This window comes from Aeromonas sp. RU39B, from assembly GCF_900156095.1.
Lineage (GTDB): Bacteria > Pseudomonadota > Gammaproteobacteria > Enterobacterales > Aeromonadaceae > Aeromonas.
In genome coordinates, this window is the sequence record NZ_FTMJ01000009.1 from 111,609 (window position 1) to 167,855 (window position 56,247).

Annotated in this window: 57 protein-coding genes and 1 riboswitch (2 of these 58 running past the window's edge); of the genes, 46 read left to right on the forward strand and 11 right to left on the reverse strand. The window is 58.5% G+C overall.

The annotated features are described in order from the left end of the window. From BW958_RS13365 to ebgR, 4 genes are all read left to right on the forward strand, one after another. Positions 1 to 1,181: the 3' portion of an efflux RND transporter periplasmic adaptor subunit gene (locus BW958_RS13365; protein WP_076576248.1), read on the forward strand. 289 nt of this gene lie to the left of the window's left edge; 1,181 of the gene's 1,470 nt are visible here — the last part of the coding sequence; the start codon falls outside the window, past its left edge; its stop codon occupies positions 1,179 to 1,181. Next, on the forward strand, positions 1,181 to 4,309 hold the full coding sequence (locus tag BW958_RS13370; RefSeq protein WP_076576249.1) for an efflux RND transporter permease subunit: 3,129 nt from the start codon (positions 1,181 to 1,183) through the stop codon (positions 4,307 to 4,309). Before BW958_RS13365 ends, BW958_RS13370 begins: the two co-directional genes overlap by 1 nt. 2 nt (positions 4,310 to 4,311) lie before the next feature. Beyond that, entirely contained in the window at positions 4,312 to 4,650 is a 339-nt protein-coding gene (locus tag BW958_RS13375; protein ID WP_076576250.1) for a copper-binding protein, read from the forward strand. Between the two features lie 246 nt (positions 4,651 to 4,896). Continuing rightward, complete coding sequence (gene ebgR / locus BW958_RS13380; RefSeq protein WP_076576251.1) at positions 4,897 to 5,880, forward strand: transcriptional regulator EbgR; 984 nt, start codon at positions 4,897 to 4,899, stop codon at positions 5,878 to 5,880. A gap of 6 nt (positions 5,881 to 5,886) precedes the next feature. On the opposite strand, the gene BW958_RS13385 is transcribed toward ebgR, so the two are convergent. Beyond that, entirely contained in the window at positions 5,887 to 6,363 is a 477-nt protein-coding gene (locus tag BW958_RS13385; RefSeq protein WP_076576252.1) for a GNAT family N-acetyltransferase, read from the reverse strand. Positions 6,364 to 6,540: 177 nt separating this feature from the next. Between BW958_RS13385 and BW958_RS13390 the strand changes: the two genes are divergently transcribed. Further along, complete coding sequence (locus BW958_RS13390) at positions 6,541 to 7,323, forward strand: TylF/MycF/NovP-related O-methyltransferase (RefSeq protein ID WP_076576253.1); 783 nt, start codon at positions 6,541 to 6,543, stop codon at positions 7,321 to 7,323. Positions 7,324 to 7,376: 53 nt separating this feature from the next. On the opposite strand, the gene BW958_RS13395 is transcribed toward BW958_RS13390, so the two are convergent. From BW958_RS13395 to ovoA, 3 genes are all read right to left on the reverse strand, one after another. Continuing rightward, entirely contained in the window at positions 7,377 to 8,567 is a 1,191-nt protein-coding gene (locus BW958_RS13395; RefSeq protein ID WP_076576254.1) for a CDP-glycerol glycerophosphotransferase family protein, read from the reverse strand. 23 nt (positions 8,568 to 8,590) lie between these two features. Then, on the reverse strand, positions 8,591 to 9,949 hold the full coding sequence (locus BW958_RS13400; RefSeq protein WP_076576255.1) for a bifunctional cytidylyltransferase/SDR family oxidoreductase: 1,359 nt from the start codon (positions 9,947 to 9,949) through the stop codon (positions 8,591 to 8,593). A 242-nt stretch (positions 9,950 to 10,191) separates the two neighbouring features. Next, positions 10,192 to 12,339 (reverse strand): 5-histidylcysteine sulfoxide synthase, encoded by a 2,148-nt coding sequence (gene ovoA, locus BW958_RS13405; protein ID WP_076576256.1) that lies wholly within the window; start codon positions 12,337 to 12,339, stop codon positions 10,192 to 10,194. A 263-nt stretch (positions 12,340 to 12,602) separates the two neighbouring features. On the opposite strand from ovoA, the gene BW958_RS13410 reads away from it, so the two are divergent. The 14 genes from BW958_RS13410 to BW958_RS13475 all read left to right on the forward strand — a co-directional run bounded on the left by BW958_RS13410 (position 12,603) and on the right by BW958_RS13475 (position 26,382). Further along, positions 12,603 to 13,484, forward strand: a complete 882-nt coding sequence (locus BW958_RS13410; RefSeq protein ID WP_179078857.1) for a FliM/FliN family flagellar motor C-terminal domain-containing protein — start codon at positions 12,603 to 12,605, stop codon at positions 13,482 to 13,484. A gap of 19 nt (positions 13,485 to 13,503) precedes the next feature. Next, positions 13,504 to 13,878, forward strand: a complete 375-nt coding sequence (fliN, locus tag BW958_RS13415; protein WP_076576258.1) for a flagellar motor switch protein FliN — start codon at positions 13,504 to 13,506, stop codon at positions 13,876 to 13,878. Beyond that, positions 13,871 to 14,638, forward strand: coding sequence for a flagellar type III secretion system pore protein FliP (gene fliP, locus BW958_RS13420; RefSeq protein WP_076576259.1), 768 nt, complete (start codon positions 13,871 to 13,873; stop codon positions 14,636 to 14,638). Before fliN ends, fliP begins: the two co-directional genes overlap by 8 nt. Continuing rightward, entirely contained in the window at positions 14,635 to 14,904 is a 270-nt protein-coding gene (locus tag BW958_RS13425) for a flagellar biosynthetic protein FliQ (RefSeq protein WP_076576260.1), read from the forward strand. Before fliP ends, BW958_RS13425 begins: the two co-directional genes overlap by 4 nt. Beyond that, complete coding sequence (gene fliR / locus BW958_RS13430; protein ID WP_076576261.1) at positions 14,904 to 15,692, forward strand: flagellar biosynthetic protein FliR; 789 nt, start codon at positions 14,904 to 14,906, stop codon at positions 15,690 to 15,692. The genes BW958_RS13425 and fliR overlap by 1 nt, the downstream gene beginning before the upstream one ends. A 3-nt stretch (positions 15,693 to 15,695) precedes the next feature. Beyond that, positions 15,696 to 16,832, forward strand: a complete 1,137-nt coding sequence (locus BW958_RS13435; protein WP_076576262.1) for an EscU/YscU/HrcU family type III secretion system export apparatus switch protein — start codon at positions 15,696 to 15,698, stop codon at positions 16,830 to 16,832. Further along, positions 16,829 to 18,904 carry a flagellar biosynthesis protein FlhA gene (gene flhA / locus BW958_RS13440; protein WP_076576263.1) on the forward strand — a complete coding sequence of 692 codons (2,076 nt, stop codon included), beginning with the start codon at positions 16,829 to 16,831 and terminating at the stop codon, positions 18,902 to 18,904. The genes BW958_RS13435 and flhA overlap by 4 nt, the downstream gene beginning before the upstream one ends. Before the next feature lie 237 nt (positions 18,905 to 19,141). Then, a riboswitch (cyclic di-GMP riboswitch) is annotated at positions 19,142 to 19,229 on the forward strand. 171 nt (positions 19,230 to 19,400) lie between these two features. Next, complete coding sequence (locus BW958_RS13445; RefSeq protein WP_076576264.1) at positions 19,401 to 20,780, forward strand: sigma-54 dependent transcriptional regulator; 1,380 nt, start codon at positions 19,401 to 19,403, stop codon at positions 20,778 to 20,780. 25 nt (positions 20,781 to 20,805) lie between these two features. Then, on the forward strand, positions 20,806 to 21,150 hold the full coding sequence (locus BW958_RS13450) for a flagellar hook-basal body complex protein FliE (protein WP_076576265.1): 345 nt from the start codon (positions 20,806 to 20,808) through the stop codon (positions 21,148 to 21,150). A 9-nt stretch (positions 21,151 to 21,159) separates the two neighbouring features. Further along, positions 21,160 to 22,947 (forward strand): flagellar basal-body MS-ring/collar protein FliF, encoded by a 1,788-nt coding sequence (fliF, locus tag BW958_RS13455; protein ID WP_083687340.1) that lies wholly within the window; start codon positions 21,160 to 21,162, stop codon positions 22,945 to 22,947. After that, on the forward strand, positions 22,940 to 23,968 hold the full coding sequence (locus BW958_RS13460; protein ID WP_076576266.1) for a FliG C-terminal domain-containing protein: 1,029 nt from the start codon (positions 22,940 to 22,942) through the stop codon (positions 23,966 to 23,968). Before fliF ends, BW958_RS13460 begins: the two co-directional genes overlap by 8 nt. Further along, on the forward strand, positions 23,968 to 24,663 hold the full coding sequence (locus tag BW958_RS13465; protein ID WP_076576267.1) for a FliH/SctL family protein: 696 nt from the start codon (positions 23,968 to 23,970) through the stop codon (positions 24,661 to 24,663). The genes BW958_RS13460 and BW958_RS13465 overlap by 1 nt, the downstream gene beginning before the upstream one ends. Positions 24,664 to 24,694: 31 nt before the next feature. Continuing rightward, complete coding sequence (locus tag BW958_RS13470) at positions 24,695 to 25,978, forward strand: FliI/YscN family ATPase (protein ID WP_076576319.1); 1,284 nt, start codon at positions 24,695 to 24,697, stop codon at positions 25,976 to 25,978. Beyond that, positions 25,975 to 26,382, forward strand: a complete 408-nt coding sequence (locus BW958_RS13475; protein ID WP_076576268.1) for a flagellar export protein FliJ — start codon at positions 25,975 to 25,977, stop codon at positions 26,380 to 26,382. Before BW958_RS13470 ends, BW958_RS13475 begins: the two co-directional genes overlap by 4 nt. Here BW958_RS13475 and BW958_RS13480 read toward each other — a convergent pair. Then, complete coding sequence (locus BW958_RS13480; protein WP_076576269.1) at positions 26,354 to 26,806, reverse strand: flagella synthesis protein FlgN; 453 nt, start codon at positions 26,804 to 26,806, stop codon at positions 26,354 to 26,356. The genes BW958_RS13475 and BW958_RS13480 overlap by 29 nt on opposite strands. Then, positions 26,803 to 27,099 carry a flagellar biosynthesis anti-sigma factor FlgM gene (gene flgM / locus BW958_RS13485; protein WP_076576270.1) on the reverse strand — a complete coding sequence of 99 codons (297 nt, stop codon included), beginning with the start codon at positions 27,097 to 27,099 and terminating at the stop codon, positions 26,803 to 26,805. The genes BW958_RS13480 and flgM overlap by 4 nt, the downstream gene beginning before the upstream one ends. Before the next feature lie 214 nt (positions 27,100 to 27,313). Here flgM and BW958_RS20355 point away from each other — a divergent pair, with 214 nt between their 5' ends. Then, a complete protein-coding gene (locus BW958_RS20355) occupies positions 27,314 to 28,078 on the forward strand; it encodes a glycosyltransferase family A protein (protein ID WP_076576271.1) in 765 nt (254 codons plus the stop codon). Between the two features lies 1 nt (position 28,079). On the opposite strand, the gene flgA is transcribed toward BW958_RS20355, so the two are convergent. Continuing rightward, positions 28,080 to 28,775, reverse strand: a complete 696-nt coding sequence (gene flgA, locus BW958_RS13495) for a flagellar basal body P-ring formation chaperone FlgA (protein ID WP_076576320.1) — start codon at positions 28,773 to 28,775, stop codon at positions 28,080 to 28,082. A 167-nt stretch (positions 28,776 to 28,942) separates the two neighbouring features. On the opposite strand from flgA, the gene flgB reads away from it, so the two are divergent. The 12 genes from flgB to BW958_RS13555 all read left to right on the forward strand — a co-directional run bounded on the left by flgB (position 28,943) and on the right by BW958_RS13555 (position 38,774). Continuing rightward, on the forward strand, positions 28,943 to 29,311 hold the full coding sequence (gene flgB, locus BW958_RS13500; protein ID WP_076576272.1) for a flagellar basal body rod protein FlgB: 369 nt from the start codon (positions 28,943 to 28,945) through the stop codon (positions 29,309 to 29,311). Between the two features lie 2 nt (positions 29,312 to 29,313). Next, positions 29,314 to 29,739 (forward strand): flagellar basal body rod protein FlgC, encoded by a 426-nt coding sequence (gene flgC, locus BW958_RS13505; RefSeq protein ID WP_076576273.1) that lies wholly within the window; start codon positions 29,314 to 29,316, stop codon positions 29,737 to 29,739. Between the two features lie 11 nt (positions 29,740 to 29,750). Then, positions 29,751 to 30,410, forward strand: a complete 660-nt coding sequence (locus BW958_RS13510; RefSeq protein ID WP_083687345.1) for a flagellar hook assembly protein FlgD — start codon at positions 29,751 to 29,753, stop codon at positions 30,408 to 30,410. 17 nt (positions 30,411 to 30,427) lie between these two features. Continuing rightward, positions 30,428 to 31,612, forward strand: a complete 1,185-nt coding sequence (locus BW958_RS13515; protein ID WP_083687346.1) for a flagellar hook protein FlgE — start codon at positions 30,428 to 30,430, stop codon at positions 31,610 to 31,612. A 10-nt stretch (positions 31,613 to 31,622) separates the two neighbouring features. Further along, a complete protein-coding gene (locus BW958_RS13520; RefSeq protein WP_076576275.1) occupies positions 31,623 to 32,354 on the forward strand; it encodes a flagellar basal body rod protein FlgF in 732 nt (243 codons plus the stop codon). 19 nt (positions 32,355 to 32,373) lie between these two features. Further along, positions 32,374 to 33,159 (forward strand): flagellar basal-body rod protein FlgG, encoded by a 786-nt coding sequence (gene flgG, locus BW958_RS13525; protein ID WP_076576276.1) that lies wholly within the window; start codon positions 32,374 to 32,376, stop codon positions 33,157 to 33,159. Positions 33,160 to 33,163: 4 nt separating this feature from the next. Then, positions 33,164 to 33,835 carry a flagellar basal body L-ring protein FlgH gene (gene flgH, locus BW958_RS13530; RefSeq protein ID WP_143233086.1) on the forward strand — a complete coding sequence of 224 codons (672 nt, stop codon included), beginning with the start codon at positions 33,164 to 33,166 and terminating at the stop codon, positions 33,833 to 33,835. 32 nt (positions 33,836 to 33,867) lie between these two features. Further along, complete coding sequence (gene fgIL / locus BW958_RS13535) at positions 33,868 to 34,968, forward strand: lateral flagellar basal body P-ring FlgIL (RefSeq protein ID WP_372629804.1); 1,101 nt, start codon at positions 33,868 to 33,870, stop codon at positions 34,966 to 34,968. A gap of 1 nt (position 34,969) precedes the next feature. After that, positions 34,970 to 35,341 carry a rod-binding protein gene (locus tag BW958_RS13540; protein ID WP_076576278.1) on the forward strand — a complete coding sequence of 124 codons (372 nt, stop codon included), beginning with the start codon at positions 34,970 to 34,972 and terminating at the stop codon, positions 35,339 to 35,341. Positions 35,342 to 35,405: 64 nt separating this feature from the next. After that, positions 35,406 to 36,713 (forward strand): flagellar hook-associated protein FlgK, encoded by a 1,308-nt coding sequence (flgK, locus tag BW958_RS13545; protein ID WP_076576279.1) that lies wholly within the window; start codon positions 35,406 to 35,408, stop codon positions 36,711 to 36,713. Between the two features lie 10 nt (positions 36,714 to 36,723). Further along, complete coding sequence (gene flgL / locus BW958_RS13550) at positions 36,724 to 37,626, forward strand: flagellar hook-associated protein FlgL (RefSeq protein ID WP_076576280.1); 903 nt, start codon at positions 36,724 to 36,726, stop codon at positions 37,624 to 37,626. A gap of 11 nt (positions 37,627 to 37,637) precedes the next feature. After that, a complete protein-coding gene (locus BW958_RS13555; protein ID WP_076576281.1) occupies positions 37,638 to 38,774 on the forward strand; it encodes a flagellin hook IN motif-containing protein in 1,137 nt (378 codons plus the stop codon). A gap of 7 nt (positions 38,775 to 38,781) precedes the next feature. Here BW958_RS13555 and BW958_RS13560 read toward each other — a convergent pair whose 3' ends face one another. Then, a complete protein-coding gene (locus tag BW958_RS13560; protein WP_076576282.1) occupies positions 38,782 to 40,284 on the reverse strand; it encodes a tetratricopeptide repeat protein in 1,503 nt (500 codons plus the stop codon). Continuing rightward, positions 40,281 to 41,900: a tetratricopeptide repeat protein gene (locus tag BW958_RS13565; RefSeq protein WP_076576283.1), complete on the reverse strand. Its 1,620-nt coding sequence runs from the start codon at positions 41,898 to 41,900 to the stop codon at positions 40,281 to 40,283. Before BW958_RS13565 ends, BW958_RS13560 begins: the two co-directional genes overlap by 4 nt. 222 nt (positions 41,901 to 42,122) lie before the next feature. Here BW958_RS13565 and BW958_RS13570 point away from each other — a divergent pair, with 222 nt between their 5' ends. The 10 genes from BW958_RS13570 (at position 42,123) to BW958_RS13615 (ending at position 50,364) form a co-directional block, all read left to right on the forward strand. Beyond that, entirely contained in the window at positions 42,123 to 42,965 is an 843-nt protein-coding gene (locus BW958_RS13570) for a flagellin N-terminal helical domain-containing protein (protein WP_076576284.1), read from the forward strand. A 74-nt stretch (positions 42,966 to 43,039) separates the two neighbouring features. Next, complete coding sequence (gene fliD, locus BW958_RS13575; RefSeq protein ID WP_076576285.1) at positions 43,040 to 44,404, forward strand: flagellar filament capping protein FliD; 1,365 nt, start codon at positions 43,040 to 43,042, stop codon at positions 44,402 to 44,404. Between the two features lie 25 nt (positions 44,405 to 44,429). Further along, the gene (gene fliS, locus BW958_RS13580) at positions 44,430 to 44,816 is read left to right on the forward strand and encodes a flagellar export chaperone FliS (protein ID WP_076576286.1); all 387 of its coding nucleotides are present in this window, start codon (positions 44,430 to 44,432) and stop codon (positions 44,814 to 44,816) included. Between the two features lie 98 nt (positions 44,817 to 44,914). Next, positions 44,915 to 45,334, forward strand: coding sequence for a hypothetical protein (locus tag BW958_RS13585; protein ID WP_143233087.1), 420 nt, complete (start codon positions 44,915 to 44,917; stop codon positions 45,332 to 45,334). Continuing rightward, positions 45,325 to 46,779: a flagellar hook-length control protein FliK gene (locus BW958_RS13590; protein ID WP_076576288.1), complete on the forward strand. Its 1,455-nt coding sequence runs from the start codon at positions 45,325 to 45,327 to the stop codon at positions 46,777 to 46,779. The genes BW958_RS13585 and BW958_RS13590 overlap by 10 nt, the downstream gene beginning before the upstream one ends. A 16-nt stretch (positions 46,780 to 46,795) precedes the next feature. Next, entirely contained in the window at positions 46,796 to 47,266 is a 471-nt protein-coding gene (gene fliL, locus BW958_RS13595) for a flagellar basal body-associated FliL family protein (protein WP_076576289.1), read from the forward strand. A 22-nt stretch (positions 47,267 to 47,288) separates the two neighbouring features. Then, positions 47,289 to 47,999: a FliA/WhiG family RNA polymerase sigma factor gene (locus BW958_RS13600; protein WP_076576323.1), complete on the forward strand. Its 711-nt coding sequence runs from the start codon at positions 47,289 to 47,291 to the stop codon at positions 47,997 to 47,999. 9 nt (positions 48,000 to 48,008) lie between these two features. After that, positions 48,009 to 48,866 (forward strand): lateral flagellar motor stator protein LafT, encoded by an 858-nt coding sequence (gene lafT / locus BW958_RS13605; RefSeq protein ID WP_076576290.1) that lies wholly within the window; start codon positions 48,009 to 48,011, stop codon positions 48,864 to 48,866. 2 nt (positions 48,867 to 48,868) lie between these two features. Continuing rightward, complete coding sequence (locus BW958_RS13610) at positions 48,869 to 49,906, forward strand: OmpA family protein (protein ID WP_076576291.1); 1,038 nt, start codon at positions 48,869 to 48,871, stop codon at positions 49,904 to 49,906. An 11-nt stretch (positions 49,907 to 49,917) separates the two neighbouring features. Then, a complete protein-coding gene (locus BW958_RS13615; protein WP_083687348.1) occupies positions 49,918 to 50,364 on the forward strand; it encodes a hypothetical protein in 447 nt (148 codons plus the stop codon). Here the strand turns inward: BW958_RS13615 and BW958_RS13620 are convergent. Next, positions 50,327 to 51,433, reverse strand: coding sequence for a lytic transglycosylase domain-containing protein (locus BW958_RS13620; protein WP_179078858.1), 1,107 nt, complete (start codon positions 51,431 to 51,433; stop codon positions 50,327 to 50,329). The genes BW958_RS13615 and BW958_RS13620 overlap by 38 nt on opposite strands. 157 nt (positions 51,434 to 51,590) lie before the next feature. On the opposite strand from BW958_RS13620, the gene BW958_RS13625 reads away from it, so the two are divergent. Together BW958_RS13625 and BW958_RS20520 are read left to right on the forward strand one after the other, a co-directional pair. Next, entirely contained in the window at positions 51,591 to 51,860 is a 270-nt protein-coding gene (locus BW958_RS13625; protein WP_076576293.1) for a hypothetical protein, read from the forward strand. 177 nt (positions 51,861 to 52,037) lie between these two features. Continuing rightward, on the forward strand, positions 52,038 to 52,193 hold the full coding sequence (locus tag BW958_RS20520; RefSeq protein WP_179078859.1) for a hypothetical protein: 156 nt from the start codon (positions 52,038 to 52,040) through the stop codon (positions 52,191 to 52,193). Positions 52,194 to 52,250: 57 nt separating this feature from the next. Here the strand turns inward: BW958_RS20520 and priA are convergent, their stop codons facing one another. Continuing rightward, complete coding sequence (priA, locus tag BW958_RS13630) at positions 52,251 to 54,458, reverse strand: primosomal protein N' (RefSeq protein ID WP_076576294.1); 2,208 nt, start codon at positions 54,456 to 54,458, stop codon at positions 52,251 to 52,253. Between the two features lie 149 nt (positions 54,459 to 54,607). Here priA and rpmE point away from each other — a divergent pair, with 149 nt between their 5' ends. Both rpmE and BW958_RS13640 read left to right on the forward strand, forming a co-directional pair. Continuing rightward, a complete protein-coding gene (gene rpmE, locus BW958_RS13635; RefSeq protein WP_076576295.1) occupies positions 54,608 to 54,823 on the forward strand; it encodes a 50S ribosomal protein L31 in 216 nt (71 codons plus the stop codon). Positions 54,824 to 54,914: 91 nt separating this feature from the next. After that, positions 54,915 to 56,247, forward strand: the 5' portion of a protein-coding gene (locus BW958_RS13640; protein WP_076576296.1) for a DUF2867 domain-containing protein. It continues 101 nt past the right edge of the window; 1,333 of the gene's 1,434 nt are visible here — the first part of the coding sequence; its start codon is at positions 54,915 to 54,917; its stop codon lies off the right edge, out of view.

Here is a 56,247-nt window from a genome sequence, read left to right on the forward strand (position 1 = left end):
TGGGCGTGCGGCTGGCCGAAGTGACCCGGGCTCCCTGGCAGCAGCAGATCGAGACGGTCGGTTATGTGGGATATGACGAAGAGCGTATCGAAACCCTGACCGCCCGCATGAATGGCTGGATTCGCCGCCTGCATGTGAAAAGCGAAGGGCAGCCGGTCGCGGCCGGCCAGCCGCTCTACGATATCTATTCACCCGACTTGGTAAACGCCCAGAAGGAGTTTCTGATTGCCCGCGCCAGCGGCAATCCGCTGCTGCTCAAGGCCGCTGAAGGCAAGCTGCGGGCGCTCGATATTCCACAAGGGCAGATCGCCAGGCTACAGGCGGGTGGCCAGGTGGAGCAGACCATCCGCATCAGCGCACCACGTAGCGGCTACCTGAGCGATCTGAAGATTCGTGAAGGGCAGTATGTGGAGCCGGCCGATCCGCTGTTTTCATTGGTGTCGCTCGGTGAGGTGTGGGTCAGCGCCGAGTTGTTCGAGCGGCAAGCTGGCATGGTCACGGTGGGCATGCCGGTCAGTATGACCCTCGATTATGTGCCGGGGCGAGTGTGGCAGGGGCGAGTCGATTACGTCTATCCGACCCTGGATGCCGCCACTCGCACGCTCAAGGTGCGGCTGCGCTTTAGTAATCCGGACGGTTTTCTCAAGCCCAACATGTTTGCCTCCCTGCATCTGACCCGGGCGTTTGCTCCCGTGCTGCAAGTACCGGCCGAGGCGGTGATCCGCAGCGGCAGTCAGGACCGGGTGGTGCTGGCGCTTGGCGATGGCCGCTTCAAGTCGGTGGCGGTGCGCTTGGGGGCACGCGAAGGCGAGCTACAGGCCATTGTCGAGGGGGTCGAGGAGGGTGACAAGGTAGTCAGCTCGGCCCAATTTTTGATTGACTCGGAGTCGAGCCAGCGCTCTGACTTCCTGCGCATGAGCGCACTGCGGCCCGATTCGGTCTGGGCCGAAGGCACCATCACGGCCATCGATGGCCGCCATGTCACACTCTCCCATCAGGCTATCCCGCAGTGGCAGTGGCCGGCGATGGAGATGGAGTTTCTGCTGGCGGAGGGGGTCGAGCTGGGCGCACTCAAGGTTGGCAGCCCGCTGCGTTTCGAAATGCACCAGCAGGGAGATGACTATGTTATCAGCGCCATCAAACCGGTTGCTGAGCAGCCCGCCACCGGAGGGCCGTCATAATGATCGCTGCCATTATCCGCTGGTCACTCGGCAACCGCTTTTTGGTGCTGCTGGTGACGGTGTTGTTGACGGCCTGGGGGCTCTGGTCGGTGCGCCAGACACCCGTTGATGCCCTGCCCGATCTCTCTGATGTGCAGGTGATCATCAAGACCAGTTACCCCGGTCAGGCGCCGCAGGTGGTGGAGGATCAGGTCACCTATCCGCTCACCACCGCGCTGCTGTCGGTACCTGGGGCCACGACGGTGCGCGGTTACTCCTTCTTTGGCGACTCGTTTGTGTATGTGCTGTTTGATGACAAGACCGATCTTTACTGGGCGCGGGCACGGGTGCTGGAGTATCTGAGCCAGGTCGCTCCCAATCTGCCGAGCGATGCCAAACCGCAGCTTGGGCCCGATGCGACCGGAGTGGGGTGGGTGTATCAGTATGCGCTGGTCGATCGCAGTGGCCGTCACGATCTGGCTCAGCTCACCTCGCTGCAAAACTGGTTTCTGAAATATGAGCTGCAGACCGTACCGGGGGTGGCGGAAGTGGCTACCGTCGGCGGCATGGTCAAGCAGTATCAGGTGCGGGTCGATCCCGACAAGTTGCGTGCTTACGGCATTCCGCTGTCACTGATCAAAAGTGCCATTGAGGAGGGCAATCAGGAGACTGGCGCCTCGGTCATTGAAATGGCCGAGGCCGAGTACATGGTGCGTGCCAGTGGTTATCTGAACGGGGTTGCGGATCTGCGCAAGATTCCCCTCGGAACCCGAGTGCGCGGTGCGCCGCTCACCTTGGGCGATGTGGCCGAGATCGGTACCGGTCCGCAGATGCGGCGCGGGGTCGCCGAGCTCAATGGCGAAGGGGAGGTGGTCGGCGGCATCATCGTCATGCGTTATGGCGAAAATGCCCAACGCACCATAGACGGCGTCAAAGCACGGCTGGCACAGCTTACATCCAGCCTGCCTGACGGGGTGGAGCTGGTGACCGTCTACGACCGCTCCAGTCTGATCGAGCGTGCCATCGACAACCTGTCGGGCAAGCTGCTGGAAGAGTTTGTGGTGGTCGTGCTGGTGTGTCTGGCGTTCCTGTTTCACCTGCGCTCATCGCTGGTGGTGGTGATCAGCCTGCCGATCGCCATTCTGGTGGCCTTTATTATCATGCACTTGCAGGGTATCAACGCCAACATCATGTCGCTGGGTGGTATTGCTATCGCCATCGGCGCCATGGTGGACGGCGCCATCGTGATGATCGAGAACGTGCACAAACATATGGAGCGCACCGCCCTCACCCGTGAGAACCGCTGGCAGGTGATCTTCGAAGCCAGTGCCGAGGTGGGGCCGGCTATCTTCTTCTCGCTGCTGATCATCACCATGAGTTTCGTGCCGGTGTTTACCCTCGAGGCGCAAGAGGGGCGCATGTTTGCACCGCTGGCTTACACCAAGACTTATGCCATGGCAGCAGCAGCGGCGCTGGCCATCACGCTGGTGCCGGTGCTGATGGGCTACTTCATCCGTGGCCGGGTGCTGGCCGAGCAGGCCAACCCCCTCAACCGCTGGCTGACCCGAGGTTATATCCCCTTGCTCAAGGGCGTGCTGGCCTGGCCCAAAACCACCTTGTTGTTGGCGGGCGTAATCACGGTGGCGGGTCTTTATCCCCTGCAACACCTGGGATCGGAGTTTGTACCGACCCTCGACGAGGGGGATCTCATGTATATGCCGACCACCTACGCCAACCTGTCGGTCGGCAAGGCGCGCGAGCTGTTGCAGCAGACTGACCGTCTGATCCGTACCGTCCCCGAGGTCGAGAGCGTGTTTGGCAAGGCCGGACGCGCCGATACTGCCACCGATCCGGCCGATCTGGTGATGTTTGAAACGGTGCTACAGCTCAAGCCGCGCGATCAGTGGCGCCCCGGCATGACACCGGAGACGCTGCATGCAGAGCTTGACGGCCTGATCCGCTTTCCCGGCCTCACCAACGCCTGGGTTCCCCCCATCAAGACCCGCATCGATATGTTGGCCACGGGCATCAAAACCCCGGTCGGTATCAAGATTGCCGGCCCCGACATCCGCGTGATTGAGCAGATTGGCCGCCAGCTGGAGCAGATCTTACGGCAGGTGCCGGGGCTGGGCTCAGTCTATGCCGAGCGGGTGGCCGGTGGCCGCTACGTCAAGGTCGATATCGACCGACTGCGCGCTGCCCGCTACGGGCTCAATATCGCCGACGTGCAGGCGGTGCTGGCCACCGCCGTGGGTGGGATGGACATAGGGCAAACCATCGAGGGGCGCGAGCGTTACCCCATCAACCTGCGCTACCCACAAACTTACCGCGACTCGCCGGAAGCCCTCGCCAACTTGCCGCTGGTGACGCCGGATGGCGCCCGTATTGCGCTGGCCGATGTGGCGACCATCCGCTTGGCCATCGACGCACCCATGCTGCGCAGTGAAGATGCCCGCCTCAACGGCTGGGTTTATGTGGATGTCAGTGACCGCGACATCGGCTCCTTTGTGGGCGAAGCGCGCAGCCGGGTGGAGCAGTCGCTGGCACTGCCGGCCGGTTATTCTCTTAGCTGGTCCGGTCAGTACGAATATATGGAGCGCGCCAAGGCGCGGCTGGCCTATGTGGTGCCCTTGACCCTCGGCATCATAGTGCTGCTGCTTTATCTGGCGTTTAAGCGCATCAGTGAGGTGCTGATCATTCTCGGCTCGCTGCCGCTGGCTGTAGTGGGTGGCATCTGGACGGTCTGGCTGCTCGGTTTCAACCTCTCGGTTGCCGTGGGGGTGGGCTTTATCGCCTTGGCCGGTGTGGCGGTGGAGACCGGTGTCCTGATGCTGGTCTACCTCAACCATGCTTGGGAAGAGACGTGTATCCGCCATAGCCCCGACCGCCAACGCCTGCACACGGCCGTGATCGAAGGGGCGGCTCTGCGTCTGCGTCCCAAGATGATGACGGTGGTGACTATTATCGTCGGGCTGCTACCCATTATGTGGAGTCAGGGGACCGGCTCTGAAGTGATGCAGCGCGTCGCCGCGCCGATGATTGGCGGCATGGTGAGCGCGCTGGTACTGACGCTGCTGGTGTTGCCAGCCATCTATTTTCTGTGGCGCGGCCGCCGGCTGCGCGCATCTATTGATCTTGAGGAGAAGTAATCATGAAGAGCCTTACCTGGCCGCTGCTGGCGGCCCTGTTGACACTGCCCGCCCTGGCCGACGAGATGAGCATGTCCCATAGCGGGATGGATCACTCTGCAATGCAGGGGAGCATGCAGCCAACCGATGCCGCCAGTCATGGCGTGATCCGCAAGATTGACGGCAACAAACTGACCCTCAAGCACGGACCGCTGACCAATCTGGGCATGCCGGCCATGACCATGACCTTTGAAGCCGTCACCCCGTCCGAGTTAAACGGCTTGCAGGTGGGGGATAAGGTGCGATTTACCGCGCGAACAGAGAACAGCAAGTTGTTGGCAGAAGGGATCGCCAAGGAGTGAATAGAGTGAAAGGGGCTCTCGTCTAAGTGGGCGCACCGGTCATCAACGGCGAAGTAGGTGACCGGTTCGAGGCGGGAGTGTTATCTGACCGGTTATCATCCACCAACGGTAGCCGAATGGGCTCTGATCACCTTTCTTCGTGAGAAGCAGGGCGACTTTTAACAATTCTGGGCTGGGCAGGCCGATGGCGCGTGAGTAATCTGTCATCCTCTGCCCGGGATGGGCTGGTTGGCGACAGGAGCTGGCATGGCCACCTTGAAAGCGATTGCACAGGAAGCCGGCGTGTCGCTTGCGACCGTTTCACGGGTGTTGAACGAAGATCCCACCCTGAGCGTCAAGGAAGAGACTCGCCAGCGCATCGTCGAGATCGCCGAGCGCCTGCAATATCGCACCCAGCTGGCTCGCAAAGGGGTCAGCAAGGGCCGGCTGCACCTGCTGGCCATTTACACCTATCCGCCCGAACGCGAAGTCAACGACCCCTACTATCTGGCCATCCGCTATGGCATCGAGATGCAGGCCCAGCGCCTTGGCATCGGCTTGACCCATCACTATGGTGCGCCGCCCGAGGCCCTGCTCAGCCAGGTGGATGGTGCCCTGGTTGTCGGTGGTCTGGAGCCCGAGCTGCAGCGCTGGCTGGCACAACGACTCTCTCATCTGGTGCTGGTGGACCGCAGCCATTCGGTGCTAAGACCGGCCGCGGATGGCCACGATTCGGTGGATGTCGATCTGGCCCAGATCAGCCAGTTGGTGCTCGATCACTTTGTGGCCAACGGCCATCGCCGGATTGCCTATATCGGTGGTGAGGAGTGCGGCATTGATCTGCGTGAGCAGAGCTTTGCCGATTACGGCCAACGCCTGGGAGTGGTGAGCCAAGAGGATATCTATCGCGGCGAGTTTTCCAGTCAGGCCGGTTATCGTCTGGCGAGCGAGATGCTGGACCGTGACTGTCCGCCCGCCCTGTTTGTTGCGTCGGACTCGCTGGCCATTGGCGTGCTGCGTGCCCTGCATGAGCGAGGCATTCGTATCCCCGAGCAGGTGGAGTTGATCAGCGTTAACGACATTCCTACCGCCAAGTTTACCGTACCACCGCTCTCGACCGTGCGCATCCCGGCCGAGTTGATGGGGGCCCAAGGCGTTAACCTGCTGCTGGAGCGGCTGCGTGATCTGCGCGAGTTACCGCTGCGGGTGCTGGTGCCAAGCCAGCTGATCGTCCGTGGTACCACGCGCTGAATGGGTTTATAGCGAACGCGTCATGCGCAGCAGGTCCCAACGCTCTCCTGCCACCGTCATGCTGGCCGGCTCACGGCTGGTGATGGTAAATCCCAGTGATTGATAGCAGGCTCTGGCCGCCGCGTTGTGCTCAAATACCGCCAGCGTGAAGCGGGTGCAGGCGAAGGTCTGCTCGGCGTGTCGCATAGCCAACTGCAGCATCGGTTTGGCCAGCCCTTTGCCACGCTGGTCGGGGGCGATAAACACCCGGCACAGGCGACAGTGGTGCGGCTCGACCTCAACCAGCTCAATAAACCCGGCCGCTGCGCCATCAACTTGCAGCACCCATGGATGCACCTGCGGCTGGGCGCAGTGGGCCGCGATCTGCTCTGCCGTCAGCGGGAAACGGTAAGTGGGCCCGCCCCACAACACATTCAGCGCCGGGCTATCAATCCAGCGCAGCAGCAGCAGGTAATCCTCTTTGGTAAATGCGGTCAAAATCATCTGATTATCCTTATCGCCCGTAGTTTTCCATGAGTGATGCCGGCCAAGGCTTTTTAAAGTCGGTGCTCACGACTTTATCTTCACTGCCGGTTGGTCGCTCTTAAACAGAAAGTTTATCCAGCCTTTGGTCACGATAAATCTCACGTTCAAGCAGCATCAGCAGGATTGAAGCGACCCATGAACATCAACGGTAGTGATTACACTCTGGCCAAAGTGGGTAAAGAGCTTACCCAGCAATCGGATTCGGAGATAGAAAAGCAGGAGCGGCTGCTGACTATCGCCCAGTCTCTGCTTGGCGAGTTTGGCCATCAATGGAATGCCCACGCGCTGGTTGCCCAGAAGCGGCAAACCCTCAGTCGGATTCTTTACTACAACCAGCTGTATCAGAAAATCCTGGAAGTCCCGGGCGTAATCTGTGAATTCGGTGTGCAGTGGGGGGCAACGCTGACCCAGATGATCAATCTGCGCGGCATGTATGAACCCTATAACGTCAGTCGCAAGATCATCGGCTTTGACACCTTCTCCGGCTTTCCCAATGTGAACGAGAAGGATGGTGGTTTCTCCCGTATTGGCGACTACTCCACAACCGAGAATTACGAGCAGTTGCTCGACGAGATCCTGACCATTCATGAGTCGCTCTCACCGCTCTCTCATATCCGCAAGTTCGAGTTGGTCAAGGGCGACGCCTCGCTGACCATCGAGGATTGGCTAGTGCGAAACCCGCACGCCATCATCTCTATGGCGATCTTCGATATGGATGTCTACAAGCCGACTAAAACCGTGCTGGAAAAAATTATCCCGCGTCTGGTGAAGGGGTCGGTGCTGGTGTTTGACGAACTCAATTGTCAGCACTTCCCGGGGGAAACCCTGGCCGTGCAGGAGGTGCTGGGCCTTAACAACCTGGCTCTGCGTCGTCATCCACACCAGACTTACTGCTCTTGGGCTGTGTTTGGTGAATGATGAAAATCGCCCCGGCTGGTCCGGGGCGTTTTGTTTTAAGGGGATGCTCAGGTTCAGACTATGGTCAGCCGGTGCCGTTCCAGCTGTTTCTGCTCGTTAAGTACCATGATCTTGGTCGCCAGCAGCTCACAGGCGTTGTGGTTATCGCTGTCGAAGATGAACTTGCAGAGCGCCTTGCGCGCCTCAGATTTACTGTCACGGAACAGGGCTTCGCCAAACATCTCGGCGACGTTGTCATGGGTGACGGAGTAGCGAAAAGCGCCCTGGTCCGGTGAGTTGGCGTAGTTGAACTCAGGGCCGTTATCGGTGTCGACAGTCAGGATGGGGCGATCCAGCAGCAGATAGTCGAACACGATGGACGAGTAGTCAGTGACCATGGCTGCAAACGCCTTCATATGCGGATAGATATCCACCGAAGGATCGATCACAAACAGATTGGGTGCCTTGAGCGTCAGGGGTTTGCCCTTGGCAAAGGGGTGTTTTTTGATAAACACCTGAATGTCATGTTGTTGGCAGAATTGCAATATCGCTGTTTGTACGGCCTGATGGTTCAGACCAATGTTCTCGACCCAGGTGGGTGCCAGCAGGATTTTTCGTTGTGGGCTGCGATAGAGGGCGCGCTGCACCGGCGGCGTCAGCTCAGCACCCAGCAGTTCGCGTGGTTTGCTATCGCGTAGCAGCACCTCGTTGCGCGGATAGCCGGCACGGATCAGCTGGCGGGCACCGAAGAACTCATGCCACTTGTCATCGACAAAGGCCGACGGGCTGAGGTAGTAATCGGCCTGGGTGGCACCAATCAACGTCTTGGTTACCTGCAGGGATTCGAGATCCCGCTGGGCAGTGGTGCCCAGATCGATTTTTTTGACGCCGATGCCGTGCCACAACTGGATGGTGAGCGAACCGGCCAGACAGGCCAGCATCATCATGTTGCCGTTGACGCTCTCCAGCGGATTGACGCAGAACACCGAGAGCGTCGCTTCCAGGAAGATCTGATAGGTGAATTTGGGATCGGCGGCGATGTTGAAGGCGGGAATGCCCTGGCGCTTTAGGCTATCAACCAGCGTTGCGTTACCCGAGCACCAGAAGATTCGGTAATCCGGATAGTGCTCCAGCATGTGCAAGAACAGGTACTTGGTGTTGTCGCAGAAGCTGTCTCGACCAAAGAACAGAATCAGCCGCTCTTTCTTCTTCTTTTTCGACAAGGTTTCCAGATCATCGCAGAGCGCAAGAACCGCCGGATTCATGAGAGATACCACCTGGAGTTGAATTATTTGCGAACCAGTACGACCTGTCCGGTGTAACTGGAGGCCATGACCGACAAGGTGCTGCGTGCCACCTGGGTGGCGCTGAGCAGCGTTTCGCTCGGCTCGATACCAAAGTTGCTGCGCCGCATCGGGGTGTCGGTGCGCTCGGGGTTGATGCAATTGACCCGCACCTGATTGCCGAGCCACTCCTCGGAAAGGGCCTGGGTCAGATTGACAATGGCCGCCTTGCTGGAGGAGTAGAGGCTGTAGCCGGCCCGGCCACGGGTGAAGGAGCTGGAGGTGAAGTTGACCAGCATGCCGCGCGATGCTCTCAAGTGCTCGAAGGCGGCGCGGGCGACGTTGATGGCTCCGGTGTAGTTAACCCCGCAACTGGCCGCCACTTCGTGGTCTGATACAAACGAGAGCGGCTTTTTGATCAGCACACCGGCGGTGTTGATGATGTAGTCGATGCGTTTTTCACTGTGGTTGACCGAGGCCAACGCCTCCTGCACGGCCTGATAGGCGGTGATATCGCAGCCATTGCCACGGCTAAAGGCGTAGACGTTGGCGCCAACCTCGCGGCACTGCGCCACCAGTGCGGCACCGATACCGCTACTGCCTCCGAAGATGACCACCACTTTATCGGCTAACGAGCGCTCCAGATGCTCATGATCGGCACTTTCGTGCTCAATCAACCCATCTTTGATGAAGTTGTCCGCCAGATAGAGATCCTGCTGGTGAGTGATCTTGAAGTTCTGCTCTTCACCTTTGACCACATATACCGGCTCACTGGGCAGGTATTTCAGCACGATACCGCAATCGTCCGACGCTACTTTTTCCGGGTCTTCCATAAAGCGCTGGTAGGCACTGCGGATCACCGATTTGCGAAAGGCCTGGGGCGTTTGGCCGCGGGCCAACATACGACGATCCGGAATCGACATGATCTTGTCGCCACGAATCTTGACGATGGTGTCGGTGGGATCGACCACCACATCCACGGCGCCCCATTGCTCAAGGGCGGTGACACAATCCTGAATAATGCGCTGGGAGACAAACGGGCGAACGGCGTCATGGAAGATCAGGTTGCACTCATCCACCTCGCTGGCCTGAATCGCTGACCAGGAGGAGTCATAGCGCTCGCGGCCGCCGCTGATCACTTTGCTCACCTTGCTAAAGTGATGGTCAGTGACCAGCTCGAACACCATATCGAGGTATTCCTGGTTGGTCACGATGATGATCTCGTCGATGCAGGTGGCTTTCTGGAACGCGTCGAGCGTGTAACAGATGACCGGTTTACCCGCCAGCTTGATGAACTGTTTGGGCATGGCCGCCCCGAAACGGGTGCCGGAACCGGCGGCGAGAATAACGGCAATATTTTTCATCTGGTGTGCCCCATCCACGGGTTCTGCCGGTCGGTGCAAACCTTGGCCGGGAGAGGCGCTTGGTCGATCACTGCAACTGACAAAGGCAATCGGATCTTTGTGATGCACAGCGACCAGTCACGCTGAAAAATTGAAAAGGGCGGGGGCTTTTTCTGAGGATTTCGGACCGGTTGTATTGATCCTGTTGTACATCAATCGGTTAGGCTTGGTTATAAAAACGGGGCCTGGCGGCCCCGCTCTGGTTAATTGCGTTTGCGCCAGACGGTGAGCTGGGCCACGGTATGCTGGTATTTGCGGGCGGTTTCGCGAATCACGAAGGGGATGTCGCGTGGCTGGGCAATCTCTTCAAACTGACTGCCGAGCAGGCGCTGCAACGCCTGATGGGTAGTCAGCGCCTCGCCGTTTTCACGAATGCCGCCGAGCCAGTGCGCCTTGGGGGTAAACTCCTCTAGCCAGGTGTAGGGGCTGGTGAGCAGCAAGATGCCACCCGGTCGCAGCCGGTTACCAATGTCTTGTAGGAAGCGCGCCGGTTCACGCAGACGGTCGAGCAGATTGGCGGCCAGCACCAGGTCATAATCGGCATATTTGGGCTTGAGGTTGCAGGCATCCCCTTGGCTAAAGTGAATGCGGCTGGTTGGTTCCAGATCGTGATCGGCCAGCCGCGCTTCACGATACTCCACCAACTCCCCTTCGGTCGGCACCGCATAGCGGAAGCTCTCCTGCCGGGTCAGGGCCAATGCCACATCGATAAAGCGCGCCGAGTAATCGACCCCATCCACATGGGCGAAGTAGCGCGCCAGCTCGAAGCTGGCCCGGCCGACGGCGCAGCCGATATCAAGCGCCCGGCCATGCTGCGCGGCGCTGTCGGCCGCAATCCGTGCCAGCGTCTGTCCGAAGTTGGCGACGCCAAAGTGGCGCGGTCCGTAGTGGAAATCCAGGTATTGGGCGACCAGGGTGTCGGTTTCATACGGGTTGACGCTCTGCGGCTCCTGATAATCGGAAACCAGATAGCGAAAACCGGCATGCTGGAAGAAGTGGCGACGAAACGCATAGCGTGACGAGCGGATAGCTTCGTTACCGGTACTGATCCAGCTGCCGCCCTTCATCAGATTGTGTTTGCCATCGAAGGTGGGAGTGGAGAAGTCATCGTAGAGCGGATGCACTTTGAACCCCTCGAAGCCATCAATCGGGGTGCTGGTCCACTGCCAAACATTGCCGATCAGATCGTAAAATTCACCGCTGGCAAACAGATCGACCGGGCAAGAGGAGGCCCAATACTCCAGATTGATGTTGCCGGGGGCCTGTGGCCAGTGCGGCTGATCCGCCGCGATGCGGCTGCGCAGATGCTGCCACTGCGCCTCGCTCGGCAACTGAACCGACTCTCCAGTGATCTCGCGTTTCCAGCGGCAGAAAGCGGCGGCCTCCAGTTGGTTGACCTCAACCGGCCAGTCCCACGGCATGGGCACCTCATGGGTCATCAGGCGTAGCTGCAATGAGTCCGGCTGGTCAGCGTGACCCACCCAGAAGGTGGGCATGACCGCCTTGGCAAAGCTGCGCCAGCCCCACCCCTCGTCATCCCAGAAGCGGCGTTGGTGATAACCACCGGCTGCCACAAACTCGAAAAACTCGGCATTACTCACCAGCAGTTGACTGGCCTGAAACGGCGCCAGTTCGACCCGCCGCTGGCCATATTCGTTGTCCCAGCCATAGGTGTCGTCGCACTTGCCAAGTTCCACCCCGCCGCCAGCTACTGGCAGCAGGCGATTGGCCGGAACCGAATGACGGTCTTGGCGCGCCTGCGGACAGATTGGCCAAGCTGGTTGTGGCTGCACCCAATCAAGCGGCAGCTGGCGGATCAAGACGCTGGAGGTCTCGAGGTGAATCCGCTCGTGTTCGATGCCCATCAGAATCGCCCACACCGGGCTCTCCCAGCGGATGGGCAGCTCCATCGGCATGTTGTCGATAAAGGCAATGACCCGTGCCCGCACCTGCTGACGGTAATCGCGCAGTGCTGCCACGCTTGGCCAGTCGTAGTTGCGCTCGTCCAGATCATCCCAGCTCATCTCATCGACCCCGATCGCCACCATGGCCTCAATGCGGGCGTCGATACGTTTATCAATCAGGCGGCCAGCCATCAGTTTGTTGATGAAAAAGGCCGCCGTGTGGCCGTAGTAGAAGATCAGCGGGTGGCGCAGGCGGATCGCCTTGATAAACCAGGCGCGCTGGTCGGCCAGGCAGTCGAACAACTGCTCGTAGAGATCGAAGGTTTGGGTGAAGTAATCGAGCAGCTCGCGGCGTTTTTGTTCGGGGTCGTTACCATGCAGCAGCAAGGTGCGGGTCGGTGCAGACAATCCGGGGGCTCTGCTGCGCAGGGAGTAGGCGGAAGTCACGGGCACGGCTCCTTATGCGTGAAGTGATGAATCCACTCTATACGGCGCGAGTGACGTTATTGGGTCAGTGGTATACAGCCGGAACCTGATTCGTGGGGCAGAAACAGGCGTAATGCAGAGCGGCTGTAAAAATAAAACTCTTTAAAATCAATTTACTGTGAGTTTTTTGAAAATTTTTTGCGAAATCAGTTTCAGTTTATCGCCAAGGTCGTCGCTTTGACCATACGGTTTTCTACTTAATGGATTCGCAAGCGGGAGTGCATATGTTCAAAAAGGGACGTTCGGGCACCCACGAGCCAAGAATGTGGCAAGGTGCCGAAGCCGATCGGTTCCCGGTCATGGATCTCCTGCAGGTGGAAGGATCCGCTCACGAGCAGTTGCGCCACGTTAATGCCCAGCGACGCAGCTTTGCCTCCCTGTGCGGTAACTGCATGGGCGTGCTGTTCAATGGCCACGCTTGCCACCTGTCGCTGGCCCCCTTCGCTGCGTGTGAAGCGCCGGGCATCGAAGAGAGTAGTGCTCAAGACATCTGGTTACTGGCGACCGGGGAACAACCCCATGCTGGCCGCCAGCCACAGGCTCTGCTGCAAATCGAACACCTGGAACTGTTCCGCTTGGCGGTACTGTTCTTTGGTGGCCGTCCGCTCGGTACCGAGCGTGAAAATACCAAGCGCTCTCCCACCGATGCCGAAATTCGTCTGCTGCAGCGTCTGCTGCAGCATCAACTCGACATTCTTTCCTCATTGCTTGGCTGGGACGAGCAAAGCTGGGACGTGGGCACTGGCGCTGCGGATCAGCTGCCGGAAGTGGGACGCTGGTTGTGGACCCGGGTTGAAATGAACCTCGGTGAACACAAGGTCGTCTGGCGCCTCTATTGGCCACTGCTGGCCGACAGCAACGATATCCCGGTCGAGAAACTCGACGCCGATCTGCAACTGGCGGTGCATCAGGTCCCAGTGCGTTTGCAGGTCGTTATGCAGCAGTGGAACATGAATCTGGCTGAGGTGAGCGAACTCACGGTCGGGGACACGCTGAGCCTCGATCTGAGCGAACCGCTGCCGGCTCGTCTCGGCGCGCAAACCTGTCTGCGCGGCAATATCGCCGAACATCAGGGCAATCTGGTGTTTCAGGTCACTGACCTGTGATTGTTAAGGATGAATGTGAATGAAACAGAATGATGAGTCGCTGATGGATCTGGGGTTGGATGGACTGGATGGCCTGTTCGAGAAACAGGACGAGGTCGATCTCTCCAATGCGGCGGCCACTAACGGCAGCCGCAACCGCGATCTGCGCTTTTTCCGTCAGATCCCGGTCAAGGTGACCTTGGAAGTGGCCAGTACCGAACTGCCGCTCGGCGAACTGATGCAGGCTGGTAAAGGGACCGTGCTGGCCCTCGACAAACAGGCAGGCGCTCCGCTGGATGTGCGGGTTAACGGCCATCTGCTGGCACGTGGCGAAGTGGTGCTGGTCAATGGCAAATACGGTCTGCGTCTGACCGAGATTGTGGACGAGCAACTGCTGGATGACCTGGATGCTTAACCGGGTTGCCCACCGGCTTGGCCGGTGGTTGCCGTTACTGGCTCTGTTGCTACTGGCAGTGCCGAGTCAGGCGGCGGATGTGTCGCTGTTCTCGGTATCACCCGGTGCCGATGGTGGGCAGGACTACCACGTCAAACTGCAGATCCTGTTCTTCATGACCTTGCTCGGCTTGCTGCCGAGCTTGTTGCTGATGATGACCAGCTTTACCCGCATCATCATCGTGCTGGCGATTTTGCGTCAGGCGCTGGGTCTGCAGTCGAGCCCGCCGAACCGGGTATTGCTCGGGATTGCACTGGCGTTGACCCTGCTCATCATGCGTCCGGTCTGGCAGCAGGTATACACCGAGGCGTTTGTTCCTTATGACCAAGGGACCATGACGCTGTCGGCCGCCATTGAAAAGGCGGAAGTGCCGCTACGCCGTTTTATGCTGACTCAGACCCGTGAAAACGACCTGGAACAGGTGCTGCGCATCGCTCAGGAGCCGCTGACCCTGAAGCCGGATGAGGTGCCGTTTGGTGTCCTGATGCCGGCTTTTGTGCTGAGTGAACTCAACACCGCCTTCCAGATCGGTTTCATGCTGTTTATCCCGTTTCTGGTTATCGACCTGGTGGTGGCGAGCGTGCTGATGGCGATGGGGATGATGATGCTGTCGCCGCTGGTTATCTCGTTGCCATTCAAGCTGATGGTATTCGTGATGGTGGATGGCTGGGCGCTGACGGTCGGCTCGCTGGCTGCCAGCTTTGGGGATATTGGACGATGACTCCGGAGCAGTGCGCCGAGCTGGTGCGCCAAGGGGTCAGTCTTATCATCGTACTGGTGCTGGTACTGATTGTGCCGAGTCTGCTGGTGGGATTGCTGGTCAGCATTGTGCAAACCGCGACCCAGATTCAGGAGCAGACCTTAAGTTTCCTGCCGCGTCTGACCGTGACCTTGCTGACGCTGCTGTTTACCGGGCCCTGGATATTGCGCCAGTTTGACGCCCTGTTTCACGAGATTTTCGTAAGCATACCGGGAGTTATCAGCTGATGGGGGGCTGGCAGTTGCCTGATGCTGCCACCCTAGCGACCTGGATTGGTCTCTGGTGGTGGCCATTTGTGCGCCTGTCGGCTGCCTTTTGGGCCATGCCTCTGCTGGGCGATTTCACCGTTAACGTGCGGGTGCGCATCATTCTGGCCTTCCTGCTTGCCTTGCTGGTGGCACCGCTGCACCAGGTGCCGCTGCCTGCCGTTGACCCTCTCTCACCCGAGACGGCACTGCTGACGTTGGCCCAGATCCTGTTTGGCGCCCTGTTTGGTTCGGGTGTGCGTTGCTTGTTCTGGCTACTTGGATTGACGGGGCAGGTCATTTCCCAGCAGATGGGGCTGGCTATGGCAGTGATGAACGATCCTGTAAATGGCCAAAGTACCCCTGTTATGGCGAGCTTACTGAATATTTTGTGTGGGCTACTGTTTCTCACCATGAATGGGCATCTTGTCGTTCTGGATCTGTTAGTCAATAGCTTGCGCCTGTGGCCGCCGGGCAGCTCAATTTACTTGCTCGGGCTGGATCAGGTGTGGCGACTGGTGGCCTGGTTCTTTACCGGTGCCATGACGCTGGCACTGCCGGCAGTGATCGCCATGTTGCTGGTCAACCTGGCATTCGGGGTGATGAACCGGACCGCTCCGGCATTCAATATTTTGTCACTGGGCTTTCCGCTGAGCATGATCGTCGGTTTGTTCGCTTTTTTGCTCACCTTTAGCGGTATTCCCGGCGTCTATCTGGAGCTGGTTGAGGGCATGCTCTCCCATCTGGCCCAGTTTACCGGGGGGCGTTAGCCCATGTCCGAATCGCAGAACCGCAGCGAAAAGGCGACCCCCAGACGACTGCGCCAAGCTCGGCGCAAGGGGCAGGTCGCCCGTTCACGGGAACTGGTGAGTGCAGGTCTGATGCTGCTTGGCAGTCTCTGCCTGAATGCCTGGGCCGGCACCTTTGGTAATTTTTTTATCGCCCAGATGCGCAGCCAGTTCACCATTGATGCGGCAGCGGCGCGAACTCCGGGCGTGATGGTCAGTCGCTTTGGCGATGCCCTTCTCGACATGCTGGGACTGCTCATCCCGCCACTGGGCCTGCTCGCCATCGCGGTGGCTTTTCTCGGCATCCTGCCCGGTGGGGCCGTGCTGGTATGGGACAATCTGCTGCCCAAGGGCTCCCGGCTCAATCCGTTGACCGGTCTTGGACGCGTATTCTCAGTGCGCAGCTGGGTCGAAGCGGGAAAAGCACTGCTCAAGGTGCTGCTGGTGGGCAGTGTGCTCTGGATTGTGCTGCATCAAAATAGCGCCACGTTGGTCGGTATGAGCCGGGCATCCTTCCCGGTGGCTATGCACCGCGGGTTGCAGATTCTGGCCGAAGCCTGGTTGTTCATGGCCATCCTGCTGGGGCTGATTGCCGTCATCGACGTGCCATTCCAGCAGTGGCAGCTGCTCAAGGGGCTGCGCATGAGCAAGCAGGATATCAAGGAAGAGCGACAAAGCGTCGAAGGGCGACCGGAAGTGAAGATGCGGATTCGCCGCATGCAGGTGGCGCTCTCCCGCTCGCAGCTGAAGCGACGCCTGCCGAAAGCTGATGTGGTGCTGGTCAACCCGACCCACTACTCGGTCGCGCTGCGTTATGACCCCAAGAAAGCCAAGGCGCCCTATGTGGTGGCCAAGGGGATCGACGAGATGGCGCTGCGCATTCGGGAACTGGCAGCAGAAATGGACAAACCGGTACTGGCTCTGCCCGAGTTGGCGCGGGCTGTGTACTACTCGACGCGGGTCGATCAGGAGATCCCGTCGTCCCTGTATAACGCGGTGGCTCAGGTATTGAGCCACGTCATGCAACTGAAAGCCTATCGGGATGGTCGGGGCAAACAGCCCAGACCGCTGGCTAATCTGCCAGTCCCGGTGCAACTTCTGAAGGAACGAGGTAAGTCGTGAATTGGCGTAGTCTGACCAAATCCTATACCGGTGTGCCGTTGATGATACTGGCCGTCTTGGCAATGGTGATCCTGCCATTGCCGGCCTGGTTGCTCGATGCGCTGTTCACTTTCAACATCGTACTGGCGTTGCTGGTGCTGCTGGTGTCGGTATCGGCCCGCCGGCCACTCGACTTCTCGCTGTTCCCGACGGTGCTCTTGATCGCCACCCTGATGCGCTTGTCACTCAACGTCGCCTCAACCCGGGTGGTGCTGCTGCATGGCCAGAATGGCGCCGATGCTGCCGGTAAGGTCATCCAGTCATTCGGTGAGGTGGTGGTTGGCGGCAACTACGTCGTCGGCTTGGTGGTTTTCGTCATCCTGATGGTGATCAACTTCGTGGTTATCACCAAGGGTGGTGAGCGGATCTCCGAAGTGTCGGCACGTTTTACTCTGGATGCGATGCCCGGTAAGCAGATGGCGATCGACGCCGATCTGAATGCCGGTTTGCTCGACCAGAAGGGCGCCAAGGCCCGCCGGGCCGAGATCGCCCGTGAAGCAGACTTCTACGGGGCGATGGACGGTGCTTCCAAGTTTGTGCGCGGCGATGCCATCGCCGGCATGCTGGTACTGCTCATCAACATGCTCGGCGGTCTCTGTATCGGTATCTTCCAGCACGATATGGCAGCCGCCGACGCCTTCCAGCGCTATGCCCTGCTGACTATCGGTGATGGTCTGGTGGCCCAGATCCCGTCCCTGCTGATGTCGACGGCGGCGGCCATCATCGTGACCCGCGTCAACGATGAAGGTGAGATGAGCGACCTGATGGGTCGTCAGTTGCTGGCATCGCCACGGGTCATGATCACCGCGGCCGGTGTCATGATGGTGCTGGGTCTGGTGCCCGGCATGCCGACACTGGCCTTCCTCTCTTTTGCCGCCGTACTGGCTTACTCCGGCTGGCGTTCCCATCAGGACCAGCTGCGCCGCGAGAGTCTGGAAGAGGCAGAGGCGTTGGTGGAGCGCAAAGCCGAAGCGCCCCGTGAAACCCTGGAGTGGCAGGATCTCCCCTTCCTCGACCCGATTGTTGTGGACCTGGGCTACCGCTTGGTACGACTGGCCGATAAAGAGAAGGGCGCCGAGTTACTGCAACGGGTGCGCGGTATTCGCAAAACCCTCTCCGAGCAATATGGATTCCTGCTGCCGGAAATCCGGGTCAAAGACAACCTGCAGCTCAAGCCGGATCAATATCAGGTGCGGTTGGCCGGTGTCCCGGTGGCGGATGGCCGCATCGAACCGGAGCGCCTGATGGCGATCAACAGCGGTGAGGTGTATGGCAAACTCGATGGCATTTTGGCCCGTGATCCGGCCTATGACATGGATGCCGTCTGGATTGAATCAGCCGATCGCGCCAAAGCACTCAATATGGGATATTCGGTGGTTGAGCCTGCATCGGTTATTGCGACACATGTCAGCAAGGTGATGCGGGAGAATATGGAGGAGTTGTTCGGTCATGAGGAAATTGGCAAATGGCACGAGCGGCTGGCGGCGATTGCACCCAAATTATCGGAGTCACTTAACGCCGCATTAACGCCTATGCAACAGCTCCGTGTGCTGCGTTATTTGTTGCGGGAACAGATTAGTCTGGTAGATATCAAGGCGATTGCTACCAGTATTCTGGATAGTAGCGAAAATACCAAAGATCCTATTGTTTTGGCCTCGGATGTTCGTTGTGTATTACGTCGCTCACTGTTGCGGCAATTAATGCGCGACCGCAGTAAGTTGGCTGGTTTTACCTTGGAAGAGCGCCTCGAACAAACTCTGTTAACAGCCTTGCGTCAAGCGCAGCAACAGGGGAAAGTAGCCCTTGATTCATTCCCGATTGAACCTCAATTACTGGCGCAGTTGCAGCAACGCATGCCAGGTATTAAAGAGCAGATGCAGCGTAAGGGATTACCGCCGGTGCTGGTCGTTATGCCCCAGCTGAGACCCCTTTTGGCGCGCTATTCCCGAACCTTTGCCAAGGGGTTGCATGTGCTCTCCTACAATGAAATTGGTGACTCGGTGCAGTTGGATGTGTTGGGTTCATTGGGCTAATGGATAGCCCCATTATGATGTATTTATTAATAGCCATATTCTGATGAAATATTATCTTTCGGAGATGGCTATTAGCTAATCAAATTGTCAAAAAAACAAATTATTATATATCGGCATAGGTATTATGCACTTGAGTCTTCTTAACGCAAAAATTACACTTGGGGTTGTTTTCTTATCTAATAATAACTCATAACATGCACTTTCTCCGGCAAAGTGCGTTTTTTAAACCATCCCAAAATTCATTTTGGGCAAACTGCATCGAAAGGGCAGGGCGCAAAGCTTCCGGTCTACCGCCTGAAAAGGTCATGACAGCGGGGTTGCCAGATAGCACGGATATCTGTCGATGATTTCCTGATTTAAATCGGGAGATCTCTCTGTGGAATGTGGCTGTCCCTCACACCCTTTCTCTAAATGGATGACGCGCAATCACCCAGCGTACTTCTGCGCTTGGGAATAATGGATCCTGACAGACCATAAGGTGGTAGGGAATTGATTGATGGACAGGGTTAAGCAGGGTTACGCCGACACGGCAGAAAAGAGGCTATTGTGGCTCGATGCCCAGTCGCATCTTGTCGAACAATGGCGAGTGCCTTTGCAGCAGGCTGGGTGGCGTGTGTTGCACCAGAGCCAGATCAGCCCTTCCCTTGGGGAGACTGCCCCCACCGTGATTGTCATCAACAGTGAGGACGATCAGCATCTCTCTTCCCTGGTGACCGACTGTCACCGTCGCTCCCCCCAAAGTCTTATCCTGGTACTGGTCAAGCCCCATCAGAACCAGGCTGCCAGTGAAGCCCTGTGCCACGGTGCTCTCGATTATCTGCACAAGCCTTGCAGCGTCCCGCAATTACTGCACGCGCTCGATGATCTGCTGACGCTACTTTCGCCCCAGCCAGATATGGTGGTGAGTTCCCATGTTGCCCGCCAGGTCATTCAGTTGGCCCGCCGTGCAGCCAATACCGATGCATCGGTGCTGATTACCGGCGAGTCGGGGACCGGCAAGGAGTGTCTGGCCCGCTTTATTCACGCCCATTCAGCCCGCGCAGCTGCCCCTTATGTCGCCATCAACTGCGCTGCGATTCCGGAAAATATGCTGGAAGCCATGCTGTTTGGCGTGGCCAAGGGAGCCTATACCGGCGCGGTACAGAGCCAGCCCGGCAAGTTTGAACTGGCGCAGGGTGGCACCCTGCTGCTCGACGAGATCGGTGAACTTCCCCTGCCGCTACAGGCCAAGTTACTGCGGGTCTTGCAGGAGCGGGAAGTTGAGCGGCTTGGCAGTCACCAGCGCATAGCCCTGAATGTGCGCATTCTGGCGGCGAGTAACCGTGACCTGCGCGCCATGGTGGCGGAAGGCAGCTTTCGCCAAGACCTCTTCTATCGGCTGGATGTCCTGCCTCTGCGTTGGCCAGCACTGCGTGAGCGTCCGGCTGACATTCTGCCGTTGGCCCAACACTTTATCGCTAAATATGCCCCGGATAGCGGCTATCAACTCGGTTCTGCGGCAGTTCGCCAACTGCTGGCCTACCGTTGGCCGGGGAATGTGCGTGAGCTGGAAAACGTGATGCAGCGGGCGCTGATCCTGAGCCGTGGGCTGACTCTGCAGCCAGAAGATCTGCACCTGCCGGTGGAGGGGTTGGCGTTACAGCCGACTCATCAAGCTACGGTGGTGATGGAGTCGCCGGTGACGGCACCGACCCCAAGTCTGCATGCCAGTAAACGGCAGGCAGAGTATCAATGCGTTTTGGATACCTTGCGCCGTTTTGATGGCCATCGTACCCGCACTGCAGAAGCGCTCGGGATGACCACCCGCGCCCTTCGCTACAAATTGGCTGCCATGCGCGAGCAGGGCATCAATATTGACCAATTGGTCTTCCAATAATGATAAGAGCTTGAGGATAAACGAGATGTGGATTGAACCTGTGACCGCAGGTGCCGGTATGTTGCAAGAGATGCAGGCACTCGCAGCCGACGCCGCGGCGATCCAACCCGCTGCGTCGACCGATGAGCCGCAGGTGTCCGGCGCCGCGCCGGCAGACTTTGGCAGCTATCTTTCGACGGCTATCAACAGCGTCAACCAACAGCAGTTGGACGCCAGCAGTAACCAGCGGGCGATTGAAACCGGGGAAAGTACCGACATGGTTGGCACCATGGTCAGCATTCAGAAAGCCAGTCTGAGTTTCTCTGCGCTGGTACAGACGCGCAACAAGGTGATGTCCGGCCTTGACGACGTGATGAACATGGGACTGTAAGGTTGACTCATGAGTGAACGTACCAGGAAGAAAATCCTCAACGAGCGCGCCGATCAGGCCAAGCAAGTCGTCGGTGGGTTGCTGGACCGTTGGCGTCAGCAATCCGGTGACAACCGTTCCGTACTGGTGATTGCCCTGCTGGCGGCCCTGGTGGCTGCCAGCATCGTCGTCATTTTGTGGACGGCCAGCCAGAGCTATGTCCCGCTCTATGGCCGCCAGGAAATGTATGACACCGCCAATATCCTCGAAATGCTCGAAAAGGATCAGGTTCCCTTCAAGCTCGATACTGGGACTGGTCAGGTACTGGTGCCGGAAAATCAGCTCGCTCAGGTACGCATCAAGCTGGCAGCGCACGGTGTGCGTGCCGCCATGCCGGCCGGTATGGAAGGGCTTGATGGCAAGGTGGGCCTTGGCACCAGCGAATTCATGGAGAGCATGCGTTATCGCAACGCGCTCGAAGGGGAGTTGGCACGTACCATCATCGGCCTGGACGGGGTACGCAGTGCCCGGGTGCATCTGGCCATTCCTAAACGAACCCTGTTTATCGGTCGTGAAGAGGAGAAGCCGACGGCTTCTGTGTTGCTGGATCTGGCCGCCGGTACTGAGCTCGAAAGCAGCCAGGTTGAGGCGATTATCAATCTGGTGGCCGGTAGCGTCAGTGGCATGAAACCCGATGCCGTCACCGTGGTGGATCAGGCCGGTCGTCTGCTCAGTGCCCAACTGCGGCAGGGTGATGGCAACGGTCATCTTAGCGTGCAGCAGATCGAGTACGTGCGCCGGATGGAAGACTATATCCGCCAACGTGCCGCCGACATGCTCTATCCGATGCTGGGCAGTGACAACTTCCGTATTCAGGTCGCCGCTGATATCGATTTCAACAAGGTTGAGCAGACCGAAGAGTCACTGCCGGGTCAGCCGATCCTGCGCAGCGAAAGCGGTAAGCAGGATAACAGCCTCGACAAGATCGCCGCCGGGATCCCGGGTTCGCTCTCTAACCGTCCGCCGCAAACGGCCGCCGATGCTCAGCAGCAGAATGGTAATGGCCAGAATGCCGCCCAGACCGCTACCGCTGGCACACCGGCACCCGACACCTCACGCAACGAACGCAGTGAGTTCAAGCGGGACTATGTGACGGGTCGCGCGGTCACTCACACCCAGTACCAGCAGGGACGTCTGCAGCGTCTGAGTGTCTCTGTGCTGCTCAATCAGTCGGTCGCGCCCAAAGGTGGCTGGAGCAAGACCCAGATCGACGAGATCCATCAACTGGTTGAACGGGCCGTCGGTTTTGAGTCTCAGCGTGGTGACCAGATCAGTTTGACCAGCTTCCCCTTTACCGAAGCCGCCGTGGCTCCGGGCAACTTTGGCGAAGCCTGGTGGCAACAGCCGTTGTTCCAGAATGGTGTGCGCTACGGGATTGGTACTCTGCTCTGCCTGTTGCTGGTTCTGCTCGGTATTCGTCCGCTGGTCAAGCATCTGGTGGAACAGCATCGTCAGGATAGCCGTGCGCGCAGTGCGGCCAGCGACAGTGCTGATGACGGCGAACCGACCCTTAATTCGGCGGCACTGGCTGCTGATGGTGTAGGGGCGCTGCCACCCGAAATGGACCCGAATGTCATGGCGCTACTCAATGACGTCTTCCCGGGAGGCTCGGAGCTACCGCCCATCTCACTCGATGAGTTGCCGGAAGTGGGTAGTGACCTGGATGTCCAGCTCAAGCATCTGCATATGCTGGTGGATCAGGAAACAACGCGGGTAACCGAAGTGATCAAGATGTGGGTGAATGGAAACAATGAGTGATATCAGCCTGAACCAAGCCGCCGTTGATCTGCACATCGAAGATTTGGAGAAAGCGGCCATCCTGATGTTGAGCATGGGCGAAGAAGCCGCTGCCAAGATCTTCAAGCGCCTGAACCGTGAAGAGGTTCGCAAGCTCAGCGGTGCCATCGCCAAGCTAAAGAACGTCTCCACGGCGGAGGCAAAGTGGATCCTTCAGCAGTTTTTTGCCCGTTATAAACAACAGAGTGGCATCAGCGGGACCTCGCGTAACTATCTGCAGCGTACGCTGGATTTGGCGCTGGGCCCCCGTTTTGCCCGCGGTATGCTCGATGGACTGTATGGCGATGAAGTGAGCCATGAAGTGCAACTGCTGCAGTGGGTGCCGCCCGAGGTAATCGGTCGTTTCTTTGTCAAAGAGCACCCCCAGCTGCAAGCAGTGTTGCTGGCCTTCCTGCCGGCCGAAACCTCCTCGGCCGTGCTTGATGTATTCCCTGCCGATCAGCACGACGATCTGTTGCTGCGGGTGGCCAACCTGAAAGAGATCAGTGAGGTGGTGCTGCAGGAGCTTCGCCACACCATCAATCTCTGCCTCGACTATGTGGCCGAGCAGGCGGGCACCCAGGTCGATGGGGTGCGTCAGGTAGCTGATATCCTCAACCGCTATCGCGGTGATCGGGTGCGCATGCTGGAGATGTTGCGTCAGTACGACAGCGCTGTGGCGATTGAGGTGGAGAAAAACATGTTCGACTTCAACACCCTCAAGCGGCAAACACCGGAAGTCTTGCAAACCCTGCTGCAGGAGATCCCGAGCGAGCAACTGGCGGTGGCCCTCAAGGGAACCGATGCCGGTTTCCGCAAGGTGGTGCTCGGTGCCATGCCCAAGCGGATGGCACAGGCGCTGGAAACCCAGATCCAGGGACAGGGTTCTGTCTCTATCAGCAAGGTCGAACAGGCTCGCAGCGAAATCATGCAGCTGGTTCGCTCGCTGGTCGAGCAGGGCGAGATCGAATATCAGCTGTTTGAAGAAGCGGTGGTGAGCTGATGGCTCACAACGGGCCGAAAGTTACGGCGCCACCGGCCGATCCGGTGCGCCCCTACCATTTTCCGACACTGGCCAAGGCGAAAGCGACCTCCGGCTCGCCCGACCTGCAACAGGCTTGGCAGCAAGGCTACGATCAGGGCTTTGAGCAGGGTCAGCAAGATGGGCTGCGTGAAGGCCGGGAGGCAGGTTATAGCTCAGGTCATCAGCAAGGGCTGGATGACGGTCTCAAGCAAGGGCTGAAACAGGGCGATCAGAAGGGCCGTGCCCGCTTCGAGCAGGGCATGATCCCGCTGACGGCGATTCTCGAGCGGCTTGGTCAATGGGAGCAGACGCAGCTGCCGATGCAGCGTGCGCTATTGCTGCAGTTGGTCAGCCGGGTGGCGCAGCTGGTCGTTCAGCGTGAGCTGCGGCAACGGCCCGATACGCTGCTTCCCCTGATTGAACAGGTGCTCGAATCGTTGCCGGAGCAGAAGGGGCCGCTCACCATCTGGTTGCATCCCGATGACGTTGCTGCGTTGGCCGAGGTGGGGGTAACCCGCTGCGGCGAGTGGCCGATCCGCGATGATGGCGGCTTGCAGCGTGGCGACTGCCGTATCGATACGCCAGACAGCACCATTGAGTCGCTCTGCGCCGAACGGCTGCAGCAGGCGATGGATCATGTGGCCCTGTTCCTGGCCGAGGTTGCCGATGCTTGATCAGTGGTACGCCCGGCTGTTGGCCAGTCCCATGGAGCTGCCTCCGATCACCCTGGCCCGTCAGTATGGCCGCCTAGTTCGGGTGACCGGCCTGACGCTTGAAGCGGTGGGCTGCAACATGTCACTCGGTCAGCGCTGCCGGATTGAAACCCGCACCAGCGAGATCCCGGCGGAAGTGGTGGGATTTGATCGCGGTATGACTTTTCTGATGCCGCTGGCCGATACCGGAGCCCTGCAATCCGGGGCGCGGGTGCGGCCACTGCCGGGCAGTGAAACCCTGCGGGTGGGTGACCATCTGCTGGGGCGGGTAGTGGACGGTTTGCTCCATCCGCTCGACGGCTTTCCGCTGCCCGATGCTGGTGAGAGCATCAGCTGGCATGGCCGCTCTCCCAATCCATTAACCCGGCACCCCATCAGCGAGCCGCTGGATGTCGGGGTACGCGCCATCAATGCGCTGCTGACGCCGGGCAAGGGGCAACGTCTTGGCTTGTTTGCCGGCTCCGGGGTGGGCAAGAGCATGCTGCTTGGCATGATGACCCGCTTTACCTCCGCTCAGGTGGTGATCGTGGGGCTGATTGGTGAGCGGGGCCGCGAGGTGCGTGAATTTATCGAGCATTCGCTGGGTGAAGAGGGGCGGCGTCGCGCCATTGTGGTGGCTGCACCGGCGGATCAATCACCGCTGCTGCGCCTGCGGGCTGCCCAGCTTTGTCACCGGCTGGCTGAGTATTACCGCGACCGGGGTCAGGATGTGTTGCTGTTGATGGACTCCCTGACTCGCTATGCGCAGGCCCAGCGCGAGATCGGTCTGGCTATCGGTGAGCCGCCAGCAACCCGTGGTTACCCGCCATCGGTCTTCTCAATGCTGACCAAGCTGGTGGAGCGGGCCGGTAACGGTGCTTCTGTCCAAGGTAGCCTGACCGCGTTTTATACCGTGCTGGCCGAAGGAGATGACCAGCAGGATCCGATTGCCGATGCGGCACGCGCTATCCTCGATGGCCATTTGGTGCTCAGTCGGACGCTGGCCGAGCAGGGGCACTATCCGGCTCTCGATGTGAATGCATCGGTCAGCCGGGTGATGCCATTGGTTGTGCCCGCCGAGCATCTGGCGTTGGCGACCCGATTGCGTCAGCTGCTGGGACGCTATCAGCAGGTGCGTGAGCTGTTGCCGCTCGGTGGCTATCAGGCCGGGCACGATGCCGAGCTGGATGAAGCAGTTCGTCGCTACCCGCAACTGGCTACCTTCCTGCGCCAGGGGCTCAATGAGCGCAGCCTCTTCGCTGATAGCGTGCAGGCGCTGGGGAGCGTGCTGGCATGATGGCGCGCTTTCTCGAGCTGCAACTGGAACATCTCGCGGCGCTCGGGGAGCAGCGTATTGCGCTGCAGCAGCGTCTGGCCACCGAGCAGCAGCGTGAGCGTCAGCTGGCGGAGCTGCTGAAAAACTTAGGGATGACGCTGGATCTGCGCCAGGGACTGGTGCGCGACAACTACTACCAGATGCAGCGCAATCTGGAGCGTCTGCTGATGCAGCAGAAGGACAAGGTGGTGGTGGCGGGTCAGGAGCTGGCGCAGATGGATGCGACCTGGCGCGCCCAATTGGGCAAGGTCAAAGGGTTGGAGCTGTTACAAAAGCAGCGCGCCCAAGCTGAACAGGTTCGTCAGAACCGCCAGGAGCAGCGCATTCTCGATGAGTTTAATACGGTGAGTTATAGCCGGGATTAGCTGGTGAGTAGTCGCTCGACGGTTCGCCATAGAGCATGCGGCGGATCACCTGATTCTGGATCGCCAGCAGCTTGCCGTTCTGTTCGTTTTGCCGTTTGCACTCAACCACCCGCTGCTGCAGTTGTTGCCATTGGGGTGAGAGCTTCTCGCTGAGGTTGGTGGGCAATTTGTCGAGCAGTTGGCGCATACCGTGATCGCTGGCATCCAGCCCCAGTTGCGCCAGGAGTTTGCTGCGCAGCGCGGCACGCTGACGCAGTGGCAGCAACAGGGTCTGCTCGCGTTTGAGCAGGTCGGTCAGCCCCTGGCTATTCCGTTCGCGCAGCAGTTGATACTGCTCGTTGAGGATCTGGTGCAGGCTGTCGTAGTCGTCCAGATCTTGCTGAACGCCACCGACCAGTTGTTGCAGGCATTCACGCGGGGTCATCCGCGGTGCATCTCCACAATGGCTTGGCTCAGCACGTCGAGATCGACCGAGATGGAGCCGTCACTGATGGCCTGACGGATGCTGTCGACCTTGCTCATGTCGATATCGGATGTCTCGGACAGTGCTGCTTCTGCTTCATCCAGCCAGAGGGAATCCTCACTAGGCTGAAATTCTGCCGCATCCTGTGCTGACTGGGCCTTGGTCGTCGTCGGCGCCGCACTGACCACCACCTGATTGGTGGTTTCAAGCAGTAAACCGTTCAGCGACTCTTTGGCTCCACCGGAAATCTTCATGACGCCTCCTTCTGGCTCTGTCATCAGGCGTATAACGACCCTGGTCCGTTAAAACTTTAGGTTATCTGCATCCAGTTGCGATTCATCAGCGAATATTGGCCATGCCATGACCCGGATGAGTGATGTAAAGGAAGTCTAAAGATGCGCCCGTTGCCTTTATGGCGCCTGCTTGGCCGTCGCTTTTATACGGCAAACTCTCGGGGTGAGGCGTCGCATGATGCGACACGATTTGGCGATTGTGATCACGACGGTGTGCAGAGAGAGCCTGCTGCGGGCGGTGCACTCTGTCTATCGGCAGCAGACCACAGCCCGGATTCAGATACTGGTCGGAGTGGATGTGGACCAACATGGGCGAGGGGATGAGTTAGAGCAGAGACTACGAGCCGACTGTCCTGCTCATATCAGCTTGTTCTGGCTAAACCCGGGTTACTCTACCTCGCGCCGCCATGGCGGACCTCACTCCTGCTGCTTCGGAGGTTCACTGCGTTCGGTGCTGACCCTGTTGGCCGATGCTGAGGTGGTGATGGTGTTGGACGATGATGACTGGCTGGCACCGAGCCATTGCAGCGACATTCTCAGCGCCATTGAGGGGCATGAGTGGGCCTATGCCTACTCCATCTATAGCGACGGAAATAGTGGTGAAGGGATCTGTGTTGACGGGTTGGAGAGTGTCGGGCCGGATCGGGGCATCTGCAAAAACAACTTCGGTGGCTTCGTCCGCCCCTCGGGGATGGCGATCAACAAGTTGGCACTGTTGCACCTGATTCCCCTCTGGGCCGACTCCCCTTTTCCGGATGGGGACGGCGAGGATCGATTGATGTTTGGACGGTTACGCCACCATTCGCACCGCTGCACCGGACAGGCCACTGTCTACTACGCACTCGACCCGAAAGACTGGATGCACACCTATCGTCTGCGCTACATGGCCGAGCAGGGTATCGAGTATCTCTGGAGCGATAAACAGGGCTCGTGCCGCTAAATCAGAAGCGGGTTTCCACCTCGTTTTGTGCGGTGACTTCCGCCTTGATCCGCTTGCCGGAGGCTAGGTTGCGCACCGAAATCACTTCACCGATGCTGCCGTCGGCTTCCGCTTCCCCCTGTGCGGTGGCGGAAAAGCCCTCCTCTCGGGCGTAGATAGTGACCGGCGTGCCCTTATGTACCGCCAGCGGTTGCCCCAACCGGCTCTGGGTCAGCATCTCCCCTTCACTGACCCGGCGCTGGGTGCGAAAGCCGATCAGCGACTGATTGAGTGGCGTAAAGCTGCGCCGCAGACGGCTCACATCGACCACTCGTGGGCGCAGGTCGGCGGCTTCCAGTGCGTGTCCGCGATCCATGGCGTGGGCCGCCACCCAAACCGGCAGCGTCAGCGTAACCTGCACCTCTCCGCGCGTTTGCCAGCCCGGCTTGTCGGGGCATTGCAGCATGTAAGACTGTTTTCCCCAGGCCGGCGCCGCCGGGTTGCTGCGGGTCAGTTGCACGGTTTGCCGGCAAGCCGGTAGATGGGCTGTGCCGCCCGGCAGCCAGGCATTGATTGAACTGGCCTCGATTTGCCAACCCTGTTCATGTAGCTGCTGATCCAGCAGCAGGCGAGCGGCGCTGTTGAGCTGCTCCAGCAAACCTTGTTGCACCGAGGTCAGGTTTGTTTCTGCCTGCGCCATGGGCGGAAGCAGAAGCATCGGCAGTAGCAACAGCGGCAAAACGAGCGGAAGAGTCGCTTCCGCATGCTCCGGGTGACGCCAGGGTGTCTTTGGTAACATATTGATTTTTATGTATAAAAATTGTGGCATAACTCTTGTTAACTGATTCTCGCAGAGAGTGTCCACAAGCTCAACAGGAGGAGTGGGTGAGTATCAGTTTTGATGATGCGCTGGGTCTATCCCCCTACGCAATGCAACTGAAGCTGGATCGGGCGGAAGTGATCTCCAGCAACCTAGCCAACGTCGATACCCCGGGTTATCTGGCGCGTGATCTGGATTACAGCGCGGTCATGGCGTCGGTAGCCAGTTCGTTTGATCAGGGTGACAACGTCTCTGCTCCTTCGTCTGAGGATCTGCTCTATCGCGTGCCATACCAGACTTCGCAGGATGGCAACACGGTCGAGCTGCAGGTGGAACAGGGCAAATTCGCCCAGAACGCCGTGTCGTTTGATACCAGCGTCACCTTCCTCAATCAGACCTTCAAGGGTCTGAAGACCGCCATTGAGGGCAGCTGATCATGTCGTTCGATTCCATTTACGGCATCGCTGCCAGCGCCATGCGTGCGCAGACCGTGCGGCTGGATACCGTGGCCTCTAACCTGGCCAACGTGGACAGTGCGGCCGGTAGCGCCGATGCCGCTTATAAGGCGGTTCGTCCGGTATTTCAGAGCGTCTATCAGCAGGTGCAGGAGACCGGCTCCATGGGCGCGGCGAGCGTGATGATCGCCGATGTGGTGGCAAGCCAGGACAAACCGACGACCCGTTATGAGCCAAACAATCCGCTGGCCGACGCCGATGGCAATGTCTATTACGCCAACATCAACACCATGGAAGAGATGGCCGACATGATGAGCGCCTCGCGCAGTTTCGAGAGCAGCATCGAGGTCCTCAAGCGTATCGGTACCATGCAGCAAGGGCTGCTGGGTTTGGCTGACGAGAACTGAGGAGAGTCGCCGTGAGTATTACCTCTGTAAGCAGTACCACCAGTACCAGCTCTACCAGCAGTAGCGATAGCACCACCAGCAGCTCATCGACCTCTGATGAGCTGGAGATTGAGTTTATCGACCTGCTGGTGGCCCAGATCCAGAACCAGGATCCGACCGACCCGGCCGATGCATCCGAATATGTCTCGCAACTGGCGTCTCTCAGTACGGTGCAGTCGCTCGAAGAGCTGACTGACCTGCAGAGCACGGCCAATGACGAGGTCTCTTCGCTGACGGCTCTGCAGAGTACCAATCTGGTGGGTAAGCAGGTGCTGGTTGAGAGTGACACTACGACGGTGGATGACAGTGGCACCCTCACCGGTCAGGTAACACTGGACTCCTCGGCTGACAGCATGACGGTGTATGTCTATGACAGCTCGGGCGATCTGGTCACCAGTGAGACCACCAGCAGCCCCTCGTCCGGCACCTATAGCTTCAGCTTCGATGATCTGGATGCGGGCACCTATACCGTGACCATCCAGACCACGTCAGATGGCACTACCAGCAGCCAGACTGCCTATCTCTATTCCACCGTGACCTCGGTCACCCTGGGTGACGATGACGTCACCCTGTCGTTGTCCGGGGCCGACAGTGTCAGCCTCGACGATGTACTCAGCGTATCCCAGTCCTAAGAGCAAGGAGCCAGATTATGTCCATGTACAGCATCGGTAAGAGCGGTCTGATCGCCACCAGCAGCGCGCTGGATACCGTGAGTAACAACATCGCCAACGCCTCGACTGCCGGCTTCAAATCCTCTTCGACCTCCTTCTCTGCCGTTTACAGTGGCGGTCAGGCGGGTGGTACCGAAGCCTCTACCGTGACCCAGAGCTTCTCCTCCGACGGTTCGCTGGTCGAGAGTGGTAGTGATATGGACCTGGCCATCACTGGCAGCGGCTTCTTTGTCATCAGTGACGGCACGGAGACTGCCTATACCCGTGCCGGTAACTTCTCACTCGACTCTGACAACTATGTGCTGGCCAGTAACGGCTGGAACCTGCAGGGTTATACCGTCAACGCCGATGGCGAGATTGAAGAAGGCGCAGTGGTGAACCTGCAGGTGACCACCACCACCCTGTCAGCCAAGGCCTCGACCGAAGTGGAGATCGTCTCCAACCTCAATTCGTCATCGACAGCGATCACCTCGACCTTCGATGCCAGTGACAGCAGCACTTACAACTACTCAACCACCACTACCTTGTATGACTCGCAAGGTGCCGAACACACCCTGTCCCAGTATTTCGTTAAGACCGGTGACAACACCTGGACGGTTTACTATGAAGTGGATGGTACGCTGGAAACTGAAACAACCGACCTGACGTTTGATACCGATGGCACCCTGAGTAGTCCCACTTCGGCCACCAGCCTCTCCATCGACCTGAGCTCAGCCGATGATCTGACCATCTCCATCGATTACAGCGACTTTACTCAGTACAGCATGGACTCGACCACCACCACCAACGAGGCGGATGGTTATACAGCCGGCACCTTGTCGGACGTGGCTTTTGATGAAGATGGTTATTTGTGGGCCACCTACAGCAACGGCGAAACCTTACTGCAAGGCCAGGTGGTATTGGCCACCTTCGTCAACGTTGACGGTCTGGAGCAGGGTGACGGGACCATCTGGTATGCCACCTCCGAATCGGGTGGTGCCATCATCAGTACCGCTGACTCCGGCATTGCCGGTTCACTCTCGGTCGGCTACTACGAAGACTCCAACGTGGATTTGACTACCGAGCTGGTTGACCTGATGTCGCTGCAGCGCAACTACCAGGCCAACTCCAAGGTACTTTCGACCGCGTCGGATCTCGACAGCGTTCTGTTCAACACCTTCTAACGGATAAGTCGTGGAAAAGGTTATTTATACGGCCATGTCGGGGGCACAACATGCCCTCATGTCCCAGCAGATCCATGCCAACAACTTGGCCAACGTCGATACCACCGGCTTTCGCGCTGACTACGAAAGGGTGATGGCCAGCACGGTAGAGGGCGACGGGTTCGACAGCCGGGTGCTGGCCGTAGAGCTCTCCCCTGGCACCAACTTTAGCAGCGCGGCGCTGGTCAGCACCGGCCGCAAGCTGGATGTGGGTATCCGTGGCAAGGGTTGGCTCACGGTACAGGACAGTAACGGCCAAGAGGCGTATACCCGGGCGGGTGATCTGACGGTCGAAGCTAGTGGTGCTCTGACCCTGCATGGTCGTCCGGTGATGGGGGAGGCTGGCGAGATTGTTCTGCCGGACTATCGCGACATCGATATTGGTGTGGATGGCTCGATCACCGTGACTCCACCCGGTGGTGGCGCTTTGATCCAGGTTGGCCGCCTCAAGCTGGTCAATCCGGATGAGAGTGAGCTGAGCAAGGGGACCGACGGGATGTTCCGTTTGCAAAATAACGCCACAGCCGAACAGGACGAGAACGTGGTGGTCGCCAGTGGTTTTCTGGAAGACTCCAACGTCAATCCGGTAGACGAAATGATTCAGAGCCTGCAGATGACCCGCAACTTCGAGTTGCAGGTAAAGCTGATGCAGGCCTCGGACGATCAGGCCAAGAGTGGCAACGAGCTGGTTTCCGGCTCCTAACCCAGAGGGATATTAGTCAATGCAAACGTCATTGTGGGTGAGCAAAACCGGCCTCGCGGCCATGGATGCCAAGCTCACCACCATCTCCAACAACCTGGCTAACGTGGATACCACCGGCTTCAAAAAAGACCGTATCGCCTTCCAGGATCTGTTTTATCAGGTACAAACCCAGCCGGGCGCTCAGCTCGACCAGCAGAACCAGTCACCGAGCGGCATTCAGCTTGGTACCGGGGTGCGAGTCGTAGGCACCCAGAAGGTGTTTACCACCGGTGATACCTCGACCACCAGCAACCAGCTGGATCTGGCGATCGATGGTCAGGGCTTCTTCCGGGTGGAGCTGCCCAACGGTGAGACCGCCTATACCCGTGATGGCGCCTTTCAGGTCAACTCGGAGAGCGTGATCGTCAACTCGGCCGGTCTGCCACTGCAGCCGCAGATGACCGTGCCGGAGAACACCACCGCTATCACTATCGCGACCGACGGTACCGTATCGGCCACCGTCAGTGGCGAGTCAACCGCCCAGACACTCGGCCAAATCACGCTGGCCAACTTCGTCAATGCGGCTGGACTGGAAGCCACTGGTGGCAACCTCTATAAGGCGACTGCTGCCTCTGGTGACGAGGTCGAAGGGGTCGCCGGTGAGGACTCTTTTGGCAGCATCAAACAGTATGCGCTGGAGGGATCCAACGTCAGCGTGGTCGAGGAGATGGTCGACATGATCGCCACTCAGCGCGCCTACGAAATGAATGCCAAGGTGGTCTCCGCCTCGGATGAGATGCTGCAGTTCGTCAGCCAGAATATGTAACCGGATGAAGCCAATGCGACGCCTGATTCTGGCCCTGTTGCCCTTGTGGCTGGCGGCCTGTTCCACCTACGAGGTGCTGCCGCCCAAGGACGACGACGAAGCCTGGAAACCCTCCGTGCCCAAGCAGGTCGCCGACCGCGGCGAAGATGGCAGCCTCTACCGGGGGGACTATATGTTCGCCCTGTTTCAGGACCGGCGCGCCTATCGGGTTGGGGACATCCTGACCGTCACTCTGGCTGAAAGCACCCAGTCGAGCAAGAAGGCGGCGACGGCGCTTGGCAAGAGCAGTTCGGTCAACGTCGATGCGCCGACCTTCGGTACCAAGACTCGCAGCAATCTGGCTGCAACATTCGGACTGGACAGTGATTTCGACGGGTCGGCGACGGCCAGTCAGCAGAACAGTCTGAGTGGCTATATTACGGTCACGGTGTCGGAAGTGCTCAACAACGGGGTGCTGCAGATCAAGGGGCAGAAGTGGATTCGTCTCAATCAGGGTGACGAGTATCTGCGTCTGAGTGGCACAGTGCGAGTTGAGGATATCGATCAGGCCAACCGCATCTCGTCCCAGCGGATTGCCGATGCGCATATCACCTATGCCGGGCGCGGTGCACTGGCGGATTCCAACCAGACTGGTTGGTTGACCCGTTTCTTCAACAGCGCCATATCGCCCTTCTAAATGCGGGATGCATCATGAAACCAATCATCTGTATGCTGGCCTGCCTGTTGGCGGGTCCGGCGCTGGGCAAGGTGACGCTGCCCACTGAACCCAAGGTGCGCCCTCTGCTCGATATCGTCGATGTGCAGGGCATTCGCGACAACATGCTGGTGGGCTATGGCCTGGTGGTCGGCCTCTCCGGTAGTGGTGACCGCAGCCAGGTGGAGTTCACCGGGCAGTCGATGACCAACATGCTCAAGCAGTTCGGGGTACAACTCTCCGATGACACCGATCCCAAGCTCAAGAACGTCGCCGCCGTGTCGGTACAGGCACGTCTGCCTGCCTTTGGTAGTCGTGGTCAAAAGGTGGATGTGACGGTCTCGTCTATCGGGGATGCCAAGAGTTTGCGTGGTGGCACCCTGCTGCTGACTCCGCTGCGCGGCGTCGATGGCGAGGTCTATGCTATCGCTCAGGGTAATCTGGTGGTGGGTGGCCTCAATGCCGAAGGGCAGTCGGGCTCCTCGGTGACCGTCAACGTGCCGACCAGCGGCATCATTGCCGATGGTGCCATCATCGAGAAAGAGGTGCCCTCGTCGTTTGCCGACAAACCCCAGGTAGTGTTGAGCCTGATCCACCCCAACTTCCGTACCGCCCGTAATGCGGTGCGTGCTATCAACCAGCAGCTGGGGCCGGTGGCAACCGCTTCGTCGCCGGGAACCATCACACTGCGGGCACCGAGCGATCCCAATCAGCGCATCTCCTTCCTCGCACTGCTTGAAGATGTGCAGGTGGATATGGGCCGTGAGCGTCCCAAGGTGGTCTTTAACAGCCGCACCGGGACCGTGGTGATTGGGCAAGATGTGAAGGTGACGCGCGCCGCTGTATCACACGGCAACCTGACGGTCAGCATTACTGAGAGCCAGAATGTCAGCCAACCCAACGCCCTGTCGAACGGCCAGACCACTACGACGCCCAATTCATCGGTGCAGGTCGATCACAAACAACCGACCATGTTTATCTGGCCGGAAGGCACCTCACTGCAGGTGATCGTCAAGGCGATAAACTCGCTCGGGGCGACCCCGGATGATTTGATGGCCATTTTGCAGGCATTGCATGAAGCGGGCGCGCTGGACGCCGACCTGGTGGTGATTTGATATGCAGATTGAACCGAGCGATCAGCCTAGCCTGGATTTTTATCAGGATCTGCACGGGCTGGAGTCGATCAAACAAAACCCTGATTCGGCGGAGGCCCTGCAAGGGGTCGCCCGCCAGTTTGAAGTGCAGTTTCTCAAAGAGGTGCTGCACCAGATGCGCGAAGCAACCGATGTGATGGCCGGTGATGACAGTCTGGTATCCAGCGATAGCGTCCGTTTTTACCAAGAGATGTGTGACAGCCAGCTGGCCATGGCGATGGCTGGCCAGAACAAGACTGGCCTGCAGGACAAGATCATCGATCAGATGAGCCACCTGTTGCCCGATGCGGCACCAACAGGCAAAACCGACGAGAAATTAAAGCGATCCAGCTAATTGGTCGTTTAGAAAAATCAATGATCCTATTTGCCTGCTCATCCCGTCCGAGAGGTGCGATACCATGTCGATGATTTCCACCGCAGCCTCCGGGCTGTCGGCCACCCAGGTGGTGCTCAATGCCATCAGTAACAACGTCGCCAACTCGGAGACCGATGGTTATAGCCGCCGTACTGTCACTCTGACCAGCGTCTCTACCGGTGGGGTCACGGCCAGTAGCATCAATCGTGAGACCAGCTTCTATCTACAAACCCAGAGCTGGGACAGCACCTCGGACGTGGGCTATTACACCAGCTATAGCGAATACACCACTTATCTCGAAGAGCTGATGAGCAGTGACTCGCTGGATATCTCTACCTCGCTCACGACCTTCTACTCGGCGCTGGAGGAGGCGAGCACTTCACCCGATGACGACTCCCTGCGTACCGCCGTTTTGACGGATGCTGAGGCCGTTGCCGATGCGTTTAACTCCCTGGCGGGTTACCTCGACGATATTGAAACCGAAGTGGAGAGTCAGGTCGGCACTACAGTTGATTCGATCAACGACTATGCCTCGCAAATTGCCGAGCTGAATGCGCAGATCGTCAAGCTGCAGAGCACCGGCAGTGATACCAGCTCTTTGGAAGATAGCCGTGACTCATTGATTGCCAGCTTAAGTGAATTGGTTGAAGTGGATGTCACCGCGCAGGATGACGGCAGTTACACCATCACTCTGCCGCAAGGGCAAACTCTGGTAAGCGGTAGCTCTTCTGGCACCATGGACTGGAGCGAAGATGATGGTCTGACACTCACTTATGGCACCCAGACTACGTCGGTCAGTGAAGATATGTCAGGTAGCCTCGGCGGTCTGTTTGCCTTTGTTAGCGATGTATTGGAGCCGACGCAGGAAGCTCTGGCGGATCTGGCCACTCAGGTTGCAGACGAACTGAATGCAGTACAGGCGACCGGTTACGATCTGGATGGTGAATCGGGTGCCGCCCTGTTTACCTATGATGCAGACGATCCTGCCGGCACCATCTCTATCTCCGATGACTTCGACAGCGATGATCTGGCGTTTTCCAGCTCATCCGATACCAGCGAAACCGGTAATAACGACAACCTGTTGACCATGTTGGATCTGGCCGATGACCAGGAGTCGACCTACACCGCGCTGGTCACCAAGTTGGGGTTGGTGAGTAGCCAAGCAGAAGCATCCCTTGAGACCTCGACATCGCTGCAAAGTACCCTGGCTGACAGTGTCTCTTCCATCAGCGGCGTGAACCTGGATGAAGAGGCGGCCAATCTGGTGCTCTACCAGAACATTTACTCGGCTAACTCAAAAGTGCTGACGGTGGCGGACGAGCTGTTCGAAACCGTCCTCGACATGTTCTAAGGAGATCATCATGCGTGTCAGTTCTTCCCAAACGACCACCATGCTGCTCAAGAGCATGCAGAGTCAGTATTCCAAGTATTACGATGTGTCGACCGAGCTCTCGACCGGCTCCAGCATTAACAGTCCCTCTGATGATGCTATCGGTTATGCCCGGGTCAGCAGCCTGACTTCTCAGCAGACCAGCCTGAACCAGTATCTCGATAATATCGAGACCGCCAGCAGCCAGCTGGATGCCTCGGAAACCCAGATGTCGTCGATGACGGATGTGATTAGCTCCATTCGCGATCTGGTGGTGCAGGCGGCTAACGATACCTATAGCAGTGATGATCTTTCCGATATCGCTACCGAGATTCAGTCGCTGGTCGACACCCTGGTCGATCTCTGCAACGCCACCGACTCAAGCGGTAACTATCTGTTCTCCGGCAGCCTTAGCAGCACGGCGCCCATCTCTTACGACGAGACCACCGGCACCTACACCTATGTCGGCAACGACTATCAGCGCGAAGTGGTGGTGGGCGATGGGATTACCGTGGCCAGCACCGATACCCTGTCCGGCGTACTCGCCAGCAGCAGTGATGGCAGTGACAACATATTTAACGATCTGAGCGATCTGATTACGGCGCTACAGTCGGGCGATAACAGCACGGCCAGCAGCATGCTCGATACCATCGATGAGTACAGCAGCAGCCTGAGCACGGCGATTGCCAGTATCGGTGCCCGTTCCAACCAGCTCGATACCCTGTCTGATGCTCATACCGAGACCCTGACCTACAGTACGGCCCTGAGTGATTCCATCTCTTCTGCTGATTATGCCGAGGTCACGGTAGAATCGGAGGAGATCCTGACCACCCTGCAGGTGACCCAGCAAGTGCTGGCATCTGTCATGGGGCTCAGCCTCTTTGATGAAATCTAAGGACGCACTGGATGGCCATCTCCTCGACGACGACCGGAACGGATACCAGCACCCTGACCCCTGCCTGGGCACCCGCCACGGACAGTACGTCACGTCTTGAGGACAGTCAGGCCAGCCAGTCTCTGGCGGTCACCCGTGGTAGCAGTGACACCGCCACCGATGCCACCCAGCGCAGCAGTAGCAGCAATGACCTGAGCGAGGAGAGCAGTACCGCGCAGCTGGGTAGCAGCGGCAGTGCCAGCACCGAGCAGGACAGCGAATGGGTCGAGCGGTTTGAAAGCTGGTCGGCACTGGGCGATGCCCAAGCCACTGTGGCCGATCTGCAGTCCGCCGAAAGCTCTCTGCAGCAGACCTACCGACAGCTACAGCATTTGCAGCAACAGCTGACGCAAGACTCCTCGGATGCCGCGCAACTGGCGTCCAAATTACAGCAGTTAGATGCTCAGCGTCAGCAAGTCGGAGCACTCACCAGCCAGCTTGAACCGGTTGCCATGACTGAGGGTGGTGACAGTCAGTCCTACACGCTTGAGAAGGTTGACTTGCTGACGGCCCGACCGACCGACGAGCAGGTGCGGATCTATTTCCCGGCCAGCCGCAGTGGTGTCTCTGCCAGCATTCCCGCCGGTACTACGGGGCAGGACGTTGCCGATGCGCTCAATCAGTCGCTGCAAAAAGAGGGTGTCACGGTCGGTCTCAATGATCAGGGCCAGCTTACCTTCAGTGCCGGCAGCGAGGATGCTCGCAAGCTGAGTCAGCCGATTCTGATGTCGGGTCAGGGGATTCGTGTTCCGGCAGGAAATGCGGTAACGGTACGTCTCACTGCCGAGCAGAGCACACTGGGGGCATTGGCATCCCAGATCTCGGGTGTCACGACGCAGGAAGACAAGCAGGAAGTGCAGCAGCAAATTCAGTCACTGCTGCGCCAAATTCAGGATACCGTACAGGATATCCGCACCTATCGTCAGGAGTTGTTGCAAAATGCCCAGAGCTTGGCCACGGCCAGTGTCTCGGGTAGTGATAGCTCGGTCTCGTCTGCCCTGCAGGGCATGCAGCAATCCTTCGGTCAGCAGGATTACCAGTCGGTTGCCACCAGCCTGCAGGCGCAGGCGAACCTCAGCAGCCAGACCGTGGTTGCGTTGCTCGGCTAACTTTCCCCTATCTGTTCTTTGCGCCCCGTGGCACGTTTAGTGTCAGCAGGGCCTCTCTGATCTCGTTAAGCACCGGTTCCCACTCGTCACGGCGGGTCTGGCGAAACAGGCGGGCGCTCTGATACCAGGGCGTGTGTACGCCCTTTTCCAGCCAGCGCCAATCCGCCGCATAAGGCAGTAGAATCCAGACAGGCAGGCTCATGGCACCGGCCAGATGGGCCACTGCCGTATCCACGCTGATCACCAGATCGAGCGTACCGCACAACCCTGCGGTATCGGCGAAGTCTTGCAGCTGGGTGCCGCACGGACGAATATCTTGGCGCGCCGAGAGCAGCGCCGCCTCATCCATCCCGAGCCGTTTTTGCAGTGAAATATACTCAAAGCCACCCGGTAGACTGGGGAGCAGGGTCGCCAGCGACAGGCTGCGCCTAGCGTCGTTGTTATGTGCCGGGTTGCCGGCCCATACCAGCCCGATGCGCGGGCGGCGGCGCTTGCCGAGGCATTGCTGCCAATGTTGCAGCGAGAGCTCGGGCGGCGTCAGATAGCCGGCAGCTTTGGGAACTGTCGTGGTGGTGGTCTTGAGCAGACCGGGTAAGCTCATCAGTGACACTTGCCAGTGGCAGCCGGTGACACGCTCACCCGATTCCACCACCCGCTCAACGGGCAACTGCTGCAATAGTGGCAACAGGGGGGAACGTACCCGCAAGATGATACGGGCGCCTCGCTCAATCAGCGGGAAGATAAAACGTACGCACTGCAGGGTGTCACCAAAACCCTGCTCGCCATCGACCAGTATTTGGCAACCGTTGAGCTCGCCCGAGCCATCCCACAGCGGTGCCTCGTTGGAGAGGCGGGTGACGGCGACGGCAGGATAGCGCCAGCGCCACTCATATTGCTCCCATCCCACTGGCCATTTGCCCTGTGTCAGCCAGGCAACGGCCAGCGCAAATTGCGCGCCGGTATGGCTGGGTTCGCTGTGAATCACCTGCTGGTAATCATGCTCCGCCTTGCTCCACTGGCGTAACTCGGCCCAGGCTACGCCACGATTGAAAAGAGCGTCCTGATAATCGGGGCGTAGTCCGAGAGCCTGATTGTAGACGGTGATGGCCTCGTCAATGTGACCCTTGGCCACCAGTAGAATGGCCCGGTTATTGAGGGCCTGAGTGTGGTCCGGCTGCAGTTGCAGGGCTCGCTCATAACATGCCAGCGCCCCGGCATGATCCCCTAACTCGTCGAGGCAGAGCCCAAGATTATAGTGGCCGGGCACATAGTCGGGATCGAGCGCCAGTACCCGGCGAAACCAGATCGAGGCGAGCGGCAGATCTTGCGCTTCAAACGCGATGATGGCGCGCCACTGCATGGCGTCCAGGTGCATCGGATCGAGACTAAGCACCTGCTCAAACGCGCGGATGGCATCCTGTCGCTGTTTCAGGCGGTGGCTGCGCAATCCGCGCAGAAACCAGTAATCAATCCGCGCATCCAGCGCTGAGGTGGCCATCTGCGGTGTCATACCGGAGCAAGGTTTTCCCCGCCGAGAAACTGGCGCTGCAACTGCTGGCCAAGTTCGGTCAGTATGCCATTCCAGTCACCATAGTTCGGCTGACGCCACAAGCGGCTTTCGCCATACCAGGGTGAATCGCAGCGCTCCAGTTGCCAACGCCAATCGGGGTTGAACGGCAGTAATACCCAAAGCGGACAACCCACCGCGCCAGCGAGGTGCGCCACACTGGTGTCGACGCTGATAACCAGGTCCAGGTTCTGACAAAGCGCGGCCGTATCGGCGAAGTCCTCTTTGGGAAGCTGGCGTATGGTATGGGTGGTTTGGTTAGCCAGCAGCGCGGCATCTTCGTCACGCAGATCTTTTTGCACGACAACATATTCGAGCCCGGTGGGCAGATGGGGCAGCAGGGTGGTCAGTGAGAGGCTTCGCTCATGGTCATTCTGGTGTTTGGCGTTACCGCTCCAGGTTAAACCGATTCGGGGCGTCCGTTTTTCCCCCAGCGCGGCTTGCCATTCGCTGACCACATAGGCGGGGGCTGATAGATAGCAGTCAGTACCAAACTCCTGCTCGTCATTGATCTGCAAGACGCGCGGCAGGCTCATAAGAGGCAGAACAAAATCGATCACCGGCAGTTGACCGCCGGAAACCACGTTGAGACGAGGATCCAGGCTCTCAATCAGGGTATGCAGTGCCGGTTGCACCATCAGCCACACTTCGGCGCCCAGATCGGCCAGACGCGGAACAAAGCGGCAGAATTGCAGGGTATCGCCGAGACCCTGTTCAAAGTAAACCAAGACACGCTTGCCTTCGATTGAGGCGGTACCGTCCCATTCGGGAATCGGCATATTGAGTTTCTTGATGCCGAGACTGGTTTCCAGAAAGCGCACTTCATACTGCTGCCAGCCATTGCTGAAGTCGGCCAGCGCTAGTGAACGCAGCGAAAGAGCAAACTTGGCTTTCCAGTGCGAAGGGTTGCGCTTGAGCACTTCCTCGTAGCTCTGCATGGCCGAGCGATAATCCAGTGCTTCACTTGAGATAAATCCGCGGTTGAACCAAGCATCAACATAATTCTTGTCAATGGAAAGCGCGGTATCACAATCCGCTAGCGCTTCTTGTAAGCGGTGCAGCCGCAGAAAGGTTCCGCTGCGGTTGATATAGGCTTGCAGGAACTGGGGGTCTTGTTCCAGCAGTGCATTGAAGGTGGCCAGAGCCTCGTCATAGCGTTTTGTTTTGCGCAGTATATAGCCGCGGTTGTTTAGCACTTTGTTGGGGCTGTGTTTGAGATCCAGGGCCATGTCATAAAGACGCAGCGCCTCATTGAAGTTGCCGCGTTGCTGCAGAGCAATCCCCAAGTTGTAATAAGTCTGTCCCTTGAGCGGCTGCAGGCTGATTGCCTTGGTAAAGCCCTTGATGGCGCCGTCTAGGTCATCCTGTTTCAGGGCAATTTCGGCACGCAGGTGCACCGCCTCATAGTGATTCGGATGGAGGCCCAAATAGCGCTCTAGAGGAGCAATGGCCTCCGGCAACCGGTCCTGTCCGAACAGCGTGATCGCTTTTTCCAGCAAGACGTTGTCACTCTCGCGCTTTGGTTGCCGGAGCCAGTTGATCTGGGGTTTTGCTGACATGCGTGTGATCCTCGCGCTCTGAACAGATGGGCCATCCCGGCTGATCGGAATAAGGCCATGACGGAGAAAGAGCGACGGAAAGAGAGGGGAAATAAAGGGACTGGGCCCATTTTTTCGTAGCGGATAAAAAAGTGACGGGATGATTTTATTTTCCGAAGGACGGGGTCGTCTTTTTACCCTTGTCAGCTGCAAGCAGCAGCGATAACCCTAAGGAGATCAATCATGTCTTTGTCCGTACAAACCAGTTTCGCCTCCATGGTGACTCAGAACTCGCTGTCTACTGCCAACGATAAGCTGACCACCGCTATGGAACGTCTGTCCACCGGTTATGCCGTTAACTCCTCTGCGGATGACGCTGCCGGCCTGTCCATCGCAACTCGTATGCAATCCCAAAGCGACGGTATCACCGTAGCCCAAGACAACGTGGAAGATGCTTCCTCCATGCTGTCTACCGCTGACGGTGCACTGGAGTCCATGGTTGACATCGTAGGCCGTATGAAGGACCTGGCTACCCAGGCTGCCAACGATACCTACTCCACTGACGACCGTACCGCCATGCAAAGTGAGTACGACGAACTGTCCGAACAGCTGACCAGCGTAATGAGCACCACCTCCTACGGTGGTACTGACCTGCTCTCCTCTACCGGTCTGCTGGGTAGCGGCTCGGTTAACTTCCAGGTAGGTGCTTCTACCTCCGAAACCCTGACCGTCAACATTTCTGCTGCGCTGGGTGATATCACCTCCGGCATCACCAGCGCTTCTGGTGCAAGCCTTGCCTCCTCCAGCGGTGCCAGCAGCGCCATCGACGCACTGGAAGACCTGACTTCCGCTATCAGTACCGTGCGTTCCGATGTGGGTGCCAAGATCAACCGTCTGGACTACATCTCTGACAACCTGACCAACATGCAGGAAAACACCGATACCGCTATCGGTAACATCATGGATGCTGACTACGCCTCCGAAACCTCCGAGATGAGCAAGCAACAGCTGCTGGAACAGGCCGGTATCTCGGTACTGAGCGCCGTGTCCGACGCTCAGTCTCTGATCACCAACCTGCTGCAGTAATTGCCGCCGGTACCCGCTCCCTGACCGGGGAGCGGGTTGTTTGATCTACCACCCATAGATTCAGGAGGGGCGCCATGTCCTATACCGATTACGATGCCGCGTCACTGGCCAGTGCCATGGTGACTGCCGAGCGGGCCGGGATCGACGAGATGTTATCGGCCAAGTACACCAAATACTCGACCCAAGTCAGTGGTCTGGAGAGTCTGGAGAGCCTGCTGGAAGATTTTCAGGATAGCCTCGATACCTTTGAGGACGACACTTCCCTGTCTGCCCAGACTACCTCGGTCAGTGATGATGACTACTTTTCCGTTACCTCGGATGGTACGGCAGCGACTGGCCAATACAATATTACGGTCAAACAGTTGGCCCAGTCCTACCAGTCGGCGATGACATTCAGTTCTTCAAGTGCCTCAATCCCCAGTAGCGGTACTTTTTCGATCACCGTTGATGGTGAAACGCTCGATGTCGACTTGAGTAAAGTGACCGGTGGCACTGTGGCTGACCTGGTGAGCTATATCAACAAGTCGTCCGATAACCCGGGGGTCACTGCCAGTCTGGTGACCAGTGGCGATAGCGTGATGCTGATGATTACCAGTGACGACACAGGTGAAGATGCCGGCGTTACCGATATGACCTTCACCTCCGAAGATGGGACAACCGTCTCGGTGGATGCTGACGGCACAGTCACCACGACGGGTGATACCAGTTCAGACTCTACGACACTGGCATTCCAGACCGCGATGCAAGGGGTAACACAGCTGAGTGTGGCCCAAGACGCCATTATCACGTTGGGTAGCAACAGTACGATTGAAATCACTTCCGACAGCAACACCATGGAAGATGTGATCGACGGGCTGACCATTACTCTGACCAAGGCGATGGACAGCGATGATGACCCGGTCACCATGGTGGTCGAGGCGGATTCGGACACGGTAGCCGATAACCTGCAGACCTGGGTCGACAGCTTCAACAGTCTGATCTCGTCCCTTAAAGAACTCTATGACGACGGTGGTGACCTGGAAGGGGATTCCACCGTTCGTTCCATGATTAGCAGCCTCAAGACCACCCTGCGTAACTCTCTTCCTGATGGTATGTCATTGGCTGATATCGGCCTCGAATTCTCCAGTGACGGCACACTCTCCATCGACAGTGATGCGCTGGAAGAGGCGCTGGAGGCTGACCCTGACATCCTCAATACCGTCTTTACCGACGATGACGGCATTTTTGATGCCATTGATGACTATCTCGAACCGTACACCAAGTCCAACGGCATTCTGGCCAGTCGGCTGGAGAGTGCCGAGGATAACCTCGAGAGCGTCGAGGAGCGTCAGGAGAAGTGGGATACCAAGATGGAAAACCTCTACTACCGCTATCTGGCCCAGTTCAACGAGATGATTGCCACCATGGCCACGCTGGAAAGTAACGCCAGCCTGCTGTAATGGCGCACGTAAGGAGCACCCGTTTATGTATGACACCGGTTTTGATGCCTATCGCCAATCCGAGATTCAGGTCAAGGCGTCCACTGCGTCGCCTGCCCAGCTGGTTTTGATGCTGCTTGACGGCCTGCTCGACGAGCTGGCTCGCGCCGAAGGGCACCTGCAGGCTCGCAACTTTGAGCGCAAGGGTGAGAGCGTCAAGAAGAGCATGCGGATTCTCGGCGGGTTGGATGCCTCGCTCGATCCGAGCAAGGGCGGTCCACTGGCTGAAAACCTGCACCAGCTCTACGCCTACTGTGGTCGTCGCTTGTTCAAATCCAGTCTGCGCAATGATCTGGAAGGTATCCGTCACGTGGCGGCGCTGATGCGCAATATTCGCGATGGCTGGGCCGGGTTGGCCCAACGGGCCGGTTAAACGGCCATTTCCGCGAGTGACACCAAGCGGAAGTCAGGCTTCCGCTTTCTGGTGATTAAAGCTGCAACCCAATGAAATATAAAGACTAAAAACATGGCATGACGCTTGCCAGTCTCCGGATGGGGCGGCGTCATCACTTCCTCCTTACCGGGGAAGCTGGATTGCCGATGTCGCAGCAGAGAGGTCACCGCATGACACGGGATGAACAACAAGAAAGAATTGAGCTGTGGCAGGCGCAATTGCGCGGCTGGGTCCTGAAGCTCAACCAAATGCTTAAAGATCAGAACTGGCGTGGAATGGGGCCGCTCTCCAAAGAGATCGCGCGCCAACTTCCTGAGCTGGCACGTTATCCAGAAATTCGCGAAGCCTGCCCGCGCGAGCTGACCTATCTGCGTCAGCTCCATCGCCAGGCGCATCAATACCTTTCCTCCCGTAGCCAAGAGCTGGAGCGGGCCATGGAACATTTGCGTCATAACCGTGAAGGCATAAAGGCCTATCAGGAGGCGCAATGGCTCTGATCAATCTGCTGACCAGTGGCCTGCTGGCCAGCACGACATCCGACTCCGATACTGTGGTGCGCTCTTCTACCCGTGAAGATGACACTACCTTCTCGTTCGACACGGCAGAAGAGGATCAGGCACAGCCGCAAACATTGACCGATAGCCGCGAGCAAGGCAGCGATGCTCGGGAACCGGTGACCGCTGAAGAGAGTGACACCGAGGCAAGCAGTGAGAGTTCGGCCGGAGCCGAAAGTGAGCCGGTTACCACACAAGACGAGTCAAGCGTGACCGATGCTGATTCGTTCGAGGCGTTGCTGGAACACCCTGGGCCGCAGCAGTTTTTTGCCATTACTCAACCGGTGTCGGCAGATGAGGCACAGCCAGAGACAGCACCTGAGGCCGCGCCGACAGACAGCCTGCCTGTCGTGATCCCCTCCGATCTACCCGATAGCGAGACCACGCAAAGCGATCAGACCACCTATTCGTTCACCATGAACGATGCAGTGCTGTCATCCCTGGCATCGCTCACGGATGCGACACCTACGCCACCGACTGAACACAGCTCGACACGCAGTACGACACAAGACGCCACGACTCAGTCCACGGCTACCAGCGGCACCACTGCGCTTGTGACTAACACCGATCTGGCGGCACTGATGGCGATGCCTGCCGCCCTGACCCCGAGCACGGCCACTCTGCCGCAAACAGACGGCACGGCATCAACCAGCCAGGCGACCGCCTCTGTGCTCGACAACCTTGCTCGTAGCACTATGCCGACCACCGATCTTTCGGCGCAGTCTTTGACCGACGTGGCTCAAGAGAGCGATTCGGCAACGAGCTTGCTCTCCTCACTGGGGCGCTCCCTGAGCAAGGGGGACACGTCGGCGTTGGCTAGCAGCACAGGCACCGCTCTGGTGAGCGATTCAAGCAGCCATGAGCGCAGTACAACGACCAGCATGTTGCAGACCCTGCTAGGTAGCAGCACGGCAGGTGTCACCCTGCAACAAGGCACCTCATCCAGCAACAGCACTATCAAGCTGGATATGCAGCAGGACAACTGGTCGCAGCAACTGGTGTCGGCGCTGGGTGACCGGGTCAAGATGCAGGCCTCCACCACCCAGAATACCGCCACCATCCGCCTCGACCCGCCGGATATGGGACGACTGGAAGTCTCGGTTCAGCAGCAGGGCGACAAGCTGTCGGTACAGATCCACACCAGTAACAGCAGCTTGCGGGATGCGTTACAGGAAACCCGTGAACAGTTGCGTCAAGTGTTGATCCCTGCCTATGGCGCAGGTGTCGAGGTGGATATCAGTTATAGCCAGGAGGGGCAGAGTGATCCCTCGGCCTGGCAGAGTGAGGAGCAGGTGAGCAGCAACGGCAGCACGGTCTCCAGTACGACCGACAGTCGCCAAGCCACACGTCAGTCTGTCCCGCAAGGGCTGCTGGATACTCTGGTGTAAGAAGGAATAGGTACACATGTTTCGAAACAAGCGCGTTCTGTTGTTCTCCATTCTTGGCGGGTTGCTGCTGGTGGCGGTGAGTGCTGCCGGTACCTTGTTTTTCGTATCCCACTCGTCGCTCTACAGCCAGTGGTTCGATAAGCAGCCGGTCAAACCGGAGCTGAGCAAGAAACCCATCTTCAAGCCGATGGACAAGTTTGTGGTCACCCTCGAAAACGAAGATGGCCTGCATTACCTGATGCTTGAGCTCTCTCTGGTAACCCACGATCCGAGTCAGATCGCGGTCTATGACTCGCTGATGCCGGTACTGCGTAACGCCGTGGTCCAGCTGTTCAGTCGTCGTTCCCAGGATGATGTGAGCACCGATCTGCGTCAGCTCGACAAGTTGCAGACCCAGATCGCCGATCGGCTGCGTGCCACCATCCAGAACTATGGGGAATCAGCCGCGCTGGATGATGTGCTGATCACCAAAGTCGTTGTGCAGTAGCAGGGAGGCTGCCGTGCAGGAGATGTGTTGGGAACCGGAAACCGGTTCGTTCCCGGTCAGTGCCTGGACCCCCCGTGAGGAGCAGGCCTTGTTGATGCCGTATCTGCATCTGGTCAAGCGGGCGGTCAGTCACTTGCGTAGCCAGGTTGGCACCGTGGTCGGGCGCGAGGATCTGGAGCAAATCGGCCTGCTTGGCTTGCTAGAGGCGCTGCGGCGCTACGGCCAGCCGGATGAACACTTTGAATTCTTTGCCTTCAAGCGGATTCGTGGCGCCATTCTGGACGAGCTGCGCCGGCAGGATTGGCGTCCGCGCCAGTTGCGCCAGCAGGCTAACGAGTTCAACCACCATGTCCGCCAGCGCACCAATGCACTGGGCCGTGTGCCGAGTGAGAGCGAGCTTTCCCAGAGTATGGGATTGCCGGTCGAGAAGGTGCGCGAACTCAGCTATGCCAGTCTGGCCGAGGCGATGCACAGCTTTGAAGCGCTGCTCGAACGCTCAGGCGGAGAGTGGGGCGATGAAGACAGCTTTGGCCAACTGGAGTTGCAACTGACCCTGAAAAAGGTGCTGGCAGGCCTCAAGCCACGGGAGCAACTGCTGCTCTCTCTCTATTACCAGCACGAGCTGAACATGAAAGAGATCGCCCTGGTGCTCAATCTCACCGAGTCCCGGGTCTGCCAGTTGCACAAGCAGTGTCTGGCCAGCCTCAACAGCCAGCTGGCCGATTATTTGTAAGGAGTCTGCATGCAAATCTTCATAGGCATCGGTCTGGTGGTTGTCTGCGTTTTCGGTGGTTTCATGATGGCCAGCGGGCGGTTGATCGCCTTGTGGCAGCCTTCCGAGATGATCATCATTCTGGGTGCCGGTTTTGGGTCTATGGTCATCGGCAACAGCAAAGAGGTGTTGCTCGAGATGAAATCGCAGCTCAAAGCGATTGTCAGCAAGCACCCTAACGAGACCGAGGTTTATCGTGAGCTGTTGACCCTGATGTATCAACTGCTCGACGAGGTACGGCTCAAGGGCCTTAAAGCACTGGATGAACACATCGAAGCGCCCAGTCAGAGTTCTTTTTTCCTCTGTTACCCTTCGGTGGAAGAGAACCCGCTGGTGCTGACCTTTATTACTGACAACTTCCGCCTGCTCAGCATGGGTAAGATCTCGCCGCACGAGCTGGAAAGCCTGCTCGAGCACGAAATTGCCGTGATGCAGGAGGATATGCTCAAACCGGCTCACGCCCTGCACCGTACCGGTGAAGCGTTCCCTGGCTTTGGTATTCTGGCGGCGGTGATGGGGATCATCATCACCATGCAGCAACTCGATGGTCCGTTGTCGGGCATCGGCGTGCACGTTGGTGCGGCACTGGTCGGGACCTTTATCGGTATCTTCATGTGCTACTGCCTGCTCGAGCCGGCCAGTAGTGCCATGGAATCGCTGGTGCAGCGCCGCATTGCCATGCTCGAGTGCGTCAAGGCGATCATTCTGGCCCACCTGCGCGGCAAGATGCCGCTGCTGGCGGTCGACGCTGGTCGCAAGACCATGGAACCCAACATCAAACCCAGCTTCGTTGATATGGAAGAGTGGGTGACCAACCCGGCTATGTAACCATGCGTCAGCCAGAAACGATCATCATCAAGCGTGCGCGCCGCCAGTCTGCCGCTGCTGCCAAGAGCGGTGGCGCCTGGAAGGTGGCCTTTGCCGACTTCACCCTCGCCATGATGGCACTGTTTCTGGTGTTGTGGATTCTGGCCGTCTCGAGCCAAAACGAGCGGGTGGTGATGGCCACCAAACTGCGTGAATACAGCGTGCTGGACAAGGAAGCCAACCCGTTCGATATCAGTAACAGCCCCTTTCCGATTGATCTGGAAGGTCAACCTTCAGTATTGGATGAGGTCGCCCCAGCTTATATTGCCGAGGCGGTGCATGTTCCGCCCAACGATGTGTTCCACCGTGACAATGGCGGCCATCAGACCGATGGCAACCTGACCGGCGGGCGGCTGCATGGCAAGCTCGATAGTCCGCAGCAGATGCGGCAGATGGCGGGGTTGATCGATAGGCTGGCCAAAAAGCTCGATACCCGTAACAACCTGACCCTGCAACTGGTGCCACAGGGGCTGCGCATCCAGATCCGTGATGACGATGCTCGTCAGATGTTTCCGCGCGGTAGTACCCAGATCAGCCCCTTCTTCCACCAGTTACTACGCTCGCTGGCATCGGTACTGGCCACGGTGGATAACCGGGTGATGATCTCCGGTCATACCGACAGTGTGCCCTACCCGGATGGCAACTATACCAACTGGGAACTCTCCGGCGATCGTGCCCAAATGGCGCGGCGGGTCTTGTCATCTGGAGGGTTGACCGAGGAACATGTCGCCCAAGTCGTTGCCATGGGGGATACGGCACTTGCTCTGCCCAAGGAGCCGACAGCCAGCGCTAACCGCCGTATAGAACTGCTGCTGCTTAACAGCAACGCCGAGGCACAACTGGCCACCCTGTTTGCGGTTGGCCAGCCGGCCAGTGCCCCGGGTAACAAGACCAAGGTCGGTGCGCCAATCAACCTCTCTGATCGCCAACAGATTGAAAATACGGTGGAGCGTCTGCGCAAAGACTTGGCGACGCCGGTGTCGTCTTCCCAAAAACCCTAATGGATAAGAGCATGTCGCAGGAGCCCGAGCTGGAAGATCACGAAATTGAACTGGTGGATGAAGAGTCTCTCAATTACCCAGTTTCACGGGAGGCCGGTCGCCGTTACTACCCGCGTTGGTACTTCCATGATCCAGAAGTGCCGATGGAAGAGCAGAGTAGTGGCATCGCCGGTGAGGTGCGTCGTCCCGGTGTGCTGCATGATCCACTGATCGGTCGCATCATCATCAAGGACATGAGCCTGGGTGGCATCGGTTTTATCGCACCACGCCGCTTCCATCTGCCCAAAAAGGTCGTGGTGATGGTCGGTAACACCTACCCACTCGTTTGCGAAGTGCTGCATGCCCGCCCGCTCAGCCGTGCATTGGTGTTTTACGGCGCGCGTTGGTATCGCATGGACAAACATGTGTTGATGATGGCTATCAGCCGCTATGCCCGGCTTTGCCGGCTGGTTTCCTGATCATTTCGGTCGTAGGCTGCTTTCCAATGGGGAGCAGCAGCGGCCTAGCCTCCAGCCCCACCGGTGCACGAGCACCGCTGTCCAATACATCTCCCTTGTTAGGCATGACTGCGCGTGGGCTTAGGTCTACCCCTTCGCCGTCGCCATAGAGCGGTGCCACATGGCTTATCAGCAGCGGATCAGAGAGTGATTGCAGTGGCAGCAGTGCCGGGATCGGCGTGGTATCGATCCCCGGCTTGACCGGGCGTGGTGGTTTCTTGTCGAGACGCTTCGCCTGATCGCGCGGTAACAGTAGCGTATAGCTCATCCCTGCCGGTAACCAGGCTTTGCGAAATGCCGGATTAAGCAATTCCAGTCTGGCCAGTGGCCAGTTGCCACGGTGAGCCAGGTCGCTTAGCCACAACGGGCCGGTGTATTCCCGAGCGACCAGCTCATCTCCCTCCTGCCAGGCTGGCAAATTCAGCCCATGTCGCTCGGCTGATTGAATCAGTTCGGCCAGCGCCAGCAAACGCGGCACGTAGCGCTTTGTCTCATCAGGAAGTGGCAGCTGCCAGTAACTGGCTTGCTGGGCATCTTGCAACGCGCCCTTTACTCGGTTTTCCCCACAGTTATAGGCCGCCAGCGCCAGTAACCAATCGCCATTGAACTGCTTGCTAAGATCACTCAGATAGGTGAGTGCTGCATGGGTTGCAATTGGCAACGAAAGTCTTCCATCGTAGCTTGTTGTCTGTGGCACGCCATAACGGGTTGCGGTAGCCGGCATCAACTGCCACACCCCGGCGGCCCCCTTGGGGGAGACCACATCCAGTCGGTAACCGCTTTCGATCACAGGTAGCAAAATTAACAGCGCCGGCAACCTGCGCTTATCCACTTCCTGGCCGATAAGTCGGATAAGGGGTTGGGCCTGTTGCAGGCGATTTTCCAGATAGCCCTTGTGGGCCAGCAACAGTTGTTTCTCGGCAGCGATTCGCGTTCGAGCCTCAGGGGGTAACAGGGGTGGGACGATGCCAAGCCAGGGGATGCTCTGCCAGCCACCGAGGGCCAAGGCGGGATTAGTCGGCAGAAACATGAGTGCCAACAGCATGATTGCAGAAAGCCGAAATGACTGAAAAGCATTGAAAAAACTATGTTTTTTTAATTTTTTAGTCGCTATTCCAATCATATTCACCCGGCAGGAAGCGGCGCGGAAAACCATAAAGATGAACAAAATAACACGAACTCACCCTATGCGAAGCCGACTGGCGATCTTTGCCTACAAAAGCCTGCTCTGTTTCATCCTGCTCGATGTGGCGCTAGCCTGCTTTTATACGGTGCGTGGCCGCTTATTGGGGGGCTGGTATTCGCTGTCGCTCGGGGTGATGCTGGTGCTGTTTCATCTGCTGCTGGTGACCTGGGCTCGCAGCTATGGTCTGCGGGCCAACATGCATCTGCTCTATCCGATGTTGATTGCGTCCCTAACCCTGTTGGCTGGCCTTATTCTGCACTTCTTTCTCTGAGTCCCTCCAGATGGTCTCGCCCTGTTGTTATGGGGAGACCAAATGCCACATTTTTCCTGTGAGACAATCGCTTTTTTGCAACGTCAATCACCGTGCAGGCGTTGTCTAACATCGTACGATCTGGTTATTTTTTGATCAGATCTGCTATGTGGAAACGTTGTGAAAGGAGGCATCCCGATGGGAAATCTGGAAAAGGAGGTCGATGCCATGCGCCAGGGGCTGGAGGAGCACGGGCGCAAGCAGGCAGAGGACAAGTGGCAAGCGCGGGTTGATGAGCTGCGACGCAAACGCGAGCAGGAAGAAGCGGACGGCGTCCCTTCCGACCAGCACTAGCCGAGCAAAACGAGAGGGCTCACCGTGGTGGGCCCTCATCTATGGTGGTGATCGGTATCAGCCCAGATCGATGGGGTCGACATCGACCACCCAGCGCACCCGCTTACTCTCGGGCCAGGCCTCCTGTTCGGCAATGCCCCACTCCAGCAGGCGCGCCAGTGCGCTGCGGGTGGGTGTTTGCACCAGCAGTTGCAACCGGTAGCGGCCGGCCTTGCGCTCCATCATGCCGCTTAGCGGACCAATCACCTGCAGTTGCGGCAGGCGGGCCAGCCGCAAGGTATCGGCCAGTCGTTGCAAGAAGTCGTGCACCTCGTTCTGCCCGGTCGCTTCGGCTTTGAACAGCGCCTGATGGCTGTAAGGTGGCAGACCAAGCAGGCGACGCTCTTTGAGGGCGGTATCGGCGAAATGGTCGTAACCGTTCTGGGTGAGATCCTGCAGCAAGGCGTGTTCCGGATGGTGGCTTTGCAGCACCACCAGCCCCGGTTTGCTGGCCCGTCCGGCCCGACCCGCCACCTGGGTATAGAGCTGGGCGAGGCGCTCGGCGGCGCGAAAATCGGCGGAAAAGAGTGCGCCGTCCACATCGATCAATCCCACCAGCGTGACATCGGGGAAATGGTGCCCCTTGGCCAGAATCTGGGTGCCGATCAGGATCTTGTAGTGGCCGCTCTTGATCCCGGCCAGATGCTCTTCCAGCTCACCTTTGCGCGAGGTGCTGTCACTGTCGATGCGCACCACCGGGTAGTGGGGAAACCGGCTGGCCAGCAGTTGCTCCAGCTGTTCGGTGCCAACGCCCGAACCAATCAGTTCGTGGCTGCCACATTCGGGGCAGGTTCGCGGCAGTGGGCGGATGCTGTCACAGTGGTGGCAGTGCAGGCGATGACTGGCGTGATGCCAGGTGTACCAGGCATCACAGCGCTCACAGGCTGCACTCCAGCCACACTGGTGGCAGAGCAGGGCCGAGGCATAACCGCGCCGGTTGAGAAACAGCATCACCTGATTACCGGCCGCCAGATGCTCGGCCATCAGTTGCTCAAGCTGGGGTGACAGACCGGCCTGCAGGCGGGTGTTCTTGATATCGAGGATCACCTGCCGCGCCAGATTGGCATTGCCGGGACGGCGGGTCAGGCGCAGATGGTGGTATTTTCCGCCGCGGGCGTTGTGCAAGCTCTCGAGCGACGGGGTGGCCGAGCCGAGCAGGATCGGAATACCTGCGCGGTGGGCCCGCATCACCGCCAGATCGCGGGCATGGTAGCGAAATCCGTCCTGCTGCTTGAACGAGGCGTCGTGCTCTTCATCGATGATGATGATGCCGAGGTGCTGAAACGGAGTGAAGATAGTCGAACGGGTGCCAATCAGAATGGCAGCGCCGCCATCGCGACAGGCAAGCCAGGCATCGAGCCGCTCGCGGTCGTTCATCCCCGAGTGCATCGCGACCACCGGCACATTGAAGCGGCGCTTGAAACGCTGGATGGTCTGTGGTGTCAGGCCAATCTCGGGCACCATCACCAGCGCCTGTTTCCCGGCGCGCAGCAGCGGCTCGAGAATGCTGAGATAGACCTCAGTCTTGCCTGAGCCGGTGATCCCCTCTAGCAGGAAGGCGTTAAAACTGTCGCTTTGGGTGGTGACCGCTGACACCGCCAGCGCCTGCTCGGTGCTCAGATGCAGGGCACCGTGGCACTCCAGCCGCTCAGCCCAATCGGTGGCATGGGTGGGCTCGAGGCTGCGCCGCTCGAGGTATCCTTTCTTCTCGAGGGCATTGAGGGCCGCCGATTGGACATCCTCTTGGCGCAACGCCGACGGAGTTTGCGGCCCCTGGCGCAGCAGCGCCAGCGCCTGTTGCTGCTTGGGCGCACGCTTTAGCTCGTTGATATCCTGAGTTTGACCACGCGCTGTGACAAACCAGAACTCCAGTTCGCGATAGGCGGCCGGCTCCCCTTTGCGCACCAGCACCGGCAGTGCATGGGCCAGCACCTCACCCAGTGGATATTGGTAGTAATTGGCGCCCCACTGCATCAGCGCCAGAATGTCGGTGCCGAGCACCGGCTGTTGATCAAGGATGCGCCGAATTGGCTTGAGCTTTTCCACTGGCAACGCACTTTGTGCCGGATGCTCGACTACTAACGCAACCAGTGTTTGCGGGCCGAAAGGAACCTCAACCCGGCAGCCGGGGGCGGGCAGGGGATGTGGACAGAGGTAATCGAACGGCCGGCGCAGGGGCACGGGCACCGCGACACGAACCAGCCCCTGATTGTCGGAAGAATTCACCAAGCGTTGCCTATTTTTTCTGCTATGACACTTGCCTGATCTCAGGCGTTTCCTATATTATTCGCTGCCTTTGAAATTGTGTTCAATAATCGTGTGGTGTCCGACCATTGGCTCGGATGGCGACACGGCCTAATTCTTTGAGGTTGTCCATGAAAGCTGGTATCCACCCGGAATACGTAGAAATCACCGCTAAGTGCTCTTGCGGTAACATCATCAAGACTCGCTCCACCATCGCCAAGGATCTGAACCTGGACGTATGCTCCGCGTGCCACCCCTTCTACACTGGTAAGCAGAAGGAAGTGTCCAGCGGCGGCCGCGTAGACAAGTTCAACAAGCGTTTCGGTGCCCTGACTGGTAAGAAATAAGTCACACTGAGTCGAAGAAAAGCGCCCATCGGGCGCTTTTTTTGTGTCCGAAATTTGCCTAAGGTGAACAGCATCACGCAAAGGAGGCAGGATGGCAACGTGTCTGGTCATGGGAGCCGCCGGTTATATCGGCTCATATCTGGTTCCCGCACTGCAGGCGGCGGGGCATGCTGTGATTGCGGCGGCTCGCCACCCCTGCCGGCTGCCGGATGGAGTGGAGTTTCGACATGCTGACAGCCTCGATCCCGCTTCACTGACGCCCGCCTTGCAGGGGGTCGATACTGTCTTCTATCTGGTGCACGCCATGGGGGCTGGCGCCGGGTTTCACCGCCTCGAGCAGCAGGGGGTGAAAAATTTCGCGGCGGCCGCTCTTCACGCCGGGGTGCACCGGGTTATCTATCTGGGGGCTATTCAGCCCGAGCCTTGCGACAGCCGCCACCTCAATTCGCGCCGTATCTGCGGTGAGCTGTTTCGCGCGGCCGGAGTGCCGACCGTGGAGTTGCGCTCGGGCATCATCATCGGTCCTGGTTCGGCAGCCTTTGAGGTGATGCGGGATCTGGTGTTCAACCTGCCGATGATGGTGACGCCCAAGTGGGTACGCTCGCGCACTCCGCCGATCGCCTTGTCGAATCTTCTGCACTATCTGGTCGGGTTGGTAGACGCCGACGCAGTGGATGGGGCAATTCTCAATGCGACCGGTCCCGAGCTGCTCAGTTATCAGCAGCAGTTAGAGCGCTTTGCCGCCCATATTGGCAAGCGCAGCCCCATCTTGCCGCTCCCCTGGTTAACGCCGCGCCTGTCAGCCTGGTGGCTGCAGTTTGCTACTTCGGTGCCGCAACCAGTGGCACGGGCGCTGGTGGGTGGGCTCAAGCACGATATTCCGGCCGATGATGCGCCGCTACGAGCCCTGTTGCCGCAACGCCTGCTCACTTTCGACGAGGCACTGGCCGAGGCGTTGGCGCTGGAGCAGAAACTGGGCGCCGAGCAGCAGGGGGAAGAGACGCCGCTTGGCCTGCGCTGGCGCCATCCCGAGTATGGTTTTTATGACCGCACTGCCAGTGGCAGCGCCCTGTCGCTGGCCAAGCCGGAGGCGGTGTGGCACGTGTTGCAGGGCCTGGGTGGCCAGCATCGCTACTTCTACATGAACAGCCTGTGGACGGTGCGCGAATGGATGGATCATCTGGTGGGCGGTCCGGCGCGCCGATATGGCCGCAGCAATCCCGAGCGTTTTTGCAAAGGCGATCAGATCGACTCCTGGACCATTCTGGGTGTTGAGGAGGGGCGCCGCCTGGCGCTGCTATTTAACATGCGAGCACCCGGAGTTGGACGGCTCGAGTTTGTCATTAAGCCCGAACCATCCGGTCTGACGCGGTTGACCGTGACGGCCCATTGGCATCCGCAAGGTGCCTGGGGCCTCGGCTATT

Bases quoted from the DNA above. Each gene is read 5' to 3' on its own strand.
- BW958_RS13370 (WP_076576249.1), top strand. From the start codon at position 1,181: ATGATCGCTGCCATTATCCGCTGGTCACTCGGCAACCGCTTTTTGGTG.
- BW958_RS13375 (WP_076576250.1), top strand. From the start codon at position 4,312: ATGAAGAGCCTTACCTGGCCGCTGCTGGCGGCCCTGTTGACACTGCCC.
- ebgR (WP_076576251.1), top strand. From the start codon at position 4,897: ATGGCCACCTTGAAAGCGATTGCACAGGAAGCCGGCGTGTCGCTTGCG.
- BW958_RS13385 (WP_076576252.1), bottom strand. From the start codon at position 6,363: ATGATTTTGACCGCATTTACCAAAGAGGATTACCTGCTGCTGCTGCGC.
- BW958_RS13390 (WP_076576253.1), top strand. From the start codon at position 6,541: ATGAACATCAACGGTAGTGATTACACTCTGGCCAAAGTGGGTAAAGAG.
- BW958_RS13395 (WP_076576254.1), bottom strand. From the start codon at position 8,567: ATGAATCCGGCGGTTCTTGCGCTCTGCGATGATCTGGAAACCTTGTCG.
- BW958_RS13400 (WP_076576255.1), bottom strand. From the start codon at position 9,949: ATGAAAAATATTGCCGTTATTCTCGCCGCCGGTTCCGGCACCCGTTTC.
- BW958_RS13410 (WP_179078857.1), top strand. From the start codon at position 12,603: ATGTTCAAAAAGGGACGTTCGGGCACCCACGAGCCAAGAATGTGGCAA.
- fliN (WP_076576258.1), top strand. From the start codon at position 13,504: ATGAAACAGAATGATGAGTCGCTGATGGATCTGGGGTTGGATGGACTG.
- fliP (WP_076576259.1), top strand. From the start codon at position 13,871: ATGCTTAACCGGGTTGCCCACCGGCTTGGCCGGTGGTTGCCGTTACTG.
- BW958_RS13425 (WP_076576260.1), top strand. From the start codon at position 14,635: ATGACTCCGGAGCAGTGCGCCGAGCTGGTGCGCCAAGGGGTCAGTCTT.
- fliR (WP_076576261.1), top strand. From the start codon at position 14,904: ATGGGGGGCTGGCAGTTGCCTGATGCTGCCACCCTAGCGACCTGGATT.
- BW958_RS13435 (WP_076576262.1), top strand. From the start codon at position 15,696: ATGTCCGAATCGCAGAACCGCAGCGAAAAGGCGACCCCCAGACGACTG.
- BW958_RS13445 (WP_076576264.1), top strand. From the start codon at position 19,401: ATGGACAGGGTTAAGCAGGGTTACGCCGACACGGCAGAAAAGAGGCTA.
- BW958_RS13450 (WP_076576265.1), top strand. From the start codon at position 20,806: ATGTGGATTGAACCTGTGACCGCAGGTGCCGGTATGTTGCAAGAGATG.
- fliF (WP_083687340.1), top strand. From the start codon at position 21,160: ATGAGTGAACGTACCAGGAAGAAAATCCTCAACGAGCGCGCCGATCAG.
- BW958_RS13460 (WP_076576266.1), top strand. From the start codon at position 22,940: ATGAGTGATATCAGCCTGAACCAAGCCGCCGTTGATCTGCACATCGAA.
- BW958_RS13465 (WP_076576267.1), top strand. From the start codon at position 23,968: ATGGCTCACAACGGGCCGAAAGTTACGGCGCCACCGGCCGATCCGGTG.
- BW958_RS13470 (WP_076576319.1), top strand. From the start codon at position 24,695: ATGGAGCTGCCTCCGATCACCCTGGCCCGTCAGTATGGCCGCCTAGTT.
- BW958_RS13475 (WP_076576268.1), top strand. From the start codon at position 25,975: ATGATGGCGCGCTTTCTCGAGCTGCAACTGGAACATCTCGCGGCGCTC.
- BW958_RS13480 (WP_076576269.1), bottom strand. From the start codon at position 26,806: ATGACCCCGCGTGAATGCCTGCAACAACTGGTCGGTGGCGTTCAGCAA.
- flgM (WP_076576270.1), bottom strand. From the start codon at position 27,099: ATGAAGATTTCCGGTGGAGCCAAAGAGTCGCTGAACGGTTTACTGCTT.
- BW958_RS20355 (WP_076576271.1), top strand. From the start codon at position 27,314: ATGATGCGACACGATTTGGCGATTGTGATCACGACGGTGTGCAGAGAG.
- flgA (WP_076576320.1), bottom strand. From the start codon at position 28,775: ATGCTTCTGCTTCCGCCCATGGCGCAGGCAGAAACAAACCTGACCTCG.
- flgC (WP_076576273.1), top strand. From the start codon at position 29,314: ATGTCGTTCGATTCCATTTACGGCATCGCTGCCAGCGCCATGCGTGCG.
- BW958_RS13515 (WP_083687346.1), top strand. From the start codon at position 30,428: ATGTCCATGTACAGCATCGGTAAGAGCGGTCTGATCGCCACCAGCAGC.
- flgG (WP_076576276.1), top strand. From the start codon at position 32,374: ATGCAAACGTCATTGTGGGTGAGCAAAACCGGCCTCGCGGCCATGGAT.
- flgH (WP_143233086.1), top strand. From the start codon at position 33,164: ATGAAGCCAATGCGACGCCTGATTCTGGCCCTGTTGCCCTTGTGGCTG.
- fgIL (WP_372629804.1), top strand. From the start codon at position 33,868: ATGCTGGCCTGCCTGTTGGCGGGTCCGGCGCTGGGCAAGGTGACGCTG.
- BW958_RS13540 (WP_076576278.1), top strand. From the start codon at position 34,970: ATGCAGATTGAACCGAGCGATCAGCCTAGCCTGGATTTTTATCAGGAT.
- flgK (WP_076576279.1), top strand. From the start codon at position 35,406: ATGTCGATGATTTCCACCGCAGCCTCCGGGCTGTCGGCCACCCAGGTG.
- flgL (WP_076576280.1), top strand. From the start codon at position 36,724: ATGCGTGTCAGTTCTTCCCAAACGACCACCATGCTGCTCAAGAGCATG.
- BW958_RS13555 (WP_076576281.1), top strand. From the start codon at position 37,638: ATGGCCATCTCCTCGACGACGACCGGAACGGATACCAGCACCCTGACC.
- BW958_RS13560 (WP_076576282.1), bottom strand. From the start codon at position 40,284: ATGACACCGCAGATGGCCACCTCAGCGCTGGATGCGCGGATTGATTAC.
- BW958_RS13565 (WP_076576283.1), bottom strand. From the start codon at position 41,900: ATGTCAGCAAAACCCCAGATCAACTGGCTCCGGCAACCAAAGCGCGAG.
- BW958_RS13570 (WP_076576284.1), top strand. From the start codon at position 42,123: ATGTCTTTGTCCGTACAAACCAGTTTCGCCTCCATGGTGACTCAGAAC.
- fliD (WP_076576285.1), top strand. From the start codon at position 43,040: ATGTCCTATACCGATTACGATGCCGCGTCACTGGCCAGTGCCATGGTG.
- fliS (WP_076576286.1), top strand. From the start codon at position 44,430: ATGTATGACACCGGTTTTGATGCCTATCGCCAATCCGAGATTCAGGTC.
- BW958_RS13585 (WP_143233087.1), top strand. From the start codon at position 44,915: ATGACGCTTGCCAGTCTCCGGATGGGGCGGCGTCATCACTTCCTCCTT.
- BW958_RS13590 (WP_076576288.1), top strand. From the start codon at position 45,325: ATGGCTCTGATCAATCTGCTGACCAGTGGCCTGCTGGCCAGCACGACA.
- fliL (WP_076576289.1), top strand. From the start codon at position 46,796: ATGTTTCGAAACAAGCGCGTTCTGTTGTTCTCCATTCTTGGCGGGTTG.
- BW958_RS13600 (WP_076576323.1), top strand. From the start codon at position 47,289: ATGTGTTGGGAACCGGAAACCGGTTCGTTCCCGGTCAGTGCCTGGACC.
- lafT (WP_076576290.1), top strand. From the start codon at position 48,009: ATGCAAATCTTCATAGGCATCGGTCTGGTGGTTGTCTGCGTTTTCGGT.
- BW958_RS13610 (WP_076576291.1), top strand. From the start codon at position 48,869: ATGCGTCAGCCAGAAACGATCATCATCAAGCGTGCGCGCCGCCAGTCT.
- BW958_RS13615 (WP_083687348.1), top strand. From the start codon at position 49,918: ATGTCGCAGGAGCCCGAGCTGGAAGATCACGAAATTGAACTGGTGGAT.
- BW958_RS13620 (WP_179078858.1), bottom strand. From the start codon at position 51,433: ATGTTTCTGCCGACTAATCCCGCCTTGGCCCTCGGTGGCTGGCAGAGC.
- BW958_RS13625 (WP_076576293.1), top strand. From the start codon at position 51,591: ATGCGAAGCCGACTGGCGATCTTTGCCTACAAAAGCCTGCTCTGTTTC.
- BW958_RS20520 (WP_179078859.1), top strand. From the start codon at position 52,038: ATGGGAAATCTGGAAAAGGAGGTCGATGCCATGCGCCAGGGGCTGGAG.
- rpmE (WP_076576295.1), top strand. From the start codon at position 54,608: ATGAAAGCTGGTATCCACCCGGAATACGTAGAAATCACCGCTAAGTGC.